Origin of the sequence: Leptospira neocaledonica (genome assembly GCF_002812205.1) — a bacterium.
Lineage (GTDB): Bacteria > Spirochaetota > Leptospiria > Leptospirales > Leptospiraceae > Leptospira_B > Leptospira_B neocaledonica.
In genome coordinates, this window is the sequence record NZ_NPEA01000006.1 from 270,418 (window position 1) to 328,088 (window position 57,671).

General features: G+C 41.3%; 50 protein-coding genes (2 of these 50 only partly in view). 35 read left to right on the forward strand and 15 right to left on the reverse strand.

The window, feature by feature from the left end:
* The 7 genes from rho to pyrB form a co-directional block, all read right to left on the reverse strand.
* Positions 1 to 570: the beginning of a transcription termination factor Rho gene (rho, locus tag CH365_RS12500; protein WP_100768893.1), read on the reverse strand. The gene continues 858 nt to the left of window position 1, outside the view; the window shows 570 of its 1,428 coding nt (coding positions 1-570); it begins with the start codon at positions 568 to 570; its stop codon lies beyond the left edge, outside the window.
* Between the two features lie 209 nt (positions 571 to 779).
* Entirely contained in the window at positions 780 to 1,901 is a 1,122-nt protein-coding gene (locus tag CH365_RS12505; protein ID WP_100768894.1) for a PAS domain-containing protein, read from the reverse strand.
* A gap of 107 nt (positions 1,902 to 2,008) precedes the next feature.
* Positions 2,009 to 2,665 (reverse strand): PROCN domain protein, encoded by a 657-nt coding sequence (locus CH365_RS12510; protein WP_100768895.1) that lies wholly within the window; start codon positions 2,663 to 2,665, stop codon positions 2,009 to 2,011.
* Positions 2,665 to 3,684, reverse strand: a complete 1,020-nt coding sequence (locus tag CH365_RS12515) for an adhesin OmpL37 family surface protein (RefSeq protein WP_100768896.1) — start codon at positions 3,682 to 3,684, stop codon at positions 2,665 to 2,667. Before CH365_RS12515 ends, CH365_RS12510 begins: the two co-directional genes overlap by 1 nt.
* A 77-nt stretch (positions 3,685 to 3,761) precedes the next feature.
* Positions 3,762 to 4,988, reverse strand: coding sequence for an LL-diaminopimelate aminotransferase (locus tag CH365_RS12520; RefSeq protein WP_100768897.1), 1,227 nt, complete (start codon positions 4,986 to 4,988; stop codon positions 3,762 to 3,764).
* Between the two features lie 4 nt (positions 4,989 to 4,992).
* Entirely contained in the window at positions 4,993 to 5,352 is a 360-nt protein-coding gene (locus tag CH365_RS12525; RefSeq protein WP_020770201.1) for a DUF2203 domain-containing protein, read from the reverse strand.
* A 10-nt stretch (positions 5,353 to 5,362) separates the two neighbouring features.
* A complete protein-coding gene (pyrB, locus tag CH365_RS12530) occupies positions 5,363 to 6,289 on the reverse strand; it encodes an aspartate carbamoyltransferase (protein ID WP_100768898.1) in 927 nt (308 codons plus the stop codon).
* Positions 6,290 to 6,389: 100 nt separating this feature from the next.
* Here pyrB and CH365_RS12535 point away from each other — a divergent pair, with 100 nt between their 5' ends.
* Together CH365_RS12535 and CH365_RS12540 are read left to right on the forward strand one after the other, a co-directional pair.
* Positions 6,390 to 6,581, forward strand: coding sequence for a hypothetical protein (locus CH365_RS12535; RefSeq protein ID WP_100768899.1), 192 nt, complete (start codon positions 6,390 to 6,392; stop codon positions 6,579 to 6,581).
* Positions 6,568 to 7,047 (forward strand): hypothetical protein, encoded by a 480-nt coding sequence (locus CH365_RS12540; RefSeq protein WP_100768900.1) that lies wholly within the window; start codon positions 6,568 to 6,570, stop codon positions 7,045 to 7,047. Before CH365_RS12535 ends, CH365_RS12540 begins: the two co-directional genes overlap by 14 nt.
* 143 nt (positions 7,048 to 7,190) lie before the next feature.
* On the opposite strand, the gene CH365_RS12545 is transcribed toward CH365_RS12540, so the two are convergent.
* Together CH365_RS12545 and CH365_RS12550 are read right to left on the reverse strand one after the other, a co-directional pair.
* Complete coding sequence (locus CH365_RS12545) at positions 7,191 to 10,316, reverse strand: efflux RND transporter permease subunit (protein ID WP_100768901.1); 3,126 nt, start codon at positions 10,314 to 10,316, stop codon at positions 7,191 to 7,193.
* 12 nt (positions 10,317 to 10,328) lie between these two features.
* Positions 10,329 to 11,270, reverse strand: a complete 942-nt coding sequence (locus tag CH365_RS12550; RefSeq protein ID WP_100768902.1) for a fatty acid desaturase family protein — start codon at positions 11,268 to 11,270, stop codon at positions 10,329 to 10,331.
* A 194-nt stretch (positions 11,271 to 11,464) separates the two neighbouring features.
* Here CH365_RS12550 and CH365_RS12555 point away from each other — a divergent pair, with 194 nt between their 5' ends.
* The 4 genes from CH365_RS12555 (at position 11,465) to CH365_RS12570 (ending at position 15,196) form a co-directional block, all read left to right on the forward strand.
* Entirely contained in the window at positions 11,465 to 12,571 is a 1,107-nt protein-coding gene (locus CH365_RS12555) for an MBL fold metallo-hydrolase (RefSeq protein ID WP_100768903.1), read from the forward strand.
* 94 nt (positions 12,572 to 12,665) lie between these two features.
* On the forward strand, positions 12,666 to 13,646 hold the full coding sequence (locus CH365_RS12560) for a hypothetical protein (protein WP_100768904.1): 981 nt from the start codon (positions 12,666 to 12,668) through the stop codon (positions 13,644 to 13,646).
* 11 nt (positions 13,647 to 13,657) lie between these two features.
* A complete protein-coding gene (gene ruvA, locus CH365_RS12565) occupies positions 13,658 to 14,293 on the forward strand; it encodes a Holliday junction branch migration protein RuvA (protein ID WP_100768905.1) in 636 nt (211 codons plus the stop codon).
* A gap of 480 nt (positions 14,294 to 14,773) precedes the next feature.
* Positions 14,774 to 15,196, forward strand: coding sequence for a retroviral-like aspartic protease family protein (locus CH365_RS12570; protein ID WP_100768906.1), 423 nt, complete (start codon positions 14,774 to 14,776; stop codon positions 15,194 to 15,196).
* A 123-nt stretch (positions 15,197 to 15,319) separates the two neighbouring features.
* Here the strand turns inward: CH365_RS12570 and CH365_RS12575 are convergent, their stop codons facing one another.
* Positions 15,320 to 16,459, reverse strand: a complete 1,140-nt coding sequence (locus CH365_RS12575; RefSeq protein WP_100768997.1) for a DUF819 family protein — start codon at positions 16,457 to 16,459, stop codon at positions 15,320 to 15,322.
* A 355-nt stretch (positions 16,460 to 16,814) separates the two neighbouring features.
* Between CH365_RS12575 and CH365_RS12580 the strand changes: the two genes are divergently transcribed.
* Positions 16,815 to 17,261: a DoxX family protein gene (locus CH365_RS12580; RefSeq protein WP_100768907.1), complete on the forward strand. Its 447-nt coding sequence runs from the start codon at positions 16,815 to 16,817 to the stop codon at positions 17,259 to 17,261.
* Positions 17,262 to 17,339: 78 nt separating this feature from the next.
* Here the strand turns inward: CH365_RS12580 and CH365_RS12585 are convergent, their stop codons facing one another.
* Complete coding sequence (locus CH365_RS12585) at positions 17,340 to 18,827, reverse strand: sulfurtransferase (RefSeq protein ID WP_100768908.1); 1,488 nt, start codon at positions 18,825 to 18,827, stop codon at positions 17,340 to 17,342.
* 538 nt (positions 18,828 to 19,365) lie between these two features.
* Here CH365_RS12585 and sucC point away from each other — a divergent pair.
* Genes sucC through lpxB form a run of 7 tightly spaced genes read left to right on the forward strand, consistent with a single transcriptional unit; the run spans position 19,366 to position 26,875 of the window.
* Positions 19,366 to 20,538, forward strand: a complete 1,173-nt coding sequence (gene sucC, locus CH365_RS12595; RefSeq protein ID WP_100768910.1) for an ADP-forming succinate--CoA ligase subunit beta — start codon at positions 19,366 to 19,368, stop codon at positions 20,536 to 20,538.
* Between the two features lie 26 nt (positions 20,539 to 20,564).
* Positions 20,565 to 21,449, forward strand: a complete 885-nt coding sequence (sucD, locus tag CH365_RS12600; protein WP_100768911.1) for a succinate--CoA ligase subunit alpha — start codon at positions 20,565 to 20,567, stop codon at positions 21,447 to 21,449.
* A gap of 28 nt (positions 21,450 to 21,477) precedes the next feature.
* Complete coding sequence (locus CH365_RS12605) at positions 21,478 to 23,076, forward strand: TolC family protein (protein ID WP_100768912.1); 1,599 nt, start codon at positions 21,478 to 21,480, stop codon at positions 23,074 to 23,076.
* Positions 23,077 to 23,094: 18 nt separating this feature from the next.
* The gene (locus tag CH365_RS12610; RefSeq protein ID WP_100768913.1) at positions 23,095 to 24,528 is read left to right on the forward strand and encodes an SH3 domain-containing protein; all 1,434 of its coding nucleotides are present in this window, start codon (positions 23,095 to 23,097) and stop codon (positions 24,526 to 24,528) included.
* Positions 24,529 to 24,553: 25 nt separating this feature from the next.
* Positions 24,554 to 24,793: an FmdB family zinc ribbon protein gene (locus tag CH365_RS12615; protein WP_100768914.1), complete on the forward strand. Its 240-nt coding sequence runs from the start codon at positions 24,554 to 24,556 to the stop codon at positions 24,791 to 24,793.
* Between the two features lie 2 nt (positions 24,794 to 24,795).
* The gene (locus tag CH365_RS12620) at positions 24,796 to 25,650 is read left to right on the forward strand and encodes an LpxI family protein (protein ID WP_100768915.1); all 855 of its coding nucleotides are present in this window, start codon (positions 24,796 to 24,798) and stop codon (positions 25,648 to 25,650) included.
* Positions 25,598 to 26,875: a lipid-A-disaccharide synthase gene (lpxB, locus tag CH365_RS12625; RefSeq protein ID WP_100768916.1), complete on the forward strand. Its 1,278-nt coding sequence runs from the start codon at positions 25,598 to 25,600 to the stop codon at positions 26,873 to 26,875. Before CH365_RS12620 ends, lpxB begins: the two co-directional genes overlap by 53 nt.
* Before the next feature lie 112 nt (positions 26,876 to 26,987).
* On the opposite strand, the gene CH365_RS12630 is transcribed toward lpxB, so the two are convergent.
* From CH365_RS12630 to CH365_RS12640, 3 genes are read right to left on the reverse strand one after another with little or no spacing between them, the layout of a single operon-like run.
* Complete coding sequence (locus CH365_RS12630; protein ID WP_208861207.1) at positions 26,988 to 29,348, reverse strand: LIC_12586 family protein; 2,361 nt, start codon at positions 29,346 to 29,348, stop codon at positions 26,988 to 26,990.
* Positions 29,252 to 29,896: a tetratricopeptide repeat protein gene (locus CH365_RS12635; RefSeq protein ID WP_100768917.1), complete on the reverse strand. Its 645-nt coding sequence runs from the start codon at positions 29,894 to 29,896 to the stop codon at positions 29,252 to 29,254. Before CH365_RS12635 ends, CH365_RS12630 begins: the two co-directional genes overlap by 97 nt.
* Before the next feature lie 4 nt (positions 29,897 to 29,900).
* Positions 29,901 to 31,922 (reverse strand): ATP-dependent helicase, encoded by a 2,022-nt coding sequence (locus CH365_RS12640; RefSeq protein WP_165782607.1) that lies wholly within the window; start codon positions 31,920 to 31,922, stop codon positions 29,901 to 29,903.
* A gap of 629 nt (positions 31,923 to 32,551) precedes the next feature.
* Between CH365_RS12640 and CH365_RS12645 the strand changes: the two genes are divergently transcribed.
* From CH365_RS12645 to pepN, 3 genes are read left to right on the forward strand one after another with little or no spacing between them, the layout of a single operon-like run.
* Positions 32,552 to 33,136, forward strand: a complete 585-nt coding sequence (locus tag CH365_RS12645; protein ID WP_100768919.1) for an NUDIX hydrolase — start codon at positions 32,552 to 32,554, stop codon at positions 33,134 to 33,136.
* 9 nt (positions 33,137 to 33,145) lie between these two features.
* A complete protein-coding gene (locus CH365_RS12650; RefSeq protein WP_100768920.1) occupies positions 33,146 to 34,405 on the forward strand; it encodes an MFS transporter in 1,260 nt (419 codons plus the stop codon).
* 2 nt (positions 34,406 to 34,407) lie between these two features.
* Positions 34,408 to 36,942 carry an aminopeptidase N gene (gene pepN / locus CH365_RS12655; protein WP_100768921.1) on the forward strand — a complete coding sequence of 845 codons (2,535 nt, stop codon included), beginning with the start codon at positions 34,408 to 34,410 and terminating at the stop codon, positions 36,940 to 36,942.
* Between the two features lie 147 nt (positions 36,943 to 37,089).
* Here pepN and CH365_RS12660 read toward each other — a convergent pair whose 3' ends face one another.
* Positions 37,090 to 38,211 (reverse strand): alkane 1-monooxygenase, encoded by a 1,122-nt coding sequence (locus tag CH365_RS12660; RefSeq protein ID WP_100768922.1) that lies wholly within the window; start codon positions 38,209 to 38,211, stop codon positions 37,090 to 37,092.
* A 623-nt stretch (positions 38,212 to 38,834) separates the two neighbouring features.
* Between CH365_RS12660 and CH365_RS12665 the strand changes: the two genes are divergently transcribed.
* The 18 genes from CH365_RS12665 to CH365_RS12750 form a co-directional block, all read left to right on the forward strand.
* Positions 38,835 to 40,523, forward strand: a complete 1,689-nt coding sequence (locus tag CH365_RS12665; protein ID WP_100768923.1) for a putative bifunctional diguanylate cyclase/phosphodiesterase — start codon at positions 38,835 to 38,837, stop codon at positions 40,521 to 40,523.
* Between the two features lie 173 nt (positions 40,524 to 40,696).
* Positions 40,697 to 41,005 carry an LIMLP_04285 family protein gene (locus tag CH365_RS12670; protein WP_100768924.1) on the forward strand — a complete coding sequence of 103 codons (309 nt, stop codon included), beginning with the start codon at positions 40,697 to 40,699 and terminating at the stop codon, positions 41,003 to 41,005.
* Between the two features lie 115 nt (positions 41,006 to 41,120).
* Positions 41,121 to 43,079 (forward strand): hypothetical protein, encoded by a 1,959-nt coding sequence (locus CH365_RS12675; protein ID WP_100768925.1) that lies wholly within the window; start codon positions 41,121 to 41,123, stop codon positions 43,077 to 43,079.
* Positions 43,080 to 43,179: 100 nt separating this feature from the next.
* Complete coding sequence (locus CH365_RS12680) at positions 43,180 to 43,758, forward strand: hypothetical protein (protein ID WP_100768926.1); 579 nt, start codon at positions 43,180 to 43,182, stop codon at positions 43,756 to 43,758.
* A 25-nt stretch (positions 43,759 to 43,783) separates the two neighbouring features.
* Positions 43,784 to 46,735 (forward strand): TonB-dependent receptor domain-containing protein, encoded by a 2,952-nt coding sequence (locus tag CH365_RS12685; protein WP_100768927.1) that lies wholly within the window; start codon positions 43,784 to 43,786, stop codon positions 46,733 to 46,735.
* A 219-nt stretch (positions 46,736 to 46,954) separates the two neighbouring features.
* Positions 46,955 to 47,761 (forward strand): MotA/TolQ/ExbB proton channel family protein, encoded by an 807-nt coding sequence (locus CH365_RS12690; protein ID WP_100768928.1) that lies wholly within the window; start codon positions 46,955 to 46,957, stop codon positions 47,759 to 47,761.
* Positions 47,762 to 47,792: 31 nt separating this feature from the next.
* A complete protein-coding gene (locus CH365_RS12695; RefSeq protein ID WP_100768929.1) occupies positions 47,793 to 48,212 on the forward strand; it encodes an ExbD/TolR family protein in 420 nt (139 codons plus the stop codon).
* Positions 48,213 to 48,215: 3 nt separating this feature from the next.
* Positions 48,216 to 48,635: an ExbD/TolR family protein gene (locus CH365_RS12700; protein ID WP_100768930.1), complete on the forward strand. Its 420-nt coding sequence runs from the start codon at positions 48,216 to 48,218 to the stop codon at positions 48,633 to 48,635.
* Positions 48,632 to 49,225 carry an energy transducer TonB gene (locus CH365_RS12705; protein WP_100768931.1) on the forward strand — a complete coding sequence of 198 codons (594 nt, stop codon included), beginning with the start codon at positions 48,632 to 48,634 and terminating at the stop codon, positions 49,223 to 49,225. The genes CH365_RS12700 and CH365_RS12705 overlap by 4 nt, the downstream gene beginning before the upstream one ends.
* A 171-nt stretch (positions 49,226 to 49,396) precedes the next feature.
* Entirely contained in the window at positions 49,397 to 50,722 is a 1,326-nt protein-coding gene (locus CH365_RS12710) for a spinster family MFS transporter (protein ID WP_100768932.1), read from the forward strand.
* 209 nt (positions 50,723 to 50,931) lie between these two features.
* Positions 50,932 to 52,608 (forward strand): hypothetical protein, encoded by a 1,677-nt coding sequence (locus tag CH365_RS12715; protein ID WP_100768933.1) that lies wholly within the window; start codon positions 50,932 to 50,934, stop codon positions 52,606 to 52,608.
* Positions 52,609 to 52,629: 21 nt separating this feature from the next.
* Positions 52,630 to 53,085 (forward strand): LA_3150 family lipoprotein, encoded by a 456-nt coding sequence (locus tag CH365_RS12720; protein WP_100768934.1) that lies wholly within the window; start codon positions 52,630 to 52,632, stop codon positions 53,083 to 53,085.
* A 173-nt stretch (positions 53,086 to 53,258) separates the two neighbouring features.
* Complete coding sequence (locus CH365_RS12725) at positions 53,259 to 54,098, forward strand: phosphate ABC transporter substrate-binding protein (RefSeq protein WP_100768999.1); 840 nt, start codon at positions 53,259 to 53,261, stop codon at positions 54,096 to 54,098.
* A 61-nt stretch (positions 54,099 to 54,159) separates the two neighbouring features.
* Positions 54,160 to 55,242 (forward strand): phosphate ABC transporter permease subunit PstC, encoded by a 1,083-nt coding sequence (pstC, locus tag CH365_RS12730; protein WP_100768935.1) that lies wholly within the window; start codon positions 54,160 to 54,162, stop codon positions 55,240 to 55,242.
* Between the two features lie 23 nt (positions 55,243 to 55,265).
* The gene (gene pstA / locus CH365_RS12735; protein WP_100768936.1) at positions 55,266 to 56,210 is read left to right on the forward strand and encodes a phosphate ABC transporter permease PstA; all 945 of its coding nucleotides are present in this window, start codon (positions 55,266 to 55,268) and stop codon (positions 56,208 to 56,210) included.
* A gap of 34 nt (positions 56,211 to 56,244) precedes the next feature.
* Positions 56,245 to 57,009: a phosphate ABC transporter ATP-binding protein PstB gene (pstB, locus tag CH365_RS12740; protein ID WP_100768937.1), complete on the forward strand. Its 765-nt coding sequence runs from the start codon at positions 56,245 to 56,247 to the stop codon at positions 57,007 to 57,009.
* A 97-nt stretch (positions 57,010 to 57,106) separates the two neighbouring features.
* Positions 57,107 to 57,652, forward strand: a complete 546-nt coding sequence (locus CH365_RS12745) for a hypothetical protein (RefSeq protein ID WP_100768938.1) — start codon at positions 57,107 to 57,109, stop codon at positions 57,650 to 57,652.
* Between the two features lies 1 nt (position 57,653).
* On the forward strand, positions 57,654 to 57,671 hold the 5' end (the start) of the coding sequence (locus CH365_RS12750) for an ATP-grasp domain-containing protein (protein WP_100768939.1). It continues 1,059 nt past the right edge of the window; the window shows 18 of its 1,077 coding nt (coding positions 1-18); its start codon is at positions 57,654 to 57,656; its stop codon lies beyond the right edge, outside the window.

The window sequence follows — 57,671 nt, forward strand, 5'->3', positions numbered from 1 at the left end:
CGCACGTTTGCTTGCGACGTCCGGTGTGTATCCATTTACGGTTTCCACACGTAGCATTGCGAAAAATCTTTCGGATTCTTTAGGAGGTCGGATCTGACCTTCTACAGTATCTCCTGTTCGAAGTCCGAATAATTTGATCTGAGAAGGAGATACATAAATATCATCCGGTCCCGGAACGTAATTATAATCAGGAGATCTTAGGAATCCATATCCGTCAGGTAATCTTTCCATTACCCCTGCAGCATGGACCTGGCCTTCTCTCTCGGCTTGGGCTTGTAGGATGGCGAATATTAAGTTTTGCTTTTTTAATCCGCCTGTATTCTCTACGCCAAGATTTTTAGCGACCTCGATCAATTCTGCAATCGATGTTTTTTTAAGCGCTACTAGATCAATAGGAGCAGGCGTAGGTCCCTCGTAGGAACCACGACGTCTTTTTCGGGAACGAATCTCCGCCGTTTCCGGATCATCTTCCGGTAAATTCGGTTCTTCTTCGTTATTATCGTTTTGTGCGTCGTTATTGTTGTTTTGATAGTTGTTTCTGGGCTTGGAGTCTCGTCTTGGGTTAGCCATGGAATACCGTTATTGGATTTGGAAGGATGACCTTCCTGTATTCATTTTTATTCGATTAAGAGCGGGTTTTGAAGGGTCCGGGTAGTCGGTTCTTTATTTTAAGCGACCGGGGAATCCCTTATTTTTTCAAACGAGCGTCTGCTCGGAAGAGAGGAAAGGGTCGGCTCTTAATGTGGACTATTTCCAGATTACAGGCTCTGTCAAGGATTTTATTTTTGCTTTGTCCTTTTTTTAGACGTGGATTTTTTCTTAGAACTTACCTGCTTTTTTTTAGAAGAGGGTTTTGGCTTGGTTTCCACAGCAGCCGGTTTGTTTGTTTGTGGAACCGTCTTCTTAGGAGAACTCTGTTTGCCCGTTTTCTTTCTAGGAATTGGCTGGTCCTTATTCAATTTAAACTTACTGGTTAGATCCAAAAACTTAATTCTATTCTGTAATGTGGTTCTTGGCACTCCCAGATCCAAGGCTGCATGGGAAACATTCTCTTGGTTTCTCTTAAGAGTATGATAAATATAACTCCCTTCCACTTCTTTTAATACAGTTTCGAGCGGAAGTTTCTGGTTGAATGCTTCCGTAACGGAAGGAAATTCCATCCCTTCCCCATCTTGGCTATTTAGCTTTGCAGAAGCCGGAGCGAAATGATACAGATAACCTAAAGGTTTTCCTTTTTGTTTTAGGATGGATACTCTTACGATTGATTCCAGATCGGGAAGATATGTCTGAACGGAAAGTCTTCCTTCTTCCAATCTGAGTTCATGGTTTCTAAGATAATTTCCGAGTAGGTCTTTGGACATTTCTTTTAGCAGCTTTTCCGCCTGAAGAATGCTGTCTCTAAACCACTTTTTGACCAATATCTCTTTTTCAAATGTCTCGTTATAAAATACGGTATGACCATCCAAGTCTGTGGCAAGTAATCCGTCCGGAAAGTTCTGGAGAAGTACTTCCATAAACCATTGGCTTTGTTTTGTTTTCTCTTCTTCCGTTTTTTGCGGCGTGGTCCTTGGCTTTTCCGTCTCCTTGGCCATCCAAGAAGATCTGCTAAGTTCAGCGAGAAATCTAGGTTTGTCCCAATCTTCTACCCTTTCACCTAAAGGACCTAAAACAGGTATGGTTCTTTGTTTTTGGAAAAATGCTAGAACGGCTTCCGGAATTTCTCGGACCAAGAACTCCTCTGGGATCCGTTCAAATTCCCTTTCTGCGACACTTAAGTCGGCGAGTTCCATCAGAACTCTTTCTTTGGGGAGTAATCCGAGCAAACCTGTTCCTTCTTCCCAAACAGGTAAATGACTGGCAGGGCTATAGAGAAAAAATTTATATAAAACTTCGATTCTCATTGGAAGAAGGAGGACATTTTCCTCCGGAATGACTTCTTTTGAAGCCTAAGCGAGAAAATTCCTCTACTTTTTTTCGCGCTTAGGATAGTTTTTTTACTTTGAAGCTATTACTTAACGAGGCGATCTGCGGCTTTTTTGTATTCTTCCGGATAAGGAAGTTTAGATACTTTCAAGCTGGAAAGAGAGTATTTTAAGGATCTTTTATATAGTACTAGTGCGTAAAGATGGTTTCCGTCCCGACGGAATTTATTCCCGGAAAGCCATTCTTCTCTTGCCATTCTGAAATAATCGTTAGCTCTTTCTTCTTCTTTGGCGGTAAGTGGATGACGATCTTCGGATTCCATTTTTAAAAAACGGGATTCTTTGGCCACATGTTGGAGTAGTTTATCCGAAGAAGTTTCCGCAAATTCAGACCAACGTTTCATGGATTCGGGAAGTGTTCTTTCGAGTAACGTTAGGCTGTCCGATTTTTCCTGGACACTTCCGACTTTGGAAGCGGAGTTTAAGTCTGCAGAATAATTTTCGATTTTCTGGAGGTCTTTTTTAAGTTCTGAGGATTCGAAGGAACTTCCGATCTCCCTCAGTATTCGTACTTTGGAATCTACTGATTTTTTTCTTTCTCTAAATCCTTGTGTGGACTGAGAAGAATAGATTCTTCCGGCAAGAATTGTAACCGCAATTATGGAAAAAACTACAAACCATTTCCAAAATCCCCTTCCCTTTACTCTAAGGGAAATGATTTCGGCTGGTGTAGGAAGATCCATTAGTTGGCTCCCCCTTGTGCAGGAACAGGAGGTAACGCTTCTTTTTTATTGATATCGTCTACGCGGATTTCTTCATTACTTTTTTCTAAAAAGGAAACCCTAGCGTTCGTGATAAAGCTGTAATTATCATCGTGAACTTCTAATATATCCACCGGATTGTCTTTTCCTTCTCCGGGAGGTGCAATCTTTTGGCTAAGTAGTTCGTTATCTATATAATCGATTAGAGTATTTCGGATCCTATCGTAATCGGAAATATTTTCCTTCTCTGCAATATTTCTGACTTCGTCCAGATTCACAAATTGGAATTCGCGCTTATCGTCATTAGGAGTTTTAGCGGCGATCATTGCGAGAAGTGCAAATCTTCTGGCCCTTCTTGCGACCTTGATACCTTCTCCGAAAAGTACAAGCTTCACTCTATATTGGTAAGGAGAGGAATTATAGGCAGTTGTAAAATTGTCCTCTGAAGATTTGAGATCCCTGAATCCAAGTTTCAACAAATGTTGTGCGATTTTATCGTTGGAACGAATGATCATCGGAGAAGCGGCTTCTAATAGAATACGAGCGGTTTTTATATAATTTTCGTGAACTACCTGAAAGATATCCTTCATCTCCCCTTGGGCAGATTTCAGGTTTTTATAGGACAAACTATAATTACTTTGGAAATACCACATATTTCCGTTAAAGTCCGCTTGGTTTGCTTTCTTGAATGATCTATAATTATCCAGAGTATTCAATTTTTTGAAAAGTTCGGTCTGTCCGCTCGCGGTGGTTTGTTGTCCGGACTGAGCATTCTCGGCTGCTGTTGCCACCCCTGCTTGAGATTTTGGCCCTGCACCTTCTTCCAAAGGTGGTGCAAGATTACTCACACAAATATTGATGAACTTTATATTTATCTTATTTTCATCTATCAGGATCGCGAGATTCGTCTGGTCGGGAGACACGGCATAAGTACTATCCGTGAAAAAAATCGGCGCCGTAGCGAATATCAAAAGAAGAATGCGTGTATATTTCGAACCCATAGCTTTCCCTACTAGTAGTCTATCGGCAGGGTTTCAAAATGTATATTCTCTTTTTTTTGAGGAAAAGACGCCCTGAATTACAGGGCGCTGATGCGGCGGATTGCTTCGATCACATCGTCTTTTTTGCCGAAAGCGGAAAGTCTGAAGTAACCTTCTCCAGCTGGTCCGAAACCTGAACCAGGAGTTCCTACCACCTGGGCTTTATCCAATAATTGGTCGAAGAAATCCCAAGAACTAAGATTATTCGGGGTTTTAAGCCAGATATACGGCGCGTTTACCCCACCGAATACATCGAATCCGGCCTTGATCAATCCTTCTCGGATCAATTTGGCGTTGGCCATATAAGTGTCAATGCTCGCGCGGATCTCTTTTTTACCTTGAGGAGAATAGATTGCCTCGGCTGCTTTTTGGGTCACATAAGAAACACCATTAAACTTGGTGGTATGTCTTCTGCTCCAAAGTTGCCCGATGGAAACCTCTTGGCCGTCTTTTGTTTTTCCCTTTAATTCTTTAGGGATCACTATATAAGCACAACGAAGTCCAGTAAATCCTGCGGTTTTGGAGAAGGAGCGGAATTCTATCGCGACTTCTCTTGCTCCTTCTATCTCGTAAATGGATCTTGGAACTCCAGGTTCCGAGATAAATGCCTCGTAAGCGGAATCATATAGAATGATACTATTATTTTTTTTAGCATATTCTACCCAAGCCTTGAGGGATTCTTTAGAAGCAACAGTCCCGGTTGGATTATTAGGAAAACATAAATAGATTAGGTCTGGTCTTTCTTTAGGGAAATCGGGTTGGAATCCATTCTCTTTTGTAGAAGGCATATAGATAAGGTTGGCATATCTTCCATCAGGTCCCGCTTCTCCTGTTCTGCCTGCCATCACGTTAGTGTCTACATAGACTGGATATACAGGATCTCCGATCGCGATCTTTGCATCTTGGGAGAATATTTCTTGGATATTTCCGCAGTCACATTTGGATCCGTCGGATACGAAAATTTCACTTTCGTCCAGTTTTACGCCGAGAGGAGCATAATCATTATCTGCGATCGCTTTAAGTAGGAACGAATACCCTTGTTCAGGTCCGTATCCGTGGAATCCTTCCGGGGTTCCCATTTCTTTAGAGGAAGAAACAAGTGCATCCACAACGGACGGAGCCAAAGGAAGAGTAACGTCTCCGATCCCGAGTCGGATGATCTTGGAGTTAGGATGTTTTTCAGAATAAACTTTTACTCTTCTTGCGATCTCCGGGAAAAGATATCCCGCTTTTAATTTCAGATAATTTTCGTTTATATTCGCCATTGAATTATTCGTAATCCTCGTCTATGTTTTGGATCGGTTTGCGTCCTGCAAATCCCTCGTCGTATCCGTGTTCGAAAAGAAGGTCCTCTTCTCCCAGATGCCAACAATAATAACCTTTACCGTTATCGAAGTCCACGAGCCAAAGCCCTTTAACTTCTATCCCAAGTTCCCGGATCTTTCCGGACCATTCTACCAGCAGTTCTTCGACCTTGGTCTCTCTGGCTTCCTGTTCATTCTCTTGGTATAAACCGTTTTTCAGTTCTTGGTGAACCTTTCCCACGGTTTCGTAAAATTCTTCCGTGATCGATCGGACATAGGGCAGAATTTTACGGGCTTCTTCGTATGTCCAGATCTTACGTTCCATTCTTCTCCGTTTAAAAACGAACGCCTAATGAAAGGCAGAGTAACGTCATTCTGCTCACCACTCCGTATTTTGCCTGACGGAAGTAAGCTGCATTCGGAAGATCATCCACGTCCGTAGAGAGTTCGTTCACTCTTGGAAGAGGATGGAGCACTGTTGTCTCTTTTTTAGATGCGAGTATCAATTCTTTGTTCAGTTTGAAGGATTCTTTTAGTCTTTCGTATTCTCTATGATCCGGAAATCTTTCTTCTTGGATGCGAGTCACATAGGCAACGTCACATTCCCAAACTTTTTTGATATCATCCGATTCTTCGAAAGTGATCGGGAATCCTGCAAGTCCCTTCTTATAAGACTCAGGCAATGAAAGTTCAGGCGGAGAAATCAAGTATAAGTGAACATTATAATGTCGGAGAAGATTAATCAAACTATGGATTGTTCTTCCATATTTCAGATCTCCGATGAATGCAAGAGTCAGTCCGTCCAATTTTCCTTTTTCGGAAATGATCGTGTATAGATCCAGAAGTGCCTGTGTTGGATGTTGTCCTGCTCCGTCTCCTGCATTGATAACAGGGATCTTAACTGCTCCTGCCGCGATGCGAGAAGAACCTTCTACAGGATGTCGGATGACTGCGATGTCTGCGTACGCCTCTACCATTTTCATGGTATCGTACAAAGTTTCACCTTTGGAGATGGATGAAAATTGGAAACCTACAGTGGAAATTACCCTTCCCCCCAACCTTTCCATGGCAGCTTCGAATGAGAGTCTGGTCCTTGTAGAAGCCTCGAAAAAAAGAGAAGCCAGAAGTTTGCCTTCTAAAATCCCAAAGGCTTTATTTTGCTCCACCAGCCTTTCCATCTCTCTGGTTCTTTCGACTAAAAAGTCCAGATCCGCCTTGGAGAACTGGTCCGTATCCAGGATATTCTTATGCTCGTACGCCATTTTCTGGACAGATTGATCCGACCGGACGCGGAGGCAAGAGAATTAAAAAAAAGGCTTTTCGAGTCCATATCCGAGAGTATCTTAAGGATATAAGTTTCCCATGTCAGGCAAAGATTCCATCCAAGAAATTATAGATCTTTATAAGAAGGATATAGATCGAACCTTAATCAAAGAGAATCTAAAATTGACCCCGACTGAGCGTATTCGAAAATTAGAGGAACTCCAACTGGTTGCCGAAGAGATGCGGCGAGTCGGAAAGAAATGGATGCAATCTCAGAATGACAAAATTTGAGAAAATCCTCGAACTATTAGAAAAGGCCGGCATCGATTATATTCTGATTGGTGGTCTTGCTGCTACAGCCTTCGGTTCTTCCCGTTTAACTACAGATATTGATCTGGTTTATTCTCGATCTCCAGAGAACCGGAAAAGAATATCTCAGATGTTTTCCTCTTTGCATCCTTATTTAAGAGGGGCTCCTCCAAATTTACCTTTTCAATTCGATGAAAGAACTCTTTCCTCCGGTTTAAATTTCACTCTGAGTACTGATTTAGGTGATATTGATCTATTAGCCGAAGTACCAGGTGGAAATTATGAAAGTTTAAAAAACGATACGATAGCTCTCGAAATTTTCGGTCAAAAATGTAAATGTATCGGACTGAAAAAATTGATCGAGCTTAAAAAAGCAAGCGGCCGCCCGAAAGACTTTGAGGCTATTGCAGAACTCGAAGCAATTTTAGAAGAACAGAATAAACTTTAGATTCTAAGTTTAGTTATTTCGCACGGAGAACACTGAGGCCACAGAGAGAATGCGATGTAGGAGTTCCTACATGACATTTCTCTGCGACTCCGCGCCTCTGTGTAAAAATATCTCAGGGTCTCTTAAATCTTTGAGACTTTCCCTTAATGATGCTTTGGTTCCGGTTTGGTTTTAAATCCTAACTTAGCTCTCAAATGTGAAAACACCGAAAGTGTCACAGGAACATAGAGCAAACTTCCCAGAGTTCCGAATCCAAGTCCCCAACCTAATGCCAAGGTCATCGGGATCAATACCGGATCCGATCCACCCACACTATATGCTGTTGGAAGAAGTCCCGCAACAGTAGTTAATGTAGTCAATAAGATAGGACGGAACCTTCTGCGGCTTGCCTCGAGTAAGATCTCATCCAAAGGTGCGTTGGAAGATTTGCGTATCGAATCGATACAATCCACAAGTACGATGGATGCATTTACTAGAACCCCTGCGAGCCCGATGATACCAATCATAGCTAAGAAGCTGAATGCTTTTCCGGATAATACAAATCCTGCTACGATTCCCACGAATCCGAGTGGGATTGTGCTCAAGATCAGAATAGGCCTTACCACATTCTGCAAAGTTAATGCAAGAATAATAAAGATCCCGAGTAACGCGATCAGTCCCGCTTTTCCAAGAGAAGCCATGGATCTTTGTGTGTCCTTCTCCTCTCCCCCGAATACGATGGAAACTCCAGGATATTGTCTTTCGATCAAAGGTTTGAACTCGTCGATCACCTTTTGGTTGGCCTCTCTGGAAGTCATTCCTGACTCGATCTTGATATCCGCGTTCACAGTGACCGCTCTTTCAAAATCTCTATGAGAAAGTAATTCAGGAGAATCTTTCAGATCCATTCTGGAAATTTTTGCAAGGTTCGTGATGTTTCCGGCCTTGTTTCTAAGAGGAATACTTTTTACTTCTTCCGGATTTTTACGGAAGTTCTTATCGTACATCACTCTCAGATAAATTTTGGTCTTACCTTGGCGAACATTACCAGCCCTCTCTCCATCGTATGCCGTTCTAAGCATGTTTGCAGCGGAGAAGGTAGAAACCCCGGTAAAACTTTCCAATCCCTCATCGAGCTGGATATACATCTGTTTTCGTCCGTTCCTATAGTCGTCACGAACTGAATGTACACCCTTGATCCCTTTTAAGAAAGATTGTAGATCTGCGGAAACTTTTTTGAGCACCTCGTAATCTTTTCCGAGTACTCCGATCGTAATAGGTGCTCCGATCGGAGGAGCCATCGCCATTTCTTCCAAATACACATCGGAAAGTCCCGGTGTTTTTCGGATATCGTTCTCGATGGAAGCCAATATCGCAGAAGCCTTTCTTTCTCGTTTGGACTCCGGAGTGAGATATACCATGATCACTCCCAGGTTTTCTCCGAATCTGGATAATGGATCATCCGGATCCGTTTGTTGTACTCCGATCTTGGTGGAATAACTTACCAATTCTTCTTTAGGGATCTTCTTCAAGATCTCTTCCATATACTTCATCTTATCTCTGGTTTGGAAGATACGAGAAGAAGGAGGAAACTCCGCCTTGATCAAGAAAATTTCAATGTCCTCTTTCGGGAAAAGAATAAAGTCCATCTGGGACATTACACCGCAAGAACCCATGACCACGAATATAATCGCAAAGAAGGATTTGTTTCGATTTCGGATCGTCAATGCCACAAAATCTGCAAACCTTTCTTCCATTCTTGCAAAAAAAGAATCCAAGGATTTTCGGAACTTTGAGGACCTCTTCAATTCGTCCGGAGTTTTAGCGAAAGCTGCAATTCTAGAAGGAAGGAATAAGAAGGATTCAATCAAACTCGCGGTCAATGCGATAATCACCACAAGTGGGATCTGCCAGATAAATTTTCCCATGATCCCTGCCATGAATAACATAGGAAGGAATGCCGCCACAGTGGTGAGATAAGATCCAAAAATCGGAACTAACATCTCAGTGGTTCCTTTCAAGGCAGCGGATGTTTTATCCATTCTCTCGCCTAGATAGGTATAAATGTTTTCCGAAATTACGATGGAGTTATCTACGAGCATCCCGAGAGAAATGATAAGCCCCATCATGGAGATCATATTAAAGGAAACATCGAAGAATGGAAGTGCCGCAAATGTCATAAGCATCGAAAGAGGCAATGACATAGAGGTCAAGGTTGCAGTTCTGAAATCTAAGAACAAAAACAAGATCCCAAAAACGATCAAAAATCCGATGAGCGCGTTAGAAGAAACCACATTCAATCTGTTCTTAGTTCTTTTTGCCTCATCATTTAATTTGAATGTTTTGATACTTTCCGGATAAATTTTTTCCAGTTCCTTTAATCTAGCCTGGACATTGTCCGCGACTTCAATCGCATCCGCTCTTTCCTTTTTGATCACGGAAAGCACTAGACCCTGTTGTCCGTTTGCAATCGCAAGAAATCTAGGATATTCGAAAGTATCCTCCACCCTTGCAAGATTTCCGATACGTACAGTGGAGAATATATCATTGGTCCGAACCGGGATCTTTCCAATCTCGGAAGGTTGTTTGAATTCTCCGTCAATCCGTAGATCAAATGCATTCTCCGAATCCACGGAACCCGCAGGCAAATTGATATTTCTTGTGCGGATCGTTCTTGTGATATCAGAAAGATCCAATTGGTATTGTTTTAATCTGTCCGCATTTACAAGAATATGCCATTCTCTATCACGTTTTCCGAATACATCGACTCTGGCAATCCCTGGGATCTTTTCCAATTCCAGTTCTATAAATTCTGCGATCGTATGAAGCTCTATCTCGTCCTTTCCACCATAAACGGAAAAGTCCATGATCGGGAAGGAACCCGATTTTCTTTCCGTAATTTTAGGTTTTTCCGTAACCTGCACTGGAAAATCGGAAATTGCGTTGTCTACAGCTCTTCGGATTTCATCCAAAACTTTTTCCGGATTTTTTTCTTCTAAGCTGACACGGACATCTATATCAGAAACAGAATTACGGGAGAAGGAACGGATCTCATCGATACCGTCTATCTCCTTTATCTTTTCCTCGATAGGATACGTTACCCGTAATTCCACGTCCGCAGGAGAAGCTCCCGGGAATTTTGTGGTGATTACGAGCTGCTTCATATCCACGTTCGGAAAAGCGTCTCTGCGCAAACCGCAAAGGGACATTCCCCCAGCGGCAAAAATGAATATGACTCCCAAATACATGAAGAGTCTATTGTGAATGAAGGATTGTATTATCGTTCTCATATGTTTTTCTTTTTATTTAGAAATTTTTCCATCCAAAGGTTCTAGGAGCCCGCCCCATTGGCTCCATGCTTGTTTCATAAAACTTTTATCCCAGGTTTCCCCACAAACCTCCATTTGTTTCGGCAATCGATCCCAGGAACATCCAGGGAATCTATGATGAATCCTATGATAATTAAAATGTAAAAAAAACGCACTCACCGTTTTCGGTAGAGTTAAATTAAAGGCCGAATTTTTATCATTAATTTCTTTCCCGTAGTGATACGCATTATCAAAAAATGATATAAAAAAGGATCTGCTCAGAAGTAGGAATACCAACAAAGGCCAGTTACTTCCGAACAACCAAAAAGAAGGAATATAAAAGACTAGGATCCAAAAAACATCCTTTCGCAATTCTTCTAAAATTTCAGGACGATAGATCCACTTAAAAAAACCTTCTTCTATAGGATACTCGACCAAACGATCAGCGATCGGTTTTGTCCAACGAGAAGGTAGGGAAAGTAAAAGTCCAGTACCCACTTCGAAAATGTAAGTCGCCACAGTAATTCTAAAATAATAATTCAGACTCTGGAACCATCTTGGCTTCCAAGAATTTGGATCATAAAATTCTATCCGATCACCAGGTTCTCTATTGAACTTATGGTGCATCAAATGACTACATTTCAGAACGGAATAAGGTGCCCCGAACACGATACAAAGAAACCTTCCCCAAAAATGATTCTGTTTTCTTTCGTTCGAAAAATTCCCATGGATACTTTCATGGATCAAATTCCAGAAAGTATAGGACACCGGCCCCAAAGCTGCGGCAAAAACCCAAGCGGCCCAAAACGGAAAACTACCATATAAGAGTCCCAAAGGTAACAAATAATGGAAGCTGATAAATAAGACTAAGACCGTCAGCGAAAGTTTTCTGTTTTTCGCAAATGGTAGGTCTCTGATTTGGATAGAAGCTTCCATTTAGGATAGAACGGGTGAGAGCGGAATTTTCTGCAAGCAACCTGCTAAACTGAGCAGCGGCGACATCGGTCGGTTTGAAAAAAAATGTATCGATCATATCCCGGTCGTGAAGGAATAGAAATAAATTAATCGGGTTCGATTCTTTTAGAAAAAATTCGGCTCCAAAAACGTTACAAGAGGTCCAAAACATCAATATGAGTTTAATATTCCATTCTGCGACTCTCTTACTCGCATTTTCATTTTTTTATTGTTTTCCCTTGGATCCGGACAGGGTAAAGTCCCCCAGTTATAGAGAAGGCAGATATCATAATCTAGATCCTGACGAAGAATTGCAGGGCAAATCTCCATTGGCAATTCTACGCTGGAAGCTCTGGGGTCCCAAAGATCCTCCCGCAGTAGAAGGACTTACGGAAGAACTTCCCACAGTATTGGAAAGAAACTCAAAGGACCTAGTCGCTCCGGAAGGAAAGGTTAGAGTTGTATGGTTCGGACATGCTACGGTTTGGATATCTTCCACTAAGAATGGAAAAACAGTAAACGTTCTGACAGATCCTATCTTTGACGCTCCTATATTTGTAACCAGACTAGTCAAACTTCCTATCCCAAAAGAGGATCTTCCGACCGTGGATTTCGTGGTGGTAAGTCATGCTCATAGGGACCATCTGGACAGGGACACATTACGTTATCTAAGAAGTAAAAATCCGAATTTGCAGATCCTTCTTCCTTCCGGAATGAAATCTTTTTCGGAAGAAGAAGATCTCGGACCGACTGTTTCTCAAGAGTTGGGTCAAACGAGCATCAAAGAATCGGTGAAGATCACATTCCTTCCCGCACATCATTGGAGTAGAATGGGGATCTCGGATACAAACCAATACTTTTGGGGAAGTTATTCTTTAGAGGCCCAAGGAAAGATCATATACTTTGCTGGAGATACGGGATATTCTTCTCATTTTAAAAATATCTCGGAACGTTTGGGGAAACCTGTCGATCTTGCACTTCTTCCCATCGGAGCTTATAAACCTAGATGGTTTATGAAATACGCGCATATCGGACCTGGGGAAGCTTTAATGGCAACCAAGGACCTGAATGCGAAATCATTTGCGCCTATTCACTGGGGGACATTTCCATTAGGAGATGACCTTCCGAAAGAACCTATGTTGGACCTAAAACAAAGATTATCATTCCCAAGTTCACCTGATACAAAAGGGATTAACCCTCCATCCGACGGAATTTCATGGGGAAATAAGGACGGGGTCAAAATTGTACCTTGGACTATAGGCAGCGGTATAGATTTGGAATGATTTGGAAATTTGTATCCTAAGAAAAAAAGATGCCTCCCGGAACTATTCCTGAATTCTGGCATAGAACTGTGTATGGGAGGCTTTCCGTCCAAAAATGAAATCCAAAACTAAAGCGTCGTTTTTTATACATTATACTTTCATAATACTTTTCACCTTCTCTACTTCTTTGTTTGCAGTAGGGGGAGAAGAAAAACTCACTCCATTACAACTTGCCCAGGCAAAAGAGAATTCCAAACCGGAAGAAATAAAAAAACAAGAAAGAAGAGTGGATCAAAGAAAAGGTAAATGGTCTTTCCAATGGGGGTACAACAGAGATTCTTATACCCAAAGTGATATCAACTTCAAAGGACCTGGATATTCTTTCACATTAAAAGACGTGGTTGCCAGGGATAAGCCTGAAACATTTTCCACAGGCGTATACCTGAACCCTTCTCTCTGGGAAATCCCTCAATACAATTTTAAACTTACGTATTATTTTACGGACAATCTGTTTATCGCATTCGGACAGGACCATATGAAATATGTAATGTCCAGAGGACAGGCGGCTAGTATAAGCGGGTATATAGATCCATTAGCGATAGAAAACGGAAGACTACATACATCTTTCGAGTCCGCTCCTTATGCATTATTATTTCCGAATAATATAAACCAATTCGCAGGATACCATGGAGGAGAAACCGTAAATATTACTCCTGATTTTCTGAAATTCGAACATACAGATGGACTCAATTATTTATTCGTCGATGTGGGATATGTTGCCCCACTTTGGGTTTCTCCCAATGGAGAGAACGCATTCAGCTTAGTGGGATCAGTAGGAGCAGGACCTGTGGTTTGCAGAAGTGATGTACGGCTATTCGGAGAAGGTCATAATAATAGATTTCACCTTTCTGGCTATGGAGTTTCCGGATATTCAGCGCTTAGGATTGACTTATTCAAATCCTTCTTCTTCGAATTCGGAGCAAAAGGCGGATATATAGATCTGACCAGTATTTATACCAACGGAAAATCAAAGGACCGCGCTACACAGAATTTCGGATTTGTGGAAATGATTGCCTCCGCAGGCATTACTTTTTAAACTCGCCCGACATGATCTCCGGACTCCAAGGTTCCATCCGAAAACTGGAAGTAGGCTCCGTGCACTTAGATGTTCACGGAGTAACTTACGAAATCGTAATTTCCTTCAAAACTTATTGGGAACTGAAAGAATTTCAAACTTCTGCAAAAGAAGTTAGGCTGCATATCCATCATTCCATTAACGAAAGAGGACAAAAACTTTTCGGATTCCTACAAGAAAGAGATAAAGAATTTTTTAAAGTAATGAAAGGTTTACATGGAATAGGAGAAATGACTGCACTGAAAGTCCTCTCCTTCTTCAGTCCTTGGGAATTACACAAAATCGCTTCTTCCGGAGAAGCAAAGGATCTGGAAAAAATCCCCAAGGTCAGAGCCAAAACTTCTGAAAAAATCTTTTTCGAAGTAAAACAAAACCTCAAAAAACTGGAATTGTTTTTAGAAGCAGGTTCGGAAGATCCATCTATCCCGGAAACTTCCAAAGAAAAACTCCCTTCTCCAGAAGACCGATTTAAAGAAACTGCAGTCCAGGCACTTGTCCAACTGGGCTTCGAAGATAAGTCCGCTCTCAAAGAAGTGGAGAAGGTCCTAAAAAAACAAAACTTCACCGATACGGGAGAACTTATCCGAGAGATATTAAAAAATCTTTAAGTAAATCGGTTCGCACAGAATTTACGATCTCCCTATTGTTGGAACTCCAACAGCGAGATCCCCCCGCCACTTCATAACGCCCCATAGAGAGTGAAAAGACGACCGCGAATACGAGTCGGTGACAAAGTCAAACGAAGTCGGGCCTTAAATTGATACGATACGCTTGGTCGAAGGATAATTTGCAAAAACGGCCCCCGCCCGAGTTCGGGTGGAGGAGGTGGGCTTGTGGGAGAAGCCATTTCCCTATATATGAAAATTTCTTAAATTACAATCCAAATTTCTGCTCGGTACGCCTGTTGGAATTCCAACATCCGATTTCTCTCATGCTCTCATAAATTTGCGAAACCAAAATTCCACATATCCAAACCATCTCAATGTCTCATCACCGGAATCAATATTCCAATCTTCATTCAAAAAATCTAAAGAATCCATTTGACTTCTCTTTGAAAAAATCTCAATCTCTCCGCTGAGGAAATACATTTGGGAACAATCTATCAAAAGGCTCAATTAGACAATACCGCCGATCTGCTAGCGTATAAATCCGGAAATTTAACCCAAGATATGATTCGTAAGGTCGAAATCGAATTTCTTGTAGATACCGGAGCCTCTATGGTCTGCCTTCCCGGTGATTTGATCCAAATTCTAGGCCTACAACCATTATACACTAGGCCCGCCATCACTGCAAATGGAACAGTCCAAACAAAAGTTTACTCCCCTGTACAACTTAAAATTTGGGATAGAGAATGTAATATGGAAGTTATGGAACTACCGATTGGGACTCCTCCCCTTTTAGGATATCTTGCATTAGAAACGTTAGATTTGTATCCAAATCCCAAAAAACAAATCTTAGAAGGAAATCCGGATTACAATGGAGAAATGAGAATCTACTTACTCGTTGCTTAAACTCTTGGCGGAATTAGGATCCTACAATCATCGCGAAAGACAACGCCTGTTGGAATTCCAACATCCGATTTCTCATCAATTCGCTATGAATCAGAATTCCGCACCTCTTGCGCGGGGCCCCCTCTACTTCGCCAGAAACCAATAGACCGCCAAACCTAGATAATTCCCTACTGCATAACCGATCAAACCGGTTAAAATTCCTAAGATCAGAACACCTCGATTGCCAATCGCTGCCGCAACAGATGGGACAAACGCAGGACCATAAATGCTGGAGACGGAAGTGATAATCCAAGTGTCGACAGGAATCCTAAACAAAATTCCAAAAACCAAATGAAGAAGGATCGCAATCGACATGGTCGCAAGAACGATTAAAAGTACACCGGACGCGCCCTTCACCAAACTTCCGAAATCCGCCAAGAACCCGATGGCAACTGAAAATATTAGGATAAAATAATATCCCACCGGATAAGTATTCAAACTTCTCACTTTTTTAGAAAACGAAATCCCGATTCCCCAGGTGGTAATCCCAAGTAGTATCAAAGGAGCGGAAGCTGTTCCTAAAATTACTTGAGAAATCGCAAGAGATGCAGCAAGCCCCAAGACGGAGAGAATAATTCCAAGCAACAAACGTAAAATAGGATTTTTAGGAGAAAGATGAACTTCAGAAGAAACTTCAACGCTCTCCCCGCTCGCGACTTCCGGTTTTAGGAAAATTGAATATACTTTTTTAGAAAAACTAAGAAGGAATAAAAGATAAGTTCCACCAATCAAAAGATCCACAGTATTCACAAGTGCAATTGTAGCCTTACCGGTATCCAAGGCTAAACCGATCGCATTCGAATTCGGAGTGCCTCCCGTATATAAGCCCGCAAGCATTCCTCCTATTTTAGAGGATTCAGGATGTAATGAACTTAAGAAAAGTCCAACTGAAACAGATGAGATAGCGACTGCAATACAGGAAAGAAAGAAGGAGAATAATGCAAGCCTTGCCTCTTTGATTCCCCGCAAAAAATCAGAAGAGGCGAGTAAGAGTGGGATCGCGATCGGAATCGAAATTTCGGAAATTGTTTCTGCGATCTTTTTAGGTAAAAACTCAATTGGGACCAAGTTACCCAATATAATTCCGGAAGCGTAGCATAGAACGACCGGACCTAAAAACCCTAGCCATTTATATTTTTTAGAAAGACTTCCCGCAAGCCATGGAAAACCGAGAACAAACCCTAAAAATAAAATAGAGATTATCCAATGGAATACGTCAGACATCTTTTCTCCCGATCTTCTTCGAATTTGCTGAAAGATCTACAGACCATTCCAAATCCGATCCTCATAAATAACAGATTAAATTCTGCTATATTGAATTTTACCAAATATTCAGGTTAATAAACTGGGCCATCGAATCATATTTTGAACATCTCATAAAGTCTAAAATATCCCGCCAAATTGCCGATTCTGGCCAGTTTATTCCTCCCTGATTCTGGGCGGGAGTTCCTACCTGAAAAAATTTCCGATTTTTGGCCGACCTTGGTGAAAAAAACTTGTAAGAAATACTTCATATTCAAAGTAATATACTTTAATAATAAACTATTAATCTATAAATTAATAGAAGGAAGTATTCAAAATGTTAGAAACACTTTTAGCAACCAGCAACGATATCGTTCCACTAGTCTTAAGACTAACCCTCGGAATCGTAATCTTCCCACATGGCGCCCAAAAGTTATTGGGCTGGTTCGGCGGTTACGGATTCAAAGGAACCTACGGCTATTTCACCCAAACTGCAGGACTTCCAGGGATCATCGCATTCTTAGTTATCATTGGTGAATCATTCGGTTCAGTCGCATTAATCCTCGGACTACTTACCCGCTTCACTGCAATTTCCATCGGTATCATTTTACTCGGAGCTGCACTACTCGTTCATAGAGAACATGGATTTTTCATGAACTGGTTCGGAGCTCAAAAAGGAGAAGGTTACGAATTCCAAATATTGGCTATCGGACTTGCAATTGCATTAGCAATCGTGGGTGGAGGAGCTTATTCCTTGGATCTAGCCATCCTTTCTTCACTTTAAGATAAAACTTATTAATTTAAATATCTTTAATGTTTAAATCTCAAAAAGGCTCCAGTAAGGAGCCTTTTCTTTTTCAACCTAATACTTATAAGCCTTATCTTCCAATTGAGCCTTACGAGTTGTAGTTGCTGTCGGATCAATATCCGCCTGGGCTACAGTCACATAAGGACTTCCTGTTCCACCGGAAGCGTAAGAATTATAATTGATGCTCCCACTCGGAGCATGACTCAAATCTGCAGTATCCGTTCTGAAAGGAGAAGTTAAGGAAAGTTTATTAAAACTAGTTCCTTCCGTTGAATCAGGATAATTCGCAACAAGTGAAGTCCATTCCACGAGTGAACCGTCATAGAATACAGTAGGATATCCTAATATATTCTGAGAAACAAAACCATTCACCTGTGCTTCAAAATTTGTTCTACATTGGGAAACGATCGTTGCCCCTGCTGTATAAGAAGCTCCACCGGTTCCTGTGTTCGCAAAAATACCAGCAAGAGTCGCCTTATCCTTGAATCTATATCCTGTAGCTGATGTATCCAACAAAGACGCCCAAGGAAAAGTTTTTGCTCCTTTGATTCTAGTTTCAAACAGAACATACTTCTTAGGAGTTCCACTCACACCTGCAGCAGGTGCACCCGAATCGTTCCAAGCAGTTGTGATATGATTTGCTCCTGTATTTGTAATCCCAACGGTTTGATCATACTGAGCGGTAGGCCTTGCATCCACAATGATTTGAGTTCCGGTGAGCCCACTGATAGAGGCGCTACCGTTATTCTTCACGATTTTAATGATATCCTCTAAAGTAAGAGTGATGATCGTATTATCCACCTTCAGTTGTTTTACGCTGAAATTCCCATTTGTATTCGGAGCCGTGTCCTTAGTTGCCGAAAGATAAGTAGCGTTCGTAAAATTGGTCCTGATATCTCCATCCAAGATCGCAAGATGTTTAATGTCCGCGCCCCAATATCTAAGCCAATAAATTCCCCTAGTCACATCCTGGGTTTGGCTTCCATTCGTATAAGCGGTACCGTTATTGTTTGCAGATCCTACTGCAAATACAACTAGGTCCGTATTCAAATTGATCCCGTATACTTTCAACCACTGGTCCACAGTCGTTCCGTCTGCTTGGTAACGAACTGAATTACGGATAAGCCCTGTATTTCTCTGTTGGTTAAAACGAAATCCAGCTTGGAAATCGTCCAGATGGTACACATATACTCCGTTTGCATTGTCCGATTTAATGTAGGACCTGCCACTTGTATCTCCCGAAAAATTATTCGCGAGACTACTCTGTAAGATCACAAGCTTTCCGCTGATATGAGATGGCTTTTGGTTTTGCCAATCGCTCACCCAAGATTCCAAACGAGAAGCAGTGACAAGCCCCCATTCGTTATCGCCATAAGAAGCAGCAGATTCATTTGTTAAATCCGAAGCAGAACTGACCGGGATTGAATTTCCAAAACCAGCCAAGACTGCAAGCGCAGAATTTGAATCTCCACCTCCTGAATCGCAAGAGACAAACGTCCCAGAAATAACGCTGAGAATCAGCCCAATATAAAACACCTTCATGTATATTTCTCCTAACGTGGCAAGCCACGAGTTAGCCCTTTTTGCTTAGAATGATCCTAAAAATCAGTTAAAATATACAATATAACAGAAAATAAGACGTAATAACGGAAAATATATTGATCCTGTTTCCAAAGTATTGTCACAGAAATGTCTCGGTCCGTTTCCTTTCGATGGTGAAGGAACTCCTCATGAAAAACCAAGACCTTCGCCTATTAGTGATTTCGCGTGAAATAAAAACTAGAAAAATATCGGTTCAAAGACAAAGGTATAAAGTCGCTGAAGATTTTACCGCCAGGGATGTGAAGGGCTTTAGTCACGAAGTGACGAGGCGAATGCCGAGCCCGTAGCAGCCCGGTCTTTGCGAAGCAGTCGCTCGCAAAGAGGCGGCCAAACCTAAACTTGAACCAAGGTTTGTCCCTGCATTTCCAAGATCATGTGGGAACTCCTACCGAAAGGGGATGGACAGGATTCTTCCAGGTAAAATCCTTAGAAAAAGCATTCCAAACTGAACTCACATCCAAAAAAACAAGGTTGATTCATGAAAATTCACGAGTACCAGGCCAAGGAAATCCTGAGACGCCATAACGCCAAAGTTCCTTTCGGCGTAGTAATTGATAAAAAAGAAGACGGTGCAAAAGCCCATGAAGAAGTTTCTTCCAAAACGGGAGCATCTGTTGTAGTCGTAAAAGCTCAGATCCACGCAGGTGGAAGAGGAAAAGGCGGCGGAGTTAAAGTTACCAAAACCAAAGAAGACGCATTAGCCGCTATAGATAAGATCCTAGGCATGCAACTTATCACTCCTCAAACAGGAGCGGAAGGCAAAAAAGTCCTGAAAGTTTACCTGGAGCAAGGGATCAATATCGCGAAGGAATTTTATTTAAGCATCTTATTAGATCGCGCGATCCGCAAGACAATCGTCATGGCTTCTACCGAAGGTGGAATGGAGATCGAAGAAGTTGCGGAAACCCATCCTGAAAAAATCCTGAAGATCGCTATCGATCCAGGGATCGGATTACAACCAAACCAAGCTTCTCAACTTGCTTTTGATTTGGGACTTCCTGCTGAATCTCACAAGTCTTTCAAGGCTCTTCTTACTTCCGTTTATAATGCTTATATTAAAGAAGATGCATCTTTATTAGAGATCAACCCTTTGATTCTTACTAAAGAGAATGAGATCATTGCAGGTGACTGTAAGATCGATCTTGATGAGAACGCTCTTTATCGCCATCCTGAAAACGCTTCATTTAGAGACGTTTCCGAAGAAGATCCTTTGGAAGTCCAAGCTAGCGAATACAATATCAACTACGTTAAGTTAGATGGAAACATCGGCTGTATGGTTAACGGTGCTGGTCTTGCGATGGCAACCATGGACATCGTGAAACTTGCCGGCGCCGAACCTGCAAACTTCCTAGACGTGGGTGGTGGAGCAAACGTTACCACTGTTACTAACGGATTCAAACTGATCCTGGGAGATCCGAACGTAAAAGGGATCTTCATCAATATCTTCGGAGGAATCGTTCGTTGTGACCGAGTCGCTCTGGGAATCATCGAAGCTGCTAAAGCAGTGAACATTAACGTTCCTCTTGTAGTTCGTTTGAAAGGAACCAACGCGGAAGAAGGCAAAAAAATCCTAAACGAATCCGGACTGAATATTATCGGAGAAGAGGATCTTCGCACCGCGGCTAAAAAAGTGGCAGAAGCCATTAAATAAAAAATATAAGGTTAACTTAATATAACATGGCAGTATTAGTAGATAGCAATACAAAAGTCGTAGTACAAGGGATTACCGGAAAAGAAGGTTCTTTCCACGCGACTCAAATGATAGAATACGGAACAAACGTAGTCGGAGGAGTAACTCCAGGCAAAGGCGGACAAACAGTAGAACTCGCTGGCAAAAACGTTCCAGTATTCAATAGTTTAAAAGACGCAATCGTAAAAGAAGGAGCAAATGCTTCTATCATTTTCGTTCCACCTCCATTCGCAGCTGATGCGATCTTAGAAGGAATTTTCAACGAGATCCCTCTAGTGGTTTGTATCACAGAAGGAATTCCAACACACGATATGCTTAAGGTATACAGCGCACTTCGTAATTCCAAAACTAGACTAGTTGGACCGAACTGCCCTGGTGTGATTTCTCCTAAATACAAAGTTAAAATGGGGATCATGCCTGGTTTTATTCACCAAGCAGGAAGCGTAGGAATCGTTTCTCGTTCTGGAACCCTAACTTACGAATCAGTTGCACAGCTTACCCAACATGGTTTGGGACAATCCACTGTAATTGGTATCGGTGGAGACCCAGTTCCAGGAATGAACCACACAGAAGCAGTCAGACTTCTGAACGAAGACCCTGAAACTAAAGGAATCGTAATGATCGGAGAAATCGGCGGAACTTCGGAAGAAGAAGCTGCCGCTTATATCAAAGCTCATGTTAAAAAACCTGTAGTAGGATTTATTGCAGGCCAAACTGCACCTCCTGGAAAAAGGATGGGACATGCTGGCGCGATCATCAGCGGAGGAATGGGAACAGCTTCTTCTAAAATGAAAGCTATGCAGGACGCAGGTATTTCTGTTTGCCAATCTATCGCCGAAGTCGGCGAAAAAATGAAAAAAGCATTAGGTTAATCTAATACTTTAGATCGGAGGAAAGGTTATGAAATTAGAAAATGGGAATTTTTGGACCAAAATAATAAGCGGGAAGACGATCTCCGTCTTTTTGGTTTCGAGCCTCATCCTCCTTTCAGGTTTTTCTGGAGTATTCTCCCAAGAGAATAAGTCCGGAAAAGTTCTGAAGTTAACTACAGAAGAGACAGTCAAAAGAGCTCTCGATAGCAACTTCAAACTACAAAACCTGAGATATGAATTGGCAAAAACCGATTCGAGCTACTTAAAAGCAGAATCCCAATATTCTTGGAGATTAGTGGCTGACGGAAGTTTCAGACAAACAGTTCTTCCTTTGAACCAGAACAACGTCTTCACCGGAACGAAAACTTCCGACGATACGATCAAAGGGGGGATTGAAAAAACAATCCGAGCTACCGGAACCTATTTCAAGTTAGAAGCAGGAAATAGAAGATTCGACTCGAACGCTTTCGAGGATAAGAGTAACCCGTTAACTGCAAGTTTCGCAGGACTAGCTCTTCCTCCTCTATACACTGGATTTATCACTGCTACAGTTTCCCAAGACTTATTGAAAAACTCATTCGGTTATAAGGGAAGAAACCAGGAGAAGATCCTGGACAACCAAAAAGAAATGGCAAAAAGCCAAGTTTCTCTTCAGATCTCGGAAGCGATCGTAGGATCTCTTGTGGATTTCTGGGACTATTCAGTTAAACTACAGTCCTTAAAAACATTCCGCAGATTAAAAGAGAACGTAAGCAATATTAGAAATCTTACAGTGCGCAAACAAGGTTTAGGACTTTCAGAAGGATTCGAAGTCAACCAATGGAACGCCCTACTCGCACAAGCAGATAGCCAATTAGAAACTGCTGTTGTTCAAAAAGACGAGGCAAAAAGAAAATTAGCTCGTACTTTAAAATTAGAGAACGACTCTGATCTTTCCGAAGAAACAGACCTTATGGAAGAAATTCCCGAGAAACCTGACTACAATAAAGATCTGGATATCGCTTACAAAAAGAGAGCCGATTATTTAAATGCAGTCAGAGAAAAAGAGATCGCCGAACTTTTACTAAAGAATGCAAAAAGTGATCAGTTACCTTCTCTCACACTATCCGGGTCCGCTTCTTCTCAGGCTCAGACGATCACAGGCCCTGATAAAAATTTTACGGACGCAACAGATGGTGTCCAATCCGCACGTTATAAAGACTTTAACGGAAAAGTAAGTTTCTCTTATCCATTATTCGATAAGGGAGTGGCGGCAGGAAGAAGAGATTCCGAGATCGGAGTTCGCCAAGCTACACTGAAAGAGAACGAAGTTAAGAATGAAGTAAGAGACGACCTAAGAGGAAGGATCGATTCATTAGAAGCTAGCTATAAAATTTATAAAAACTCCATCGTCACTGAAAAAGAGACCCAAAACTATTATAATGGTGTGGTCCGAAGCTTCCAACAAGGAAGAGCGGATGCAGTAGCAGTTAAAAATGCTTTGGACACTTTGGTGAGAGACCAGCTTAGCCTTACTCAAGCAAAAGTAAATTTCAATATAGATCTTATGAGATACTATATCGCTAAGAATATGCTTTTGGAAAGATTCGATCTGGATGCGGAAAAACTTCTTCCAAATTTGGAATAAAAGGTCCGATAGTTCTCATTGAAACGCGGATTTTTCCTTTCTATATTCGGAATCGTATTATTCGGGCTGATCGTTTGGCTTACCATTCGATTTTGGCCCAAACCTTCCGACACTATTTATGAATATTATAAAAAGGAAAAATGGGAGAAGGTAATCTCCCTAGTAAAAAAATCGACCGCCCCTACCCCGGAAGATCTTTTTTACGGTTCCCAATCTCTCCTCAGATTAAATGCGGAACTAATCTCTAAAGACTCAGAAGACAGAGCTAAAATTTCTGCAAGACTCCAAAAAGAAAATGGGATCGGCTCAGGCAAATCTCTCGAATCAAAGGGAGAATTTCCGGTATTCGAGGATCCTTTTATTTTACAGCTCAGACCGGGGGGCTATTGGAGACAGAAAGCAATTCTATCTAGAGCTGAGATCGCAGGAGAATGGGAAGATGATATTCAATTCTTGCGAGACTTAAAAGAGCTGATCCGAAGTAATCCTGTCACGTTAGGAATTTCTTCCTACTCTTCCGTATTGAAAAAGGTTTTAAGAAGAGAGACCAAACTTTCAGACGGAGACCAAAACAAACTTTTAGAACTATTAGGTTTTCTATCCGTACGAGAAGATTCTACATTGCTCGGTTCCAGATTTAAGAACACCGGAGACAATACGAATCTTAGAACCGGCCCTGGAACAGAGAACCCCGGTAAAGCTCGTTTAAAAAAAGGAATCTTACTTTTCGCATTAGATAAAGATCCTCGTTCTGAAACTGTGCAAGGAAGAAAAGGAAATTGGGTCCAAGTATATATTCCCGAATTACAGATCTCCGGCTGGATCTTCTCCCATTTTTTAGAGGAAGATCCTTATCCAATTTCTAAAGCAGAAGAAACATTTGCAGAATTTTCCCAATCTGAAAAAAGCCAAGCATGGGACTTTGCATTTTGGACAGAAGATAAAATCCCTCCAGGATTCCATGGAGAATATATCCCAACAGAAAAGTTAGCCTTGGATGGAGATTACGGGATCGTTTTGTATCGATCCAAAACGGGAAAATATAAAGAGATTTGCAGAATTGTAGAAGAACCTTTTAGATCCTTAGAATTTTTAACCGCAAGTTTAAGCGGTGAAGAACCTGTTCCGATTTTTAAACTATATTCGGGAAGACCAGGCGAGTGGAAGTCCGCCTATCAAATCGACCTTGACAGAGAGAGTATTTCTATCAACAGGAACAAGTATATTCTTGGAAATTCAGGCGGAAAGAAACGTTTCCAACTTGGAATTTTTTCTGCAACCGGGTCGACTTCGGCGTCTCTATTAGTAGGAGAAAAAACCGTATTACAAGGGATTTCTCCTGAAGAAGAACTAACCTCCACGGAAGGAGTTCTATTCAAACTCTGCTTACAACAAGCAGATAAAAAATCCGACTCGAATGCGGCAGCATTCCAATTTAAGTTTTTATTTTGATCATTAGATCTAGCGAGGAAAATCAGTGCCTACTTACGATTATAGATGCAAGGCTTGCGGACAAACTTTCGAACATTTTCAATCCATGAAGGACGACCCGATCACCACCTGCCTTCTCTGCGGTAAAACTGGAGAAGTAGATAGATTGATCTCCAATGTAGGAGGGATCATCTTTAAAGGATCTGGGTTCTATGTAACGGATAATAAATCTTCTTCCAAAAGTTCCGAATCTTCCGCCGGCTCTTCCGGTTCTTCATCCAACTAAGTTTGGGACGTTTAGGAATATTAGCGGGGGGAGGAAATCTTCCCCAGATAGGAATGCGGGAGGCTCTCGCAGCCGGGGAGGATCCATTTTTCCTTTCCATAGCAGAGTCCGATTTTACTCCAGGAAATTATCCGGACAGAGTGATTCCGATTCGAATCGCTAAGATCGGTGGACTATTAAAAGCATGCAAAGCTAATCAGATAGATAGACTTCTTCTATTAGGAAAAGTTAAAAAAGAAATCATCTTTAAAAGTCTGAACTTCGATCTAAAGGCACTTGCATTACTCGCCAGAATGGTGAATCGCCACGACTATTCCATCTTCAAAACCGTAGCAGAAGATTTCGAAAAACAAGGCATTCATATCATCTCCCAAAAAACCTATCTCAAATCCTTGCTACTTCCGGAAGGCCGTTATACTAAAAAGGCCTTAGACAAAAAGCAGGTAGAGGATGTGATCTTCGGAATGGAATATGCGGAGAGGATCGCTCATCTGGATATAGGCCAAGCCGTGGTAGTTGTGGACAAATCCGTATTAGCAGTCGAAGCCGTAGAAGGAACCGATCAAACTATTCGAAGAGGCGGAAGTTTCGCTAAAAAAAGAAAGGCAATTGTTTGCAAAAGTTCCAAACCCAGCCAAGATCCGAGATTCGATCTACCTACAGTCGGAATTGAAACCCTAAAAGTAATGAGTGAGCATAACTGCGATACGCTCGCCGTTCGGGAAGGAGAGACCATAATTGTAAATCCTTCCGAATTTATTAACCTTGCAGAAAAATTGAAAATCCATATCTTGAGCATCGGCCGTGGCAACGTCTCGAAAATTAACTCTACCCAAAAAAAGCTCCCTAAAGTCTAAAAAGGCTGGAGACAAGATTAGATCGGAAAATATTTCCGTATCCTCTTCTCCCGTATTTATGATGTTAGCCGGAGAACATTCCGGCGATCTACTCGGCGCAGAAGTATTAAAAGAACTTAAAAAACATGATCCGGACTTTACGTTTTTCGGGATAGGTGGTCCCAGAATGTTGGAAGAAGGTTTCGATTCCATAGAGAATATGGAAGAACTTTCTGTAATCGGTTTCACTGCGGTACTATTCAAATACAAATTTTTAAAAGCACTTATGGATCGATTGGTAGAAGAAGCGGTGGCACGTTCCTGTACACATGCTATCCTGATCGATTACCCCGGCTTCAATCTTAGACTAGCTGCCAGACTCAAAGAATTAGGAATCAAGGTAATCTTCTACGTTTCTCCTCAACTCTGGGCTTGGAATTTCGGAAGGATTTATAAGATTAAAGAAACTATAGATCTGATGTTGGTATTATTTCCATTCGAGAAGAAGATCTATGATGATTATGGAGTTCGTTCCGTATTTGTAGGACATCCAATCGCTCAAAGAATTAAGGAGAAGATCCGAAAAGAAGCTCCGATCCCTGTGGACGAAAAACAGCAAGCCCATCTACAGACAATCACTCTCATGCCTGGTTCCAGATCCGCAGAGATCCACAGAATGTTGGACACACTACTCCAATCCGCGACACTCATTCACCAAGAGGCAGAAGCAGATAAAAAGCATGTACGCTTTCTCATTCCGAATATAAACGTAAAAGAAGAAGAATTCATCCAAACTAAAATTAAGGAAACGGAAGAAGTTCATCCAGGTATCAAGATCGAATATTTATTCGATCGTTCTTTAAGATGTATTGAAGTTTCGGATATCGTTTTAGTAACTTCTGGAACTGCTACTTTAGAAGTTGTATATTTCGAAAAACCAATGGTGATCTTGTATAAGGTTAGCTTACTCAGCTATTTTATCTCAGCACTTCTTATCCGCACACCTTTTATAGGACTCGTAAACATCCTTAGCGGAAGGGAAACAGTGAAGGAACTCATACAGGCGGAATGTACTCCGGAAGAAACCGTGAGAGAAACAATGGCAATCCTAAAGAATAAAAAATACAGAAACCAGATGATGGAAGAGATCCGATCTGTAAAAGAATCTCTGGGAGAAGAACATAGTTCTAAAAATGCAAGCAGAGCGATTCTTCAGTTTTTAAAAGAAAAGCCGGTTTCTTTGTAGGAATTCCAACAAGTTACTGGATGCAAAAATGTTTTGCAAGAATCCAAGTTTTGTGATACGGAACTTTTCGTACCACCGCACCGGCCCCCACCCAAAGAGGGCGGGGAGCACCCTACTCCTTCACACAGCCTTGGCTGTTCTCTTTAATTTTAAACGCAAACGCTGAGATCGGCACCGCAGAATTTGATTCACTAGAAAGTGAATAAGTGTTTCCAGTTACGAAATATTTTACTGAATCAGAATCTATATAAGAATTCGCAGTTGCATTTACGTTTCCACCCTTCCAATAAACATTTCTTTTGGGAGGGCTGCCAGGATTCCAATAATCGAATCCCATTTCAAACTTAGGCGGGACTGGTACGGGAAATTCGCCCTTTCCTTTCCAGATCGTATTCGAAAGTTTCACCTTATCTATTGTGATGTAGATTCTATCGTGAATGTCTAAAAAATTATTTCCATTAAATCTGATATTTCCATCTGAATCCAAACTTTCCGGGATCAAATCCCCACCACAGAAAGAAAAGCTAGGAACTCCCCAGGGCAAATTGATCGTCTCGAAATCAATACCGAAGTAAGGATTGTCAGTTCCGTAAGTGAAATAAGAATTTAGTTTTGCAGTTCCTGGACCGGCGATACTTGCATCCAGTCTAGATTGAGAAGGTGCAAATTTCAAACCTAGATCCAGTTTTCCCATACTAGAAAGCCCGAAGTCCCATTTCACTTCCTTGGCCGTAAGCTTGAGGCTACCAGTAGGATTTTCTAAGAAATACTTATAGATAGGAGTCCTGGTAAAATTAATTTCAGGAATCAGTTTTTCCATTCTGGTATGGATATCTTCTCGGACCCATTGGCGAACGGATCTATATAGAGGAAAAAAGTTAGAAAGAATAATGGAATCAGTTTCTAATTCCAGATTATATTCTCCCTGCAAAGGAAAGTAGGAACTCCCATCCCCTTTAACTCCCTTTTTATAACCGGTTTTCCCTTTAAGACTTGCAGACCAAGGAAGACCAAATTGTTTTCCTTTCAACTTGGCTTCTAAAACCCCTGCAAGATTCCAACCTAGTTCAGCATCTTTGATTTCCAGATCCAAATAAGGATCCTTCCATTTAAAGTCTTGGAGGGAGAATTTTGCCTCTGACTTCATCCAGTCTCCGTAACTTCCGGTCTCATTCCCTTTCCAATGTAGATCCAAACTTCCACCCAAAGTTTCCAGATCAGAAGAAACAGGCAGAAAATTTCGGATATCATCCAGGTCCTGGACAGTCAGACTCAAATCCCAGGATTTAAGTCCTTTTTCGTTTTTGGATTTTAGAAGAGTGAGTTTGTCTTCTCCCCTGAATACCTTATGTTCTTCGGTAAAAACATCACCTTTTTGAGAGCGGGTCCACTCATGTTCCAGATCTATTTCTTTCCATTCCCAAACTTCGCTCTGTAAAGGAAGTTCCTGTAAAACGATTCCTTTTACATTAGAAAATTCTGTTTTACCTTCGACCTTCAAATTAGTTCCGTCTGATTCTAAAACAGCACGGCCGGAAATTTTTCCTTTTTTAGGATAAAATTGGGAGAATTCAGAATACAAACCTCCGGAAGATTCTGCTTTTGCATTCTTGAACAAAATCTCCAGATTCATGTTCTTGCTTCCGATATCCGTGCTAAATTTACCGTTTACATATCTAAAACCCGGAATTGGAAATAAAGAATCCGAAATTTGAACGTTAATTTTAGTATCCTCTTTCCGGATATTAAAATCGATCCCCTTCACATTCTCCAAAAGAACCTTGCCGCCCTTATAAACTGTAACCGTGGTATCTTCTAGTCTAATTTCGGGAATATTAATCTTATGTATGTAAGATAGAATTTCTCCTGAGATCCGATCTTCCAGATCGATACTAAGTTGCGCATTACGCACTCGGATCGCTTTTACAGAAGGTTGTCCCTTCCAAAGACCTCTTAATAATAATTCAATTTTGTTTGCTTTGAAGATCATCCTCTGAGAAGCGAAGTCCTCATCGCTGGAAATTTTTAGATCTTCTATGAATACATGGTTCGGAAATTCGTATTCAACGACTCCCAGGGTGACTGCCCTGTCTAATTCTTCGTTGATGAATCCGCGTGTGAGTTCCTTCACCCCTCTTAAATCTAAAACTCTTCGAACGAAGTACCATTCTGCAGTTTCTTTTGCAGCTGCTAAAAGAAGGAAGACTACAATTAGAGCGACGGAAATTTTTCGAAAAGAAGGTTTTTCAGTGATGGATTGTATCTTTAGAAAGGAAGAAGATACAAATCGATACAGTTTAGGTGGGACAGCGATCTGAAATGTCACGCTGTCCTTTTTAAAAAATGGATTTTTAGGGAGAGAAAAAGAGAAGTGAATTACCGTTGGAGAACCTGGTTGATTTTCTCCGAGGTTTCCTTCAGTACTAGGCTTTCCGGAAATTTCTGTAATCCCTCTTCCAGAACCAACTGACATCTTTTGTATTCCTTAATTCTGTAGAAGCTGACTACTACGGTTTCATAGTAGAATAGATCTTTTTCAAAGTTTTTCTCTCTAGAAGCTCTACCTAAGATCCCAAGAGCCTGGCCATATTTCTCATCTTCGAAATACGCTTTTGCCCACATTTTTTTGCGGGTAACAGACTCAAAATCGCGATCCACATTGTCCGACTTACGGAAATGAACGATAGCATTATCATAGTCATTGATCCCAAGGTAAGCAGAACCTAAATAATGGTCCAAATGTTGAAGATTGCGACCTTCTTTGGAGTTTTGCAATTCTCTCAAAACGAGAGAAGCTTCTTTGAAAGATTCGATTTTTAGATAAAGTTTGGATTTTTGGAGGAGTAGCTCGGAACGTCTTTTGTCTTCAGGGTGCAGATCGCTTAATTGCTGGTCTATTCCCTTGATTTCCGCTCGGACCTGAGTCTCTAAATTGGCGGAAACCGCCCCTTCTTTTTGTGTACTTGCACAGTAGAGGAGGAATTGAGCTCCGATAAACAATATTGTCAGATATTTACTCATTTTCTCATCCGATTTTCAATTTTTCGAGTTCTTGCAGGAAATCACTAGTCTCCTGCTGCCTGGTTTCCTCGTTAGAAAGCCAGTCTAAGGTCTCCGGATCTATCTCCTTAAGGAAGCGAGAAGGCTCGGAGGCCAATTGCTCCCCAAATTTGCGGCGATTAGCGGCCCCTGTCAAGCATAAATGCCTCTTCGCTCGAGTCATCGCTACATACATCAAACGACGTTCTTCATCCACAGACTGATCTTCTACTGTGGCCCTTCCGGAAGGCAGGATCCCCTCTTCAAGTCCTACGACATAAACAGACTCGAATTCCAAACCTTTGGATTGGTGAATGGTGAGTAACTGTACTCGGTTATCTTCTTTTTCGTCATTCGGCTCATCTTCCATAAGCATCGCCAAACGGTTGATAAAGTCGAATAGAGTGGGTTTCTCTCCCGAATCATTATTCTCTTCGAAGAATGCCAACATATTCACAAGCTCTGACATATTGTAAATACGGGCCTTTGCTACCTTCTCCTCTTTTTCTTCCAGAACGATCTCTTTTTCCAGACCTAAATCTGCAATTAACTCACGTAAGGCGAAGAAGAGCCTAGGCGATGAAGAGAACTTCTTTTTAGCCTTTTCGATCAGATTTACAAAATTATAGATCTCAGAAGAAATTTTACGGTTTAAGTCCGGGATAAAATCGGGAGATTCGCATACTCTGAATAATGTCTCATAAAGAGATTCCTTATTCTGAGCTGCTTTTTCATGCACAAGAGAAATGGATCCGGAACCAATTCCTCTTTTTGGATAATTAATAATCCTTAATAAAGATGCGTCGTCTTTCTGGTTTGCAATCAGACGAATATAAGAGATCAGATCTCGAACTTCTTTACGATCGAAAAAATTATAACCTCCCACAACCTTGTAAGGCATTTCCCTGGCCCTGAATGCTTCTTCAAAAGGTCTGGATTGAAAATTGGTGCGGAATAAGATTGCGATCTGGCTTCCCTTTCTCGCCTCTTTGATGATTTCTTCTCTGATCTTTTCGGCTACCCATTCCGCTTCATCTTTTTCGTCCCCTCTTTCTACATACTTCACTTTGAGTGCACCAGGCACTTTAGAGAAAAGTTCCTTGGATCTTCTGGAAAGATTGTGACGGATAAGAGAGTTCGCAGCGGAGACAATTATATCAGTGGATCTATAATTTTCCAAAAGGCGGATAACGCTCGCACCCTTAAAATCATTTTCGAATCCAAGGATCAAACTCACATCCGAACCCCTGAATGCGTAGATGGACTGATCGTCATCACCTACCACGCATAAATTGTCTGATTCTCCCATGAGAGCTCTTAAAAATTCATATTGGATCGGGTTTGTATCTTGGAACTCATCCACCATGAAGTATTGGAACTTTTTATGGTATTCATCTCTTACTTCTTCAAATTGCCTTAAAAGTTTAGATGGCAGAAGGATAAGATCGTCAAAATCGATCGAATTTTGTTCTTTTAAAGTATCTTGGTATTGATGGAAAAGAGAAGCAGCCAGAAGATCCCCTTCATTCATAGAGGTTCTCATATCAGCTAAATAATCTTCTCCTGAGTTTTTGATCCTGGATATTTTAGAAAGAACTTCCATGATTTGAGGACGTTTAGGTTCCAACTTTTGAGCCACAAGCATTCCGGTGACTAAACCCTCTTGGTCCGCTTGGTTCAGAAGAAGAAAAGGATGTTTATATCCCAACTTCTCAATATGTTTTTTTAATATTCCAAGTCCAAGAGAATGGAATGTAGAAAGTGTGATCCCTTTTAATAAATTCCGAGGGATCAGTTTGCGAACTCTTTCTCCCATTTCCTTTGCACTCTTGTTGGTGAAGGACAATGCAACGATCTTTCCGGCAGGAATATGATGGTCCTGGATCATATGAGCGATCCGATTTGAGATCACTCTAGTTTTTCCGGAACCGGCACCTGCGAAAATCAATAGAGGACCATGGATAGTTTGAACAGCGCGAGCCTGTTCCGGGGACAAACTTAGAAAAATAGCAGCAGAGTCCCGAGGCTCTTTCGGCCTTTCTTCTCTTTTTCTTTTGGGAGCAGAAGGTTTTTCTTCGGACGATGAAGTTTCAGAAGTTGTGGTAACTTCTGTGTCTTCGGATTGGGCTTCGGTAGAAACAGCGACTTCAATATGGTCTGGAGTTCCTTCCATTGACTCTGGTTCAAGTTCTTCCGATCTTTCGGATACGTTGACTGGAGTAGAAACGAATTCTAGAGGTTCTTGTTCCAAGAAATCGTCTTCTTCGTAAAAAGAAGAGCCATAGGATTCCTCTTGGTTCTCTTCTTGCGGAGAAGGAGCGGGAGTTCCTTCCACCTGTGGACCTTCTTCTTGCGCCGAAATACTTTCTGAAAAGCTGAGTAATGGCAGATCTTGTGCGGGTTCCGGTGACTTTTGTTCCGGAATTTCCAGATGCGAAAACAGGTCCAGACTTTGATTTGTTTCTTCTTTCATCCGATTTCTATGAGGACAATAAACGGACCGGGATCCGAAAAATCTGGATTTTTCGGCCCTAGTCGTAAGCGACATAATCCTGATTTTTCTCTTCTTGTCAACCGAGTACAGGCAAAGGTTTGCGAATCTGAAAGGATTTCAAAAAACTGGAAGAAACGGCAGATATGCAAGAATTCCGCCCAGAAAATTACCATCCTGATTCTGATCTCTGGGAAGAAGGAGAAAAAAAATCAGCATTCAAAACTCCAATTTTTGAGTTAGTCTCCGTTCCGAAAGTTTCTCCCGACAAAACAATCTCTGGCAATTTTTTCAAAGTAGAATCTAAGGATTGGGTAAATGTGATCGCACTCACTCAAGACGAAAATGTGATCTTGATCGATCAATATAGACATGGAATGCATTCTTATTGCCTCGAAATCCCGGGAGGGATCGCCGAAAAAAATTCCATCCTCGAATCCGCTCAGGCGGAACTGAGGGAAGAGACTGGTTTTGTCTCGGACGATTGGGAATATTTAGGAAAAGTTTCCGCAAATCCTGCCTTTATGAATAATTGGTGTCATACCTATATCGCCAGAAATGTCTATCCCCATCCGGGAGGACAGGATCTGGACGAAAGCGAACAAATAGAAGTGTATCAATATCCTCTAAACAAAATCCCCGAAATTTTAGAGAAAAATATCCTGCATCACGCGATGGTCGTGGCTGCATTCGGATTATTCTTTTTAAAATACGGAGAAAAGAAGAAGTAGAACTATCTCATGACAAAATCCGCAACCGCGAGCCCATTCATCTCTTTACAGGTTCCTGAATTCAGGAATTTTTTGGCCGGAAAATTTTTGGTCACACTTTCTTTCGTTATGCAATCCACTGTGGTATTCTGGCAGATAGATCATATCACTCATGACGCATTTTTTGTGGGCTTGATCGGATTTGCAGAGCTCGTGCCTAACGTAGCAGTTTCACTTTTTTCCGGTCTGGTCGTAGACAGTATTCCTAGAAAGAAGATCATCTATCTTTCTTTGACCGGTCTGACTTTTAGCTCCTTCTTACTTTTATTATTCACTCTCCCGGGTTTCGAATGGATCATCGAAAATTATTGGGTTTATCCAATCTATTCCGTGATTTTTTTCTCAGGGATTTGTAGAGGGTTTTTATCTCCAAGCATCGCAGCCTTTCAAACTCAGCTCGTCTCTAAGGAAATTTTTCCGAATGCAGCTACTTGGAGCGGTGTTGCTTGGCAGGGCTCCGCGGTTTTAGGCCCTATGCTCGGTGGACTTCTTACAGGATTTAACGGAGTCCAAACCGCTTTTCTTGCGGACTTCTGCATTATGGTATTCTCCTTATTTCTTTTATTATTAGTCCCTTCTAAACCCGTCCCTGAAAAACAAGGAGAGAAGGAATCCATCTGGAAAAGTTTAGGAACCGGTTGGAAGTTCGTATTCGGCCACCAATTGATCCTAGGAGCGATCAGTTTGGACCTATTTGCGGTACTATTCGGCGGAGCAGTGGCTTTAGTTCCTACATTCTCCAGGGAAGTTTTAGGAATGGGTCCGGAATATTATGGAATCTTAAGATCTGCTCCTGCAATTGGTGCGGTGCTTTGCGCGTTATTTATTGCAGTAAGGCCTCCTAAAACAAATTCAGGGATCATATTACTCAGTAGTGTATTCGGCTTCGGGATTTGTATGATCGTATTCGCTCTTTCCAAAAACTTCTACTTATCTTGCGCAGCTTTAATCGTAAGCGGTTCCTTTGATATGGTAAGCGTTGTGATCCGTCACACAATCGTTCAGATGTATACCCCGGAACACATGAGAGGAAGAGTCTCGGCTGTGAATAATATTTTTATAGGTTCTTCCAACGAATTAGGCGCCTTTGAGTCCGGAGCAGCTGCGAGAGCTTTCGGACTGGTTCCTTCCGTTGTTTTAGGAGGAACGCTTACTCTTCTAACCGTAGGGATCGTTACCGCGATCGCACCTCGTCTTCGTAAAATGGATCTAAAAGATATAACGGTTTAAATATGGATAATATTCTTACCCAACAAGAAGCGATGCTCCGCTCCGGACAGATCTCCGAAGTGGATTATACATTAAAATTAAAACTGGAAAAAGGATCCCAAGAATACGAGGGAGAAACCACAGTCCGATTCGTTTATACGGGAGGCAAAAAAGGAAAACTCAAAGTGGATTTTATATCCAAGAAGATTGAGATCCTTTGGCTAAACGGCAAAGAAGAAACAAATTACGAAAAGAAAGAATCCGCACTGTTTCTACCCGGAGAAATATTAGCAGAAGGAAAAAACGAACTTAAAATCAAATACAAAAATGCATTCGATCATAGTGGTTCGGGTTTTCACAAATTTACGGACCCTTCGGACAAAGCGGAATATATGCATACAGACTTCGAGCCGTTCGAAGCACATAGACTATTTCCTTCTTTCGACCAGCCGGATTTGAAAGCAACTTACGAGCTGGAAATCACGGGACCTTCCGAGTGGACTTATATCCATAACACGGTTCCGAAATTCGAAGAAACCAAAGAAAATTATAAAAACATAAAATTCAATAAGACCAAAAAATTCTCCACTTATCTATTCTCTCTGATCGTCGGACCTTACGCCGTATGGGAAGATAAGGCGGGAGAAATCCCTCTGAGAATATTCTGCAGAAAGTCTCTTTCCAAATATATGGACGTGGAGAATTTATTTGCGATCACCAAGGAAGCATTCGGTTTCCTCCAGGAATATTTTGGAGTTCCCTATCCTTACGGAAAATACGACCAGATATTCGTTCCAGAATTCAATATGGGAGCCATGGAGAATGTGGGGGCCGTAACATTCTCAGAAAGTTATATTTTCCGTGGACCTAGAATCTATTCGGAATACTTAAACAGGGCAAACACAGTGTATCATGAAATGGTACATATGTGGTTTGGAAACCTGGTCACAATGAAATGGTGGAACGATCTCTGGTTGAACGAAAGTTTTGCAGATTACCTTTCCTATTATTCCATGTCCAAGGGAAAAATTTTCCCAGATGCATTAGAACATTTTTATGTAAGAGAAGAATGGGCCTATAGAGAAGACCAACTTTCCACTACTCACCCGATTGCAGGAAAAGCGGAGAATACGTTAGAAGCCATCAGCAATTTTGACGGAATATCCTATTCTAAGGGTGCATCCGTTCTTCGCCAATTGATGTATTATGTGGGAGAAGAAAAATTCAGAGACGCGATGAGGCTTTATTTCAAAAGACACGCGGAGAAAAACACAGTACTAAACGATTTTCTTTCCTGCATGTCGGAAACAAGCGGAATCGATATCAGAGGCTGGAGCAAAGAATGGCTCGAAACAACCGGAGTTAACACTCTCAGTCCAGTCCACCAAAACGGTAGATTATTTTTACACCAAGGACCTTCTGCGACCAATGGGCTTCTACGCACGCATGCACTCCAAGCCTCATTATTCAGAGAGAAAAACGGAATATTAGAAGAAGTCTGGAAAAAAAGAGTACTCGTAAAAGGAAAAGAAACCTTATTAGAAGAAAATTATTCCGGTGAAGCGGACCTTCTACTTTTAAACACAGAAGACTTTGCGTATGCCAAAACTTACCTAAGCAAAGAATCACTTCCCATCTTAAAAAGAAGCCTACATACTTTAAAGGATCGTTTTTCCAGAAGAGTTGTATGGGGAAGTTTATGGCAAATGGTAAGAGATGCTGAACTTGCACCTAAGGAGTTCCTGGAGTTAGCTTTGGACCAAGGCTTAAAAGAACCTGATCTTTCCGTTCGAAACAGCCATATACTCACCAAAGCTCTGACAGTAATTGATAATTATATTCCGGAAGCAGAGAAGAGAAACTGGTCAGACAAACTGAACAATATCGCTAAGGAAAAATCTCTCTTAGCACAAAACCCGGAACAAGAACAAATCCTATGGTTTAGAATATTAGAAAATACTTCTAAATCGCCCGAGCAACTTTCTTATCTGAAAGAATTATTGGACCAGAAAAAAAGTATTCCAGGCATCGCAATGGACCAAGAAAGACGTTGGGTCATTTTATCCAGACTCAGTGCTCACGGAGATACGGAATCTTCTAAACGAATTGAAGAAGAAGTCACTAAAGATAATACGGACCTGGGGGCAAAGAAGGCGTTCTTAGCCAGAGTCTCCTTCCCGGATCCTAAAACTAAAAAAGAATCTTGGGAAAGATTTTTGAAACCAAAAGAAGGAGATTCTACGGACTTCTTAAGATACGGAATGAGGGGATTCCAATGGAATCACCAAAAGGATTTATTAATTTCTTATACGGATTCTTATTTTAACTCAGTAATTTCAGTGTATGAAACAAGAGATCCTCATTTCGCTTCTGCGTTCGGACATCTGATGTTTCCTTCTTTCGAACCGGATCCAAATCTTTTGAAAAGGACCCAAGAGTTTTTGGACCAAAATAAAAAACTTCCGGAATTATTGAAGAAGGACCTCCAACAGCAAAGAGACGATATGCAGAGAACTCTCAAGGTTTTGGAGAAATATAAGAACCTATCCGGCTCTTGAAGCCCGGGACTAAACACTTACAGGTAACCTAATTTTTGGAACGGACTATAAAAACTAAAAAGTCACCCATTCAGTTCACCTAAAAAAAAGAAGAGTTAGAGGGCAGCCTCTAACTCTTTACCAAAAAGATCTATATTTTAGACAGGATTATGCAGTAGCAGGTTCCCTTTTTCCGGAAGGACTTTGAGGAGTTTCTCCATGTTGTTTCTTCCAATCATCTAATTTTTTATCCATTACCTTAAACCAAAGAGGTGGAAATAAAGCCAGAAGGATCATCAATTCATATCCATAAGGAAGTTGAGGACTTTCTTCGAAATGTCTTAAAGATTGGTATCTTCTACCAGCGTTCGCATGATGATCTGAATGTCTTTGCAATTGGAACAAGAACGCGTTAGACAGGCTGAAGTTTTGATTCCAAGAATGGATCGGTTGAACCTTCTCGAATTTTCCCGGAGATAATTCCTTACGAGCCAAACCATAATGTTCGATATAATTTACCAACTCTAATAAAGAAAATGCGATCCAACTTTGGACAAAGAAGAATACAGGCACCTGCCAATTTAAATTTCCTGTAATCGTGCAAAAAATTCCAGTCACGGTAGAGATAAACAAAATCGGAATAATCATGGAAGTAATCATCTCATTGTCCAAAGTCCAAGCCGTCTTACCAAGTTTACCTAATCTTTTTTTCTCTAAATTCCAAGCGCTTGTCAAACTTCCAAAAACGGTTCTCGGGTAAAAAGAGAAGAAGGACTCACCCTTTCTACTGGAAGCAGGATCTTCATGAGTGGAAACATTCACATGATGGCCTCGGTTATGTTCTATGAAAAAATGCATATAACATACGGTCATAAGAATAAACTTAGAATACCATTGTTCTATCTTTGTATTTTTATGCCCTAGTTCATGTGCAACTGTGATCCCTATCCCGCCGGTATTCACACCGATCGCTAAAACAAAAGCACCCCATTCCAATGTGGAAAGAGACTGAGTTTGGACCTCCCACAGAGCCCAAATCACTAATACAAATTGGATCCAGGCCCAACCATAGGTCAGGAATCTAAAATAGAATTCCTTCTGTAGTTCAGGGACTTCTTCTTCCTTAGGATTACTTGCATCCGGACCGATCCAAAGATCCATAATCGGAAGAATTCCGAAAACCACCGCCAAAGTTAAAAAATTAAAACTTCCTCCCAAATAGTAACCAGCCACGGCCAAACCCGGGATTAGGTATGCGATCAAGAAGGATAATCTTTTCCCAACACTCATCTCTCTCTCTCCTATCCCGGATTTCCCGGGAAAATCAATCGAATTAATTTATTTCGAACGTTTGGTATTGTAACACAAACCGAATCTTGGGCAAGAAAAAAATCTCCAAACGGACATTTTTTCTAACAATTGTTTTAAAATGGCTAAGATTGACAAATTGAGAAAGATCCGGGCGGCTCCTTGCTAACGCTCGGACCGGGCTACTACGGGCTTCGCTATCGCTTCGGTCCGTCCGCAGCGAACCGTATCGCCGGCGACCAAAGGCCGTTATTAAGACGCTGCGGTCGGACTTCCCCTTCGTATCCCTGCCGCAAAAAAAACCAGAGGCGAGGTTTTCGACTCGTATGGAGAATGCAGAGTTCACTGAGGTTCTGCCGTGTATTTTTATAAAATTTGTAGGAGTTACAACGGAGAACGTATCGCATGTAAATGAATGTTGGAGGCCCTATATTTAGAAAATAAATTATCAACTAAATACTTCGGACTATGGCCTCTGATTTTTGTCCTTGTTTAGGAAGCCCTCTTCAAAAGCATGGTTATAAGAAGAAATATTTTCCCTTCCTTAAGACGAAAAACCCAACCACGCGAAAACGTATAACGTTCCTATCCCAAGGAAAACTTTAATGAGTCTTAACGGATTAAATTTTTATTCCTATCTCAGTCGTATCCGAATTCTTAGAACTTATTCCAGTAAAATTATGCTGGTGGCATTTCTCGGAACTCATGTTCCACTGATCACACTTTTATTATTTTTCGTATTATCCACGGTCCAAGATGTCCCAACTGCCCTTAGAATTTTGGGAATCGCTCTTGTGGCAACTCTTGCCGGAACTGCAGCAACTCTTCTTGCCTTACATAGACTTTTAGCTCCGGTGATGCTCACTTCTAAATCTCTGAATAGATACCTCAGTGAAAGAGAGATCCCAAATCTGCCCACTATATTCCAGGACGAAGCCGGTTCTTTAATGGCGGATACCGTCACCACCGTGCGTAAGTTGGATGAGCTCATCCATTATATGGCAAACTATGATGGGCTTTCCGGATTGCCGAATCGGGATCTATTCCTAGAAAGATTAACGAGTTCTCTACATGAACTTTCCATGAGAGAAGAAATATTAAGTTTTCCTATTCTTTCTCTAGAGGCGACTCACTTAAAACAGATCCGATCCAATTTTGGCGTCCATATGGGAGATCTTTATTTGAGAGCATTGGTACAAAAATTGGAGACCATACTCGGACCTGAAACTGTTCTTGCGAGGACAGGAGATGGAGAATTTTCCTTCTTTCCTTTGCCATCTTCTTCTCAAATTTTAGAAACTGATTCGGAGATCTGGGCGGGAAAGATCCAGAATAGTATATCATCTCCTTTAAGCGTAGTGGACCAACAGATCTCTTCGGAAATACAAATTGGAATTTCAGTTTTTCCTTATGATGGGAAATCGTCCGATCAACTTTTATGGAAATCGGAAACCGCATTAAGTCAGGCAAAACTTTCCGGGACTTCTAAGATACAAACCTATTCTTCCGAATGGAAAGAAAGAATGAAGGAGAAGTATCTTCTCGAAAAAGATCTAAAACTTGCAATTTCTAAAAACCAACTTTTTCTCCAATACCAACCGAGAATTGAAGTGCAAACCGGCAAAAAGATCTCTGCAGAAGCCTTACTTAGATGGAATCATCCTGAATATGGTATCATCTCCCCTACTATCTTTATACCGATCGCAGAAGAAAGTGGAATCATCGGCGAAATGGGAGAATGGGTCCTTGCTAAATCCATGGAGGATTTAGGAAATTGGAAAAAAAGAGGACTTCCTCCAATTCGTATCTCGGTGAATTTATCCGTAAAACAATTGGAAGATAAGAATATCACGAAAAAAGTCCTAGATATATTAGAAAGGAATTCTCTGAATGTGGAAGATTTGGAGCTTGAAATCACCGAATCCAGTCTGATTACCAATACTCATTCTGCACTGGAAATACTGGGAGAACTGCATTCTTGGGGAATTTCCCTTGCTTTGGACGATTTCGGAACCGGATATTCCAGTCTTTCCTATTTGAGTAAAATCCCGCTCAAAACCTTAAAAGTGGACCAATCCTTTGTCCGTAAAATTCTAACGGATCCGAATTCCTTAGCAATTTCCAAAACGATTGTTGCGTTAGGAAAAAGTTTAGGCTTAAGGATAACCGCAGAAGGTGTAGAAACCGAAATCCAAATGAGAAAGATCAAGGACCTAGGTTGCGACGAAGCACAAGGATATTTCCTTAGTAAACCTATTCTTTTAGATGAATTAGAGAAGTTCGTCCAGACCTAAACCTATTTTCTTTAATACAATCTCTCGACTAGTCCGAATCGATTAGTCTTCCCTCTCTCCAACCTTTTCTTTTATTACATTTAATCTGTTTGTAACAGTTCTTCGCTTAATCGAATTGCGTGAGTATCCATACTTTCCATAAGGAGGATACAGAGAATCGGAAGTATTACATTATGATTACGAGAACTATTATTACAATTTCAATTTTTCTAATATGTTTTGGAACTCTTTCTGCAGACACAGTCACGAACACAAAAACAAAAGAAGTAATCGAGAACGTAAAAACCACTCAGACAGAACAAGGTGTGATTGTTGAGTTCGAAGACGGCTCCCGTAGAGGTTTTGACAGAACGTCCGTTACTGTAGAAGCCAAACCAGTTGAGTGGAAGCAAAAGGAACAGGAAAGTTATCCTGATAAAGAAAGATACACTGATTATGCAATTTTCGGCGGGATCTTTTTGGTAATACTACTTTTACCCTAAAGAACCAAAACCTTAACAGGTACGTAATCAAGTCGTAAAGTATTTTATCTAACATAATCCTCGAGGTCGATCGGATTTCGGCCTCTTTTCAGAATGAATAGGAGAAATTCGATCCATGAAATCGTTAAATAAAAAAGTCTCGTTAGTGGTAAGCACTCTTGCAGTTGCTGCTGCTCTTGTAGGCTGTGATTCCGGCGGGGGCGGCAGTAACGCAGCGCTTGCTTTAGCTGGCATAGGCGGGGGAGAGACCGTTTACGCTAAAGCTTCTATCGCTGTAAAAGTTAGAAAAGGAAATTCAGGAAGTGATGTTGCACTTTCTACAGGAACTGCTGCAACTGCTACGACCCCAGAAACTCGTAGAGAAGTTGTTCTCGTTAGAGCAAGTAGCTCAAAAGACTTTACCACTACTGCGTCTGGCGCAGGAGCTGCTGCTCCAGCGGATAACGGAGACTTTGGTTTCGTTTTAAACGTTCCATCTGCTACTGCAACAGTATCTGCAACTGTTTATACTTTACGCGAACTTACTTGTGAAGAATTGGATAAATCCAGAACGGGAACCGGTGCAGGTGCATGGTCATCTGATCCAACTTCCGGTCGTTGTGGTCTGTTCGATAGCGGCGTTGCGGCTTCTACTACCAGAATTGCTGAGTATAATGCAATTTTAGATAACCCTGCAAATTACACTGTTCCACTCGGAACTTTTGATTTCGTATTTAATATTGATCCTGCTAATCCAAGTGCAGCGGGAACGGTTACGATTGCGAATGAATCCGGAGTACATTTAGTTGCTGCAAACGGACAAACTGCTGTTCCGTTCTCGGTTGTAACTGTTACTGGTGTTTATTCCAACCCGAACGCAACTGTTGGTGAAAACGTTTGTGATTCGATTGGAACTCCTGCAATCCTGCAAGGAAACATCAATAGCAATATCACTCTCGGAAAGTACACCCTCTTAAGAGGAACGGTTTTTGTGAATAACAAGAAGATCACCGTTCCAAAAGGTTCAGTAATCTACGGAGAAAGAGGTTCTTCCTTATTCTTCAAAGGTGGGGAACTAGAAACACAAGGAACCGCTGCTGAGCCTGTATGTTTCACTTCTGCTCAAAAACACGGATCCAGATTCCCTGGAGACTGGGGTGGAATCGTATTCATCGGAAACGGTAACGCAACCCGTACTTCTACCACAGAAGGAACCACTCCTCAAGTTTACCCTGGCGCGAACTCTATGACTGTAAAACTTAGATATACTATCGTAGAATTTGCAGGGAACGAGGTGGCACCTGGAGACGAGTTAAACTCTCTCTCTCAATATGCGGTAAATTCTATGGATTATAGATTCGTTCAAGCTCATAGAGGATTGGATGACTCCTTCGAATGGTGGGGTGGTGGAAAAGCTCCAAGCACTGGCGATATCAAATTCATTATCGGTTCAGGTTCTATGGATGATGACTTCGATATGGATGAAGGTTTCTCAGGAAACTTACAATATCTTGTTTCTATAAAATATCCTAAGGCTTGCGGTGGTTCCGCTTCCACAGATCCTCACGGATTTGAAATGGACGGAAGACATTCAAGCACTTGTACGAATTCTCAAAACCCTGCAACTACAGATTGTTCTAACCCAACAGTAGCGAACTTCACTACTTTAGGCTTAGGGATCAGCGGTGGAGCAGGAATGAGAGCAAGAGAAGGCCTATTAGGAACATTTACCGAAGGTTTAATCTACGGATTTGCGACTAGAATAAATGGAGGAGAAGCTTCTGGTTTCTCAGACACTATTAGTGTTGTTACCGTAATTTCTGACAGTGCTCCGGATTCATTAGCTGCAAGCGCTGCTGGCGGTAAAATGACGATCAATGGAACTGCATCTCTTGCTGCAATCCCTGTAACTGATATTGGCTCCGTTCAAGACGCAGTTAGTTGCGGATTCGGAACAAAACCAGATCTAAGAACATTGGGTTCCGTATCTAGTGGTAACACTGGCGGAGTTCCATTGAACTTAAGTGAGACAGTTGACTCTGTATCCGTTCCAGTGAACTGGCCGAATGGCTGGACTGTATGGAGATCTAGATAAGATACTCTTAAAATTGAAAATGATAAAGGACCTTCGAGAAATCGAAGGTCCTTTTTATAGATACATATAGATAGATAAAATTTTTCCGGAAACGACCTACATGAATCATATATATAAGTTTTTGTTTATATCGGTCCTACTTATATCTTCGACCTCTGCTTGTAAAAAGCAGGAACAAGGAGGAGATCCGAACTATGACAAAAAAATTGAAGAAGCTCGTGAATATTTAAAAGCACATATCAAAGATAGATATGAGATCTCCGAGACAAGCGATACGAGAGATCAAGCAATATTAAATTATCTGAATTCTGTGAGCAAGGGAGAACCAAATAAATTCTTATGCTCTAAAGAAGAATACATAGACGTTTTCCTGCCCAATACATTAGAAGAGGGAACTCTTACAACAAATATGCCTTTGGAACAAGCTTGGGAGATCACCAATCTCCGCAGAACTGTAGCTTTGGAAAAGTTGCAGAATGAATTGAAAGGTGCTCCAAAAGGTAAAATCCAAGTTCAAACTCTAACTTGGAGAGATGATGTCCGGATACTCAATTCCCTGAAAGGTCATCGAGTTGGGACTTTAATCATTAAAGTAGGAACAAAATCCATTTCATTGGAACAGATTCGCCTTGTGATCGAACATAAAGGCAAATTCAAACTCTGCGTTATCGGTGCTTAATTAATTAAAAGAAAAGAATCAGCTTATGAAACTTAAAAAAATACTAACACTTTTTCTGATCACTCTTGTTTCAGTTCCAACTTGGGGGCAAGGGGTAGGAAAAATCCGGGGTAAAATCGTAGATGGAGACAATGGAGAAGCCGTATTCGGTGCAACCATTGTGGTTCGTTCCATAAAAAAATTCGCTAAAACGGATTTTGACGGAGCTTATGACTTAGAACTTCCAATTGGAACTCACGAAGTTGAATTCCAAATGTTAGGATATTCTCCTCAAAAAAGATCGGTCAATGTTACGGCAGGAAAGCCTCAAGTCGTAAATATCACCTTCGGACTACAAACATTAGAAACTGTTGATGTTAAAGGACGAGCTTTGAACGATGCAGAAGCTGCCCTACTCGCTTTGCAGAAAAAATCTTCGGCGGTTTCGGACGGAATTTCAAAAGAAGCCATTAAAAAGAGCCCCGACTCTTCTGCAGGCGAAGTAGTTCGAAGAGTTACTGGTATCACTTTAGTCGGCGGTAAATTCGTATTCGTAAGAGGTTTAGGAGAACGTTATTCTAATACGGAATTGAATGATACTTTAGTGCCTTCTACAGAACCGGACAAAAGGGTTGTTGCTCTGGATATCTTTCCTTCTGGAGTTCTAAAGAACGTCAGAATTATCAAAACCTTCATACCAGAACTTCCTGCGGAATTCTCGGGGGGATTAGTAAAAATTGAAACCCAGGAATATCCGGAGGAGAAACAATTAAGTGTCTCTGTCGGAGCAGGTGGAAACTATAATACTACCGGGCATAAATTCTTGAACATGAATCAAGGAAATATGTTAGGAGGGGTCAATTCCAACCAAACTAATCCATTAGCAGACTCAGGAAATAAAGGTTTGGTATTCGAGCCTGGAAGTATATTCGGAGGAATTCCTCCAGAAGTAACTCAAACTGGTCCGGTTTTATTCAATCAGAAATGGACTCCTAACTCAGGCCCTGCACCTTTCGATAAGAATTTCTCCTTAAATTATGGAGATACATTTAAAATTGGCAGCACTTCAAGGCTAGGAATTTTAGTAGGAACTACTTATAATAGAAACTATAGATTCAGAGAAGAAAGTTCAAGGACCTACCAAGCAAGCCAGATTTCCGAACTTACCCCTGCAGGGACTAGGTTGATCCAACAACAAAAGCAGGACGCGGATCTTTATATCGAAGAAAGAAACTGGGGAAACAACCTGAACTTGGCTTATGAAATTACCAAAGGCCAACAGATTTTTATGAAAACACTATTCTCTCAACAAGGAGAAAGTGTTGTTAGGGACTCTGTCGGTCAGGATAATATCAACTCGGCTGATTTTAAATCTTTGACCACACAATACACTAGTAGTCGTGTTTTTCACAATACCTTTGGTGGAGACCATGCTTTAAATTGGTTCGGAGATAGAGCCCACAAATTCGATTGGAGAATAAATTTTGCTCAAGCTGTAAGAGAACAACCTGACCTGCAACAACAGGTTTGGCGAAAATCTTTTTCAGATCCGAATCCACTGAACTATACTCGTTTAGGAAACAACCCAGATGCTTCCAGGTTCTTTTCCGACTCTGTTGATAATAGCCGCACCGCTAAATTTAATTATGAAATTCCCTTCGACCAATGGAGTGGTTTAAAATCTACTTTCAAACTCGGAAGTTACACCCTAGATAGGGAAAAGAACTTTAGGTTTCATGAATATGGCCAAAAGACCAATTTCCCGATTCCTGCTTTGGAATATTATCCGGTTCCGGGTGAAATTTATTCAAATCCACTTCTCTTTCAACAGAACACATATACCTTCTCGGAAAGACAGGTAGAATCAAATGCTTACGACGCATTCCAAAGATTGCAAGCTTACTATTCGCAAGTTGAACTACCAATACTTCCTAAATTGAAAGTTCTATTCGGAGCTCGTTACGAAGATAGTTATCAAAAGGTAAGAACTTTCGTAACAAGAGATGTGAATAATCCGCTATTCACACTTGATTATGGATGTGGTGTTCGAAGCGAAGACGTACGTTTAGCTTTAGTAAAAAACAACGCCTGCGATCCGACAAATAACGGTATAGGTGAATTAAGAACGAAAGATACTTTACCTTCCTTCAATCTAAACTGGGAATTTAAAGATAACCAAATACTTAGAGTTGCAGCAACCCAGACGTTAACACGTCCAGATTTGCGTGAATTGTCTCCTTTCGGATTCACTCCGTACTTCGGAGCAAACCGTGTTTTCGGTAATTCAGATTTGAGAAGATCTTATATTCACAATTATGATGTTCGTTATGAATATTATTTAAGTTCATCTGATTATATAGGGATTGGGGCCTTCTTCAAACAGATATCCAGTCCGATCGAGATGATTGGACAACCTGTTGCAGGAAGTATCAGTCAACGATTTACCTATGTAAACGCGGAACAAGGAACAATCCGAGGTGTAGAACTCGACTTTAGAAAAGAAATAACCGACCGTATTCGTTTTGAAACGAATATGTTCTTTATTCAATCAAGAGTAGACGTGATTCCTTGGGAACAATATATCGCTGCGAAAATGGGGGTATTGGATCCATTATCAAAGGCGGCAGCCTATAACCCTACAAATCTATCTCGTCCATTACAAGGGCAATCCCCATTTGTATTTAACATCAAATTGGATTTCCATTTGGATGAAAAGAAGAGGCATAACTTAGGTTTTTACTATAACTACTTTGGAGATAGACTCTATTCAGTAGGAGCAAACGGGCTACCGGATGCTTACGAAAGAGCTGTTGGTTTAACTGACGTAGTTTTCACAACAAAACGGGGAGACCATCTCGAATTCAAAGTTTCTGCTCAGAATATTTTCGATACCCGTTATAGAGTGTATCAGAAAAACGAGCTGACTGGAGAGAAGGAGCTATTCCTTTCTTATAGGACCGGGGTGAGTTACTCTTTCCAAGCTACATATAAGCTGTAAATATAAAGCTTCTTTAATGAAAGCTCCTTATAACTATAAAAGTTATGGGGAGCTTTTTTATTCCCCACTATTACAATCCCGCATCAACCCTTCACTTTACACCATCCACTCCTCTACTTCGCCTCCCCAAACTAACCAACCCGTAACCACTTCGTAATAAATATGTAACTCAAATCACGTAAAAATGTCTCATTACTTCTTATGGAGCTTTCGAAAGCTATGCATAATCGATATACTAATCTCTCTCTACGCCAATGGATCGCCATTGCACTTGTAGGAGGATTTGTTCTAACTGCAACTTTACCTACTTTTTCTCAAGATGCTGCGCCTACCGACGCAAATAAAACCGAACAAACTACTGCGCCTGCAGAACAACCAGCTCCGGTTGAAAAAAGCGGAACCTGGGGATTTGTGGACCTATTCAATAAGGGTGGATGGACCATGTATCCATTGGCTCTTTCTTCTATAATCGCTCTTGCGATTATTTTCGAAAGGATCTACTTCCTTACTACTTCCAAACTTCTTCCTAAAGGATTTAATATCGATTTAGGGGAGAAGGTAGATGAAAAAGGTTTTGATGGAGCAAAAGAATTCATCGAAGCAAATCCTTCTTATAAAATTTCCGATATTTTGAAGAATGGAATCGATGTTTCAGCTGGGAACGCTGAAATTTTTGCGAAAGGAATCGAGAGAGAGGCTGCGGAAGTGATCGTGGTTCTTGAAAGAGGTCTCGTAATCTTAGCGGCTGTTTCGACTATCGCTCCGTTGATCGGGTTCTTGGGAACTGTTTCCGGTATGATTAATGCATTCGATGCGATCGCAAATGCGGATCAAGTGAACGCAAAAGTGGTAGCAGGTGGTATTAAGGAAGCACTTATCACAACTGCGGCGGGCTTGATCATCGCAATTCCTGCAATGACTTTCCACCAATATCTGACTTCCAGAATTGACGGATTTACTTCCGAAGTGGAAGAAGCTGCAAACAGAATTTATAAAGAATTCCTGAAACGTAACGCAAGAGCTTAAGCTTAGTTCTTCCATTTATTAGGATAAGAATATGATTCAGCTTAAGAAAAAAAGAGGTTTGGAAGAAATTTCAGCCTCTTCCATGTCCGATATAGCGTTTCTTCTTCTCGTATTCTTTATGGTGACCGCGGTGTTTTTCGTGAAAGAAGGTTTAAATATCCAACTTCCCCGCAAAAACTCCAATCCTACCTTAGTTTTACGCGAGAATATCTACGAGATATTGGTGGCTGGCGAAACGATCAAGATGAGGAATAAAGTCCTCGGCACTCGTGATTACAAGGATCTGGCAGAATTCAGAAAAGATCTGAACGATCTGGAGATCCCGAACCTCGAGGAAAAAGTCGCTCTGATCAAAACGACCGGCGAAACGAAGTACGGAAATATGTTAGATGCTCTTTCTGCTGTGCAGTTAAGAGGTTTTAAACAAGTCTCCGTAAAAAGATTAAAATAAGATATGGCACTTAAAAAGAAAAAAGCTCCACCTTCTATTCCGGTCAGCTCAATAGCGGATATCGCCTTTCTTCTTTTGGTATTCTTTATGGTGACTTCGGTCCTGGATACGGATCCCGATCTTCCCATCGCTCTTCCCGATGTCCCGGGTGGAGAACAACTAAATAAGAAAATTGCAAACTTATACTTAAGCGCCGACAAAGACAAATCTATCTACTTCAACCAAGTAAAGATGCCTTTGAACGAAGCGATTAATAATGTGAGAGCGAAACTTGCTACCACTCCGGATTTAAAAGTCCTGATCCATGCAGACAAAGAATTGGATTATGCGAACCTAGACAATGTGTTCGAACTTTTGAAAGAAGCCGGAGCCCTAAAAGTTTCTTTGGTCACTAAGACTACGCAAGGAGGAGGATTAAAATGAACCAAGTTGTTTCACCTCCTCCTTCTTCCAAAAAACGTTCCGGTCTTCGCAGGTTTGTTGATCGTTACAGAATGGAGACCTTCTTAGGTTCTTCGGCTGTTCTTCAGATCGCAGCACTTCTTTTCTGGTACACTCCTCCGAATACCTATGATCATCTGGATAAGCTGATCGATGAGGTTGCTTTCGTGGAGAATCTTGTGATCCAGGATCCTAACGTAGGGGAAGCTCCTGACGACGGAGAATTCGAGGTTACGGACACTCTCAAGAAAAAAGAGGATTCCAGGATCGCAGGTGCCCAAGATGCGATTGTTTCCGGAGCAACAGCACCGGTGGATCTTTCTCCTAACGTTCAACCTGAATATACCAAGGATGCTCAATCTGCAGGTGTGGGCGGAACTCTTACCTTAGAAGTGATTATCGCCGACTCTGGAGAAGTTTTAAGAGTACGTAATATTGGTAAAACCTTAGGATACGGATTAGAAGAATCTGCAATCCAAGCATTCTACAAAAAACGTTACTCTCCTTCCGTGCTGGAAGGAAAAGCAATCACTGTGAAGGTTTACGTTCCAGTTCGTTTCTCTCTATATTGATTTAATCTTCTTCTTCCTCTCGGAAGAAGAAGATGTTCTACTCTCGCCTAACAACTGCCTATTAGTTATCTTTTATATATTTATCCCAGAACGATCGTTCGAATTATAATTTTATGATTTGCTTTTTATTCCCGGCCTAAGGTAATTACGGGCCTTGGGAGATACAAAGTAATGGAATCGAACTCGAATCAAGCCAAACATGCCTGGAGAATTCTGATCCTTCTATTCTTGGCAAACCTTCTAAACTTCTTCGATAGAACCATTCCCGCAATCATCATTGAACCTATACGACATGAATGGGACCTGAGTGATCTGCAATTAGGTATAGTTGGTTCCGCATTCACTGTCATCTATGCCATCGCAGGTTTACCTTTGGGAAGACTCGCAGATTCTTGGAGCCGCAAAAAGATCATAGGTTGGGGACTTGCCATTTGGAGCGCGTTCACGGCTCTTAATGGTTATGCTTGGAATTATTTATCTTTCGTTTCCGTTCGCATGGGTGTGGGAATTGGAGAAGCAAGTTACGCTCCCGCAGCCAACTCTCTTATAGGAGATCTTTTTCCTTCTCATAAAAGGGCAAGAGCAGTTGGTATTTTTATGTTGGGCCTTCCTTTAGGACTTGTACTAGCATTTTTTACCGTAGGTGCTATGGTAAAATCTTTCGGTTCTTGGAGGGCTCCGTTCTTTATTGCGGCATTGCCTGGCATTCTTCTTTCCATATTCTTCTTTTTTATCAGGGAACCGGAAAGAGGAGCTGCGGAATCCATCCAAGTATCTAAAGTCCCACCGACAGAACCCATTAAAAAAGTATTAAGGATCCGCACGATGTGGTGGATCATTCTATCAGGTCTTACATTCAACTTTGCGGCTTATGCGGTGAATAGTTTCCTAGTTTCTTTATTACAAAGATATTATCATTTCACTTTGGTAAAGGCAGCAATCACTACTGGATTTATCGTAGGGATCACAGGCTTGGTTGGTTTAACTCTAGGAGGTTGGATCGCGGATAAGATACACCAAAGATCGGAAAGAGGCCGGCTTCTTTTCGGGGCATTCAATTTACTTATATCAGGAATCCTGATCTTTTTCGCATTATTACAGTCTGAAGAATTGGTTTTATTTTTCTCTCTTCTGCTTGGCTTAGGATGGTTACTCTCTTATAATTATTATACCTGCGTTTATCCTGCCATCCAGGATGTGATAGAACCAAGACTTAGAGCTACTGCCATGGCAATCTATTTTGCGGCGATGTATTTGTTAGGTGGAGCAGCCGGTCCTGCCGTCGTCGGTTGGTTCTCTGATTATTTGACCCGTTCTGCAATGATCCGTTCAGGAGCTTCAGAGATGACGGAACAATTTAAAGCAATAGGTCTTCATGATTCTCTTTTTCTCATCCCAGTAACCGTATTACTGACATCCCTATTTGTATTCTTGGCTTCCAAAAGTTTTGCAAAAGATGCATCCGAAATGAAGAGAAGCCTAGAAGGAAAGGCATAAACCTAATCATATGATTAGGTTATTTAGTCTTATTTCTGTAACTTAAATGATACCCATTCTGCATAAAACTAAACCACAGGAGGCTTGTAACCAAATCCTCGCCATACTGTAATCATTTTGTAACGTAAAAAGATCATTCTGTTACCTAAACGTAAAACAGAATTCGCTCTAGCCGAAACCCGGGAAGCGAATCGAAAAGGTAACTCTGAATGAAGCAGAAATCTAAAAAGAGAAAGAACTTAGAAGGGATAAAATCTAAATTTCTTATTCTAGGACTTGTCATCTATTCTCAGGCAATTTTCTCCCAGGGAACTTCACCAGGAGCAGAACTTGCGCAAGCAAATGAGCCTCCTAAAGTAGAAAAACCTAAATCGGAAGAATTCACTATTTATGAGGATCAAGACGGACAATTATATACCAAACCTGGTCCAGGCCGTTTTAAAAGTAAGATGGATAAGGCCATCAACAAAAACGATCCTAAATTCAATCCTTATCCGAACCATTTCAGTAGCAGACCGGATGAACCTCAAAAGGAAAGACTTACCATCACCGGTAGGATCCAATTCAGAGGAATTTCCGCTCAAACCGGATCGAATTATAATAACGGCAATGAAGATTTTAATTCTGTAGATTGGAACTTCAGACGTCTTCGTTTAGGATTACAATACCAAGGTAATTCCTGGTGGGGGATGGCATTAAACTTAAGGGGCGAGAACATGTTGAACGCTCCTTATCTCACCCAAAGCAAAAATGCTACCGGAGAAGTGACCAGCGTTTCCCTAAAAGAAAACAGAGGTTATATCCAAGAAGCATTCCTTTTTGTGAATATTCCGATCTTGGGTGCGAGATTGAGTTTTGGCCAATTGCCTACTCAATTCCACAGAGAATATCTGATGTCTTCCGCAAACTTCATTGCATTAGAACGTTCTTATATGACCAACGCCTATCCTCAGTTCGATATGGGTGTAAACTTAAGACTTTCTCCTTTGAAAGATTTTTTTGAAGGGAAATACGAAAAATATCTGACAATCGATTTAATGGCAGGTAATGGACATGGAGCGGGTGGTGACTACGGAACAGGAAGACGTCAAGATCTTACCGTTGCAGGTAGACCTAACCAGCCTATCCTAAATTCTCCTTTATATTTTGCGAGAGTTCAATGGAACGTTCTAGGTGGGATCGTAAAAGAAAACGGTAGCAATGTAGGCTGGCAAGAAGGAGAAGAGATTTTTCAGAAAGATCTGAAAATTTCATTAGGTGCTGCGACCATGCAAACTAAGAACGTTAGCTTCAGTTCCGGTCCTGCTTCTACCCTTGCTGTGGATGGCGCGATCCCGAGAGGAGCTCCAACTCAGTATCTTCTTACCACTCAAACCACTGCGGACAACAGTACTGCTGATTGCACTGTTCCAAGCTACCAAACCAGTTATTGCCAAAAAAATCTGGACCTAAGAGGTTATACCTATGATGGAACCATGACTTGGAATGGTATCTATCTGAGCGGTGCTTATACCACTTATACCGGAGCAGCTTCCAACAGTCTTTCAGGCTGGCAGGCTACAGTCGGATATAATATCCAAATATTCGATAAATATTATATTATGCCTGTTTTCAGATATGATTTCCTGAAAGGAGATTTCAATCGTGACGGTAAAATTGAAGATACGGATCTTAAAAAATACTATTGGGTAGGCTTAAATCTTTTTGGAGATAAACACTTATTCAAGGCTCAATTGTTCTATCAAATCCCTGTTCTTAAATTAGGGATAGATCCTGTGACTCGAGAACCTGAAACGATTAACAACCAAACCCTATATTTCCAGCTACAAGCGACTTTCTGGACCGGAACAGTCACACCGGACCAATTAAATACCAGGTTAGATTAAGAAGAGGAGAAGGAAAATTTTATGAAATCTAAACTTAAATTCATACTCCCACTTTTGGGATTATTGGCAATTTCTTGCTCTTCCGACACAAAGGATGACTCAGCTCTATTAAGCGCATTGGCAGGAACTCCGGACGATGGGAACCAATCCATAGTAGTAGCTGAAGTAGCAGGAAATTATACCGACTATACCGGAGAATGTTACGACCATTTCACCGTCTTAGGAGTTTCCAATTCTACGATCTCCCCGACTAACTATTACCTTTATGTAATGTTCGGACATTCTCTAGATACCGCACTTAGGAAATCGGCTCTATCTACTTCTACTTGTAGTAGTTTGGGTTTCTTAGGTTCGGGAATTCCTACAAACGCAAGTCCGGTGAATTTCAAATATTACACCTGTGATCCAAACCTGGGACAAGCCGGGGGAAATTGCGGAGATAAGATTAAGGCAGCAGTAGGATTTCCTACCGACTAACAATAAAAAGCCCCCTGTTCTTTATTGTAACAGGGGTTTATTTTCATAGAATGCGTTAAAATGCCAAATCTATGCAACAGAACAGAGTGTATCAGGATTGTAATATTTGAGAAATCCGTTCGTAACGGTTCTTGTTTATGATTCAAAAATATTTCAGGAGAAATATCAAACAGATGAAAAAGATAGGTTTAAGACTTATTGTCTTATTAGTATTCGCTCTTTCTTCATTTTCCGTATCCGGGGAAGAGAAAAAGACAATCACCATTAAAGGATCCGATACGATGGTTATCCTGGTTCAGAAATGGACCGAAACCTTCCCGGATAAATCCGTTCAATTCCAAGTTACTGGAGGAGGATCCGGAACTGGGATCGCTGCTCTAATCAACGGAACCACGGATATTTGCTCCGCTTCTCGCCCTCTCAAGCCTCAAGAAATCCAACAATTAAAGGAAAAATATAATTCCAACGGTGTGGAAATCAAGGTTGCAATCGATGGTATTTCTCTTTATGTGAACAAAAAGAATCCAGTCGCAAAACTTTCTCTGGAAGAAATCCGCAAAATTTTTACCGGAAAGATCACCAATTGGAAAGAAGTTGGCGGAGAAGATCATAAAATCGTACTTTATAGCCGTGAAAATAACTCCGGAACGTACGAGTATTTCAAAGAGCACGCTTTAGAAAAACAAGACTTTGATCCTTCTGCACAACATATGGTAGGAACTGCAGCCCTAGTAAACGCAATCTCCAAAGATAAATGGGGAATCGGTTACGGTGGAGCAGCTTACGCTTCCGGAGTAAAAGATTTGGCGGTTTCCGCTGATGCAAACTCCAAGGCGGAACTTCCAACTGAAGCGAATATTTTGACTAATAAGTATCCGATTTCCAGATATCTGTATTTTTATCTGAGAGAAGCGCCTAAAGACCAAACTAAAAAGTTTATCGATTGGGTGATCGGAAAAGACGGACAAAAAGTAGTGAAGGACGTAGGTTACTTCCCTCTTAAAAAAAAGTAATATTGTGAGATCGGCTCCCGGTGACGGGGGCCTTTCTTAAATCCAGAATTCGGAACATTCAATGAGCAAACTCGATCCTCTGCTGAGATATCTTTTACATCCGAGCAGAAGAAAAATAGACGTTTTCGCGGAAACCCTGGTTAAGGGAACTGCCGCTACTTCCATCCTTATCATTCTTCTTATTTTTTTCTTTGTCTTTAGAGAAGCTTCTTCCTTATTCTTCTCGGATTCTCCGCAAGCCACTTCGACTGTTCAAAGCTCCGGAGCCCCAACCGAATACAATCCTGATTCCGGTTCGGATGCTCCTACGGAATATAATCCTGACGGAGATACTTTAGAATTGAATAAGACTCTGAACGTAGCTACTCCCGAACCAGAAAAACTTTCCCTTTTTGAAAATCTTTTCAGTAAGGTTTGGCAACCGGTATCTTCTGTTCCTAAGTTCGGTATTCTACCTTTAATCGTAGGAACTGCAAAGACTACGATCATAGCAATTCTACTCGGAGCGCCTTTGGCTATATTAGCGGCTTTGAATATTACGTTTTTTGTACCCGCGAAAGTGCGAGAGATCGTAAAACCGGCCATCGAAATGCTTGCAAACTTCCCTTCCGTAGTAATCGGATTTTTCTGTTTGATGGATGTCGCAACCTTAGTAAAGGCAACCTTCGATATAGACTTCAGATTAAACGCACTCACAGGAGGGATCGGCCTTGCAATCGCAGTCACGCCTATCATATTTACTGTGGCAGAAGACGCGTTAAGCACTGTGCCTCAATCTTATAGACAGGCATCCTTGGCATTAGGTGCTACCGAATGGCAAACCGCTTATAGAGTTATGCTTCCTGCCGCACTTCCTGGTGTATTTGCCGCCGTCCTTTTAGGAATCGGAAGGGCCTTTGGAGAGACGATGATCGCTCTTATGGCCACGGGTAATGCCCCTATGATGAGCTTCGGTATTTTTGATCCGAGTAGGACATTCGCCGCTACGATCGGTGCAGAAATGGGAGAAGTTATCTGGGGATCAGAACATTATAATATTCTGTTCTTCCTGGGAGTTCTTCTGTTCCTATTCACTTTTTCCTTGAACGCAATCACCGAGCTGTACGTTAAAAAACGGCTTATGAAAAAGTTCCAAGGCTCCTGACGAACTATATTTGGTAAACCTCTTTGAAATGGAAAAAAGTCAGACTTAAAAGAAGAAGAGTTTTTAAAGATAAAATTTATTCCATATTAGCTTTAGGCGCTCCCATGCTTGCTACTGGGCTTATTTTATCCGCGGTCCTTCTTATGTTAGGGAATATATTCTACAAAGGAATTTCCGGAGTTAACTGGGAATTTCTAAGCGAAGCACCCAGGAATAATAACTTAGAAGGCGGGATTTTCCCGGCAATCTATGGAACCGTATATCTAGTTTTTATAATGGTATTATGCAGCATCCCGATCGGGACAGCCACTGGGATCTTTCTTTCCGAATACACTGCAAGAGATTCTAAGTTTGCGATGACCGTAAGATTTGCGATCAATACTTTAGCGGGAGTTCCTTCCATCGTATTCGGTCTATTCGGCGTTGGATTCTTTATCCAATTCATCGGGAAAGGAATGGACTATGTTGCAAATAACACCACTCCAGTATGGGGAAAACCTGCTCTGATCTGGGCTGCGGCAACACTCGCTATTCTTACCCTACCCGTAGTCATTATCTCCGTGGAAGAAACTATGAGGAGTATTCCGAGAGAAATGAGAGAATCCAGCCTCGCGTTAGGCGCAACTAAATGGCAAACGATCTGGAAATTGATTCTGCCAAATTCTTTGACCGGGATATTGACTGGAGCAATCCTTGCGATCGGAAGAGGGGCCGGAGAAGTGGCTCCGATCTTATTTGTGGGGGTGGTGTATTCTTTACCGGAATTACCTTCTCATCTTTCCGATCAGTTCATGCAATTAGGCTACCATTTGTTCGTATTGGCAACCCAATCCCCTGACGTGGACGCGGCCATGCCGAAACAATATGCAACCACAGTCGTATTACTAACTCTTACCTTCGGGATGAGTTTTTTTGCTACATTCTTAAGATACAGAATCAGGAAATCCAGGGGCAAGGCCCATGTATAAAGTTTTTATTGGAGATGCGAGGAGTTAATCGCAGATGAAAGATACAAAAGTAAAAATAAAATCCCGCCATTTCAATTTTTTCTACGGTGAAAATCAGGCATTACATGATATCTCTTTAGAAATTCATGCGAAGAAGGTCACCGCGTTTATAGGACCTTCCGGTTGCGGCAAGTCCACTTTTTTGAGATCCATCAATCGTATGAACGACGTGATCGACAGCTCCAAAGTGAACGGTAAGCTGGAAATTGACGGCATTAATATTTACGATCCTCTAATGAACGTTGTGGAGCTCAGAAAAAGAGTCGGAATGGTTTTCCAAAAGTCCTTCCCTTTTCCTAAATCCATTTATGAAAACATCGCTTATGGTTTGAAACTGAACGGTAGAGTCTCGAAGGATGAGATGGATCATATCGTTGAGGAAAGTTTAAGAAAGTCCGCTCTTTGGAAAGAAGTTAAAGACAGATTGAACGATAGCGCACTTGGACTTTCCGGTGGACAACAACAAAGGTTATGTATCGCAAGAGCAATTGCAATGAATCCTGAAGTGATCTTGATGGACGAACCATGCTCCGCATTAGATCCTATCTCTACTAAAAAGGTGGAAGAGTTCATCTCTGAATTCAAGGATTCTTATACAATTGTGATCGTAACACATAATATGCAGCAGGCGGCTCGGGTAAGCGATTATACAGGATTCTTCTATATGGGTCGTTTGGTGGAATTCGATACTACTAAAAAGATGTTCCATGATCCTTCTAAAAAGGAAACGGAAGATTACATTTCCGGAAAATTCGGCTGATATTTATCCAAAATTTCCCTTTCAAATGCCTGCCAGAATGCAGGCATTTTTTATTCCCAAATGTAACCTAAACCGCTCGTATCCGAAGTTTCCCCCAATGAGACAGACGAAATCAGACTTAATCGATTCTCTCGAAATCCTATTTTCAAGATTTGCGGAATTACTACTTAGGATCTCCGAAAGGAACTATACTCGTCCTCTACATTTATTGTCCGGGGTAAGTATAGGAAAACAGGTCCGCCATTGTTTAGAATTTGCGGAAGCAGTATTGAACGGTTATGATACAGGGCTTGTTTCCTATGATCAAAGAGAAAGAAATCCTCTCTATGAAAATTTTCCCCAGGCGGCTGCCGATCGTCTTTTAGAATTAAAGAAAGAATTCGAAAGAAGAGATTGGGAAGGAGAGGTCCAAGTTTCTTACTTGATACATTCTTCTTTAGGGTCGGAGAATGTGGTAATGTCTTCTTGGGAAAGAGAGCTACTTTATCTACAAGAACATACTATTCACCACGAAGCGATCATTAGAGTGGCACTCGAACATGATCTTGGGTTCGAAGATATTCCGGAAAATTTCGGATTTGCAATCTCTACCCTACAATATAATACCAATCGGCTCATCCTAGCTTGGGATCCAGTCATCTAAAATGTTAGAGACACAGACA

Bases quoted from the DNA above. Each gene is read 5' to 3' on its own strand.
- CH365_RS12505 (WP_100768894.1), bottom strand. From the start codon at position 1,901: ATGAGAATCGAAGTTTTATATAAATTTTTTCTCTATAGCCCTGCCAGT.
- CH365_RS12510 (WP_100768895.1), bottom strand. From the start codon at position 2,665: ATGGATCTTCCTACACCAGCCGAAATCATTTCCCTTAGAGTAAAGGGA.
- CH365_RS12515 (WP_100768896.1), bottom strand. From the start codon at position 3,684: ATGGGTTCGAAATATACACGCATTCTTCTTTTGATATTCGCTACGGCG.
- CH365_RS12520 (WP_100768897.1), bottom strand. From the start codon at position 4,988: ATGGCGAATATAAACGAAAATTATCTGAAATTAAAAGCGGGATATCTT.
- CH365_RS12525 (WP_020770201.1), bottom strand. From the start codon at position 5,352: ATGGAACGTAAGATCTGGACATACGAAGAAGCCCGTAAAATTCTGCCC.
- pyrB (WP_100768898.1), bottom strand. From the start codon at position 6,289: ATGGCGTACGAGCATAAGAATATCCTGGATACGGACCAGTTCTCCAAG.
- CH365_RS12535 (WP_100768899.1), top strand. From the start codon at position 6,390: ATGTCAGGCAAAGATTCCATCCAAGAAATTATAGATCTTTATAAGAAG.
- CH365_RS12540 (WP_100768900.1), top strand. From the start codon at position 6,568: ATGACAAAATTTGAGAAAATCCTCGAACTATTAGAAAAGGCCGGCATC.
- CH365_RS12545 (WP_100768901.1), bottom strand. From the start codon at position 10,316: ATGAGAACGATAATACAATCCTTCATTCACAATAGACTCTTCATGTAT.
- CH365_RS12550 (WP_100768902.1), bottom strand. From the start codon at position 11,270: ATGGAAGCTTCTATCCAAATCAGAGACCTACCATTTGCGAAAAACAGA.
- CH365_RS12555 (WP_100768903.1), top strand. From the start codon at position 11,465: ATGAGTTTAATATTCCATTCTGCGACTCTCTTACTCGCATTTTCATTT.
- CH365_RS12560 (WP_100768904.1), top strand. From the start codon at position 12,666: ATGAAATCCAAAACTAAAGCGTCGTTTTTTATACATTATACTTTCATA.
- ruvA (WP_100768905.1), top strand. From the start codon at position 13,658: ATGATCTCCGGACTCCAAGGTTCCATCCGAAAACTGGAAGTAGGCTCC.
- CH365_RS12575 (WP_100768997.1), bottom strand. From the start codon at position 16,459: ATGTCTGACGTATTCCATTGGATAATCTCTATTTTATTTTTAGGGTTT.
- CH365_RS12580 (WP_100768907.1), top strand. From the start codon at position 16,815: ATGTTAGAAACACTTTTAGCAACCAGCAACGATATCGTTCCACTAGTC.
- CH365_RS12585 (WP_100768908.1), bottom strand. From the start codon at position 18,827: ATGAAGGTGTTTTATATTGGGCTGATTCTCAGCGTTATTTCTGGGACG.
- sucC (WP_100768910.1), top strand. From the start codon at position 19,366: ATGAAAATTCACGAGTACCAGGCCAAGGAAATCCTGAGACGCCATAAC.
- sucD (WP_100768911.1), top strand. From the start codon at position 20,565: ATGGCAGTATTAGTAGATAGCAATACAAAAGTCGTAGTACAAGGGATT.
- CH365_RS12605 (WP_100768912.1), top strand. From the start codon at position 21,478: ATGAAATTAGAAAATGGGAATTTTTGGACCAAAATAATAAGCGGGAAG.
- CH365_RS12630 (WP_208861207.1), bottom strand. From the start codon at position 29,348: ATGTCAGTTGGTTCTGGAAGAGGGATTACAGAAATTTCCGGAAAGCCT.
- CH365_RS12635 (WP_100768917.1), bottom strand. From the start codon at position 29,896: ATGAGTAAATATCTGACAATATTGTTTATCGGAGCTCAATTCCTCCTC.
- CH365_RS12645 (WP_100768919.1), top strand. From the start codon at position 32,552: ATGCAAGAATTCCGCCCAGAAAATTACCATCCTGATTCTGATCTCTGG.
- CH365_RS12650 (WP_100768920.1), top strand. From the start codon at position 33,146: ATGACAAAATCCGCAACCGCGAGCCCATTCATCTCTTTACAGGTTCCT.
- pepN (WP_100768921.1), top strand. From the start codon at position 34,408: ATGGATAATATTCTTACCCAACAAGAAGCGATGCTCCGCTCCGGACAG.
- CH365_RS12660 (WP_100768922.1), bottom strand. From the start codon at position 38,211: ATGAGTGTTGGGAAAAGATTATCCTTCTTGATCGCATACCTAATCCCG.
- CH365_RS12665 (WP_100768923.1), top strand. From the start codon at position 38,835: ATGAGTCTTAACGGATTAAATTTTTATTCCTATCTCAGTCGTATCCGA.
- CH365_RS12670 (WP_100768924.1), top strand. From the start codon at position 40,697: ATGATTACGAGAACTATTATTACAATTTCAATTTTTCTAATATGTTTT.
- CH365_RS12675 (WP_100768925.1), top strand. From the start codon at position 41,121: ATGAAATCGTTAAATAAAAAAGTCTCGTTAGTGGTAAGCACTCTTGCA.
- CH365_RS12680 (WP_100768926.1), top strand. From the start codon at position 43,180: ATGAATCATATATATAAGTTTTTGTTTATATCGGTCCTACTTATATCT.
- CH365_RS12685 (WP_100768927.1), top strand. From the start codon at position 43,784: ATGAAACTTAAAAAAATACTAACACTTTTTCTGATCACTCTTGTTTCA.
- CH365_RS12690 (WP_100768928.1), top strand. From the start codon at position 46,955: ATGCATAATCGATATACTAATCTCTCTCTACGCCAATGGATCGCCATT.
- CH365_RS12695 (WP_100768929.1), top strand. From the start codon at position 47,793: ATGATTCAGCTTAAGAAAAAAAGAGGTTTGGAAGAAATTTCAGCCTCT.
- CH365_RS12700 (WP_100768930.1), top strand. From the start codon at position 48,216: ATGGCACTTAAAAAGAAAAAAGCTCCACCTTCTATTCCGGTCAGCTCA.
- CH365_RS12705 (WP_100768931.1), top strand. From the start codon at position 48,632: ATGAACCAAGTTGTTTCACCTCCTCCTTCTTCCAAAAAACGTTCCGGT.
- CH365_RS12710 (WP_100768932.1), top strand. From the start codon at position 49,397: ATGGAATCGAACTCGAATCAAGCCAAACATGCCTGGAGAATTCTGATC.
- CH365_RS12715 (WP_100768933.1), top strand. From the start codon at position 50,932: ATGAAGCAGAAATCTAAAAAGAGAAAGAACTTAGAAGGGATAAAATCT.
- CH365_RS12720 (WP_100768934.1), top strand. From the start codon at position 52,630: ATGAAATCTAAACTTAAATTCATACTCCCACTTTTGGGATTATTGGCA.
- CH365_RS12725 (WP_100768999.1), top strand. From the start codon at position 53,259: ATGAAAAAGATAGGTTTAAGACTTATTGTCTTATTAGTATTCGCTCTT.
- pstC (WP_100768935.1), top strand. From the start codon at position 54,160: ATGAGCAAACTCGATCCTCTGCTGAGATATCTTTTACATCCGAGCAGA.
- pstB (WP_100768937.1), top strand. From the start codon at position 56,245: ATGAAAGATACAAAAGTAAAAATAAAATCCCGCCATTTCAATTTTTTC.
- CH365_RS12745 (WP_100768938.1), top strand. From the start codon at position 57,107: ATGAGACAGACGAAATCAGACTTAATCGATTCTCTCGAAATCCTATTT.